Below are 57671 nucleotides of genomic sequence, written 5' to 3' on the forward strand. Positions count from 1 at the left end.
TATATGTACAAATGATACTCTTGGCAAACTCAAGGCTGCCCCTTACAGGAACTGCGTGATGCCCAGAAAGCTGCCCGCTCTCACTGCCGATAACCACTCATTCTGGCAGGGAGGCAGGAATGGAGAATTGCTCATTCACCGATGTGAAGCGTGCAAGCGGTATTTCCATCCACCCTCCCCGATCTGCCCCACGTGCACCAGCTTTGAGGTGGCACCGCAGCGCGTATCGGGCAAGGGCGTGATAGCCAGCTTCACCATTAACCATCAGCCCTGGACACCCGAACTCGCGGCCCCTTTTGTCATCGCCATCGTCGAGCTGCAGGAGCAGAAAGACCTCCGCTTCGTCACAAATATCGAAGACACGCCGCCCGAGCAGGTGCATATAGGAATGAAAGTGCGGGTGCGGTTCCAGCAGGAAGATGACGTCTGGTTACCCCTATTCGTGAAGGATTGAGCATGCACGACCGACAGTACGAGAAAGATGTCGCCATCACCGGCATCGGCCAATCAGAAGTGGGCCGCCCGTCTACCTTATCAGGGATGCGCCTTACTCTGGATGCCTGCCTGGAAGCAATCAATGATGCGGGCCTGCGCAAGGAGGACATAGACGGCATAGCCTGCTGGCCGGGCGACAACAATAACGGGGACAGCTTTTCGCCAGTGGGTCCGCTTGCGCTGAAAAACGCTCTCGGGCTGGAGGTCAACTGGTTTGGAGGAGGTTATGAAGGACCGGGCCCCCTGACAGGCCTGATCAATGGTGCCATGGCAATCGCCAGCGGCATGTGCCGACACGTGCTGGTGTTTCGCACCATCACTGAATCCTCAACCCGGCAGCACAACAAGCAGGCCTCTGCACTGAGCAACAAGACCCTGGGCCGAGACAGCAGCTTTGCCTGGCAGTGGTATACGCCCTTCAATGTCCTGTCCGCGGCTAACCTCATGGCCATGTATGCGCAGCGCCACTTTCACGACTATGGCACTACCTCCGAGCAACTGGCACAGATAGCCCTCACTTGTCGCCGCAACGCGCAGCGCAATCCCAAGGCAATCTATCGATCTCCGATGAGCATGGATGACTACATGCAGTCCCGGATGATCTCCACCCCGCTGCGCATGTTCGATTGCGACGTTCACTGCGATGCGTCGACGGCCATCATCCTGTCCCGACGGGATGTCGCCAAAGACTGCCGCAACCCCCCGATCCGTATCGAAGCTATCGGGGCAGCTCTCAATCAGCCCTGGTCATGGGATCAGATTTCCCTTACCGAAGGCGCAGCATTCGATGTGGGCCGAATGATGTGGTCTCGCACCGACCTCAAGCCGAAGGATGTCGGCTCCGCTCAGTTATACGATGGTTTTTCCATCTTGACCATGATCTGGCTGGAAGCGTTGGGGTTGTGCCCAAAGGGTGAAAGCGGGCGTTTTGTAGAGGGTGGCCAGCGTATTGCGCTGGACGGGGAACTCCCGATCAATACCAACGGCGGGCAGCTCTCCGGTGGCCGCACGCACGGTCTGGGTTATGTACACGAAGCCTGCCTACAGTTGTGGAACAAGGCAGAAGGTCGGCAGATAGCCGATCATCAGGTAGCGGTAACTGCTGCCGGTGGCGGCCCGCTGGGGGGAAGTCTTCTGCTGGTGCGCGATTGAAGATTAGAACAGCACATCCTGCAATTCATTGCACAGACCGCAAAGCGCCTTGCCGAGCTCGCTGATGCCATCCTCGTCTCGCTGGCCACGGAACATGACCGCCGACACAGTGTAATCGATCGTCCTGGCCGGCGAGTATACCGGCGCGGCTACCGCCAGAATGCCAATTGAAAAATGACCATCGTCAATTGCCCATCCGCGCTCGGCGGCGTCTGCCACCTGTTGTCGATAGGTGGCATAGGACAATTGCCCTCCCCAGCGAATTTTTTCAAACATTTCGCGTGGCTGCTCAGCATCCAGATCCAGCTCAGACGCATACAAACGACCACTCGCACCCATCAGGATGGGCACCCGCTGCCCTTCACTCATATTGATACTGACATCCGTAGGGCAGGTTGCGGAACTGACGATAACACTCCTGTCACTTCCCATCCGACGCCACAGCGTGACAGTCACTTTTGAGTCGGCTGCGAAGCTTTCCAGCAACGGCTTGGCCCGCTGCACCTTTTGCCCCTGGGTCACGAATTGCTCGACCAGACGGGCCAAGCCAAACCCCGCAGAATAGCGTTTAGAGATTGGGCTGAACTCGACCATGTCTTCGGCCACCAGCGTTCTGAGGATATTGAAGCAAGTGCTCGGGTTGATATCGAGCTTCCTGGCGATATCCACGGAGCGCGCCGGAGCGCCGGCCTGGCTCAGGAAGCGGAGTATGCGAACGGCATTGACCACCGGTTTAACAGTTACCAGGGACGATTTCGCCATATTTCTGTCACTGCCGCGTGTCACTTCAGCATCCATTTTCAAAGTTTCGCTTCTATGATTGGGGAGGTATATTGATGATGCACTGTATGACAGTATATATAATATTCTCTATCAAGAATAGAATTTTGATAACGATTTACATCAGCGCCAAATTGCTTCTACATCGGCCTGATAAATATAGCGCTTGGTTGCCGTGCCCGCGTCAACGAGGTAATGCTTGAGCGCCGCCTCCAGCGCTTGATCCGAGTGGGTAACCCTGGCTCGCTGGCGAAGATAATCCAACCAGGACTCCACGATAAAGCGCTCAACGAAACGTTCCGGGTCGGCCAGATCGCGATACAGCCGCCAATTTCGCGCCCCGTTTCGGCGTCTTGCCTTACCTACAGCGTAGGCAGCCCGGATGAACTCCGTCTGGTTTTCTGAGCCAGCCCGATAGCAGATTTCAACCGATACCGGCCCATCAGAATGCGATACTTCCCCAGCAATCAGCAGCTTGTCAGTCTGTGAAACACTCCTGTAATCGGCTTCGCTACCGAGGACGAAAATACCATTACGCGTAAGCAGCAATCCCAGAACGATGGCCGCAGCCGATATCAACAAGCTGCCGGTGGTTCCCAGATGTTCAGCCAGGAACCCCCAAACTGCGCCGCCCAGCGCCATGGCGCCCATGTACATAAGTAAATACACCGAGGCGACTCGCGCCCGAACCCAGTCAGCCGCGCAGGTCTGGATGATAGTCGCAACGGTCGCATTCACCGCCATCCAGGCAATCCCTGCGATCACCAACAGCAGCCAGACCAGCCATGCCGATTCCAGTAACGCCGCAGCAGCGGTCACCAGCGCGAAGACGAGCGCGCCCACAACCACCAGATTTCTGAGCGGGAAGTGCCTATAGAAACGAGTCAGATTGACCGCGGCAATCACCGCGCCCGCGCCCAGCGCGCCCATCAGCATGCCATAACCATCCGCCTCCATACCCAGCCGGTCTCTGGCAATCAGCGGCAGCAAAGCCCATAACGCGCTGGCGCAACTGGTAAACACGAAGACCTGTTTCAGCGAACTGGTGAGCCGCACGGAGTGGCGGATATAGCGCAGCCCGCTGCGCATACCGCCTACGAAGGTTTCAGGCGGCAGCACCTCAGGCAGCCGATGGGCCCGCCACAGCAACAGAAAGAGCATTACCGACAGAAAACACAGGACGACCAACGAGAACATGGACGCCGGGCCGGCCAATGCGATAAGCAAACCGGCCAGCGCTGGGCCTACCGCACGCGCCACGTTGGTCGAAATAGCATTCAACGCTACGGCAGCCGGGACGATATCACGCGGGATCAAGGTTAACGTCACGGCCATCCAGGCGGACATGCTCAAAGCGCTCCCCGTCCCCAGAACGAAGGTCAGTATCAGCAATGACCAGACATTGAGCGCGCCGATCAGGCTCATGACCAACAGCACGGCCGCTGCCGTCAGCATCAGTGCTTGTGTGAACAGTAGCCAGTACTTCCGGCTCACCAGATCCGCAATGACGCCACCCGGCAGACCGAAGAGAAATACCGGGAGCGTCATGGCTGTCTGGATCAGCGATACCATCCACGCTGATTCGGTCAGACCCGCCATGATCCACGCTGCGCCGACGGTATGCATCCAGATGGCGAGATTGACGACGGCGCCAGCACCCCAGAACCAACGGAACTGCGGATGCGTCAGCGGAAACCAGGTGGCCTGTTGATTCATATTTCGCTTTTTTCTCTCGTAGCAAACACCGGCGACGTCACCACGTTATGGCGTCGGAAACCCCAGTCGCCCTGCGCGTCTGGAGCTGGTCAGTTTTCGCCGGTGGCCGACCCGGTTGCGCATCAGGCCGATGCCGTCAATGGATGCTTCGACCAGATCGTCCGGCTGCAGGAACCGACCCGTCTCCAACCCCACCCCATGTGTGGAACCGGTCAGCACCACATCCCCTGGACGAAGCGCTATGCGTGCGTCCAGGTAATTGAGCAACTCATCCAGAGGAAAAATCATCTCCCGCGTATTATCTTGCTGCCGCAGCTCGCCATTCACCCGCAGCTGCATGTCCAGCTCAGGCTGACCACCACCACCGAACTCATCAAGCGTACACACCCAAGGCCCGATCGGGCTTGTAGCGTCCATGCCTTTCTGTGTGAAAAGATCCAGCCGTCCCAGTGCCCTGCCGGCGTCCCGCGCACTGACATCATTTCCGATCGTGTAGCCCATCAGACATGTCGTGGCATGTTCTGCATCGTCCAGGGGCGCACCGACAACAGCAACCAGCTCGATTTCATAATCCAGCTCGCTTGTCATCGCTGGATAGGAAATCACTCCGTCAGGATCAACGATTGCGGAATCGGGTTTCATATAGGCGAGAGGATGAGGAGGGGCGGAACTACCCAGGCGAGTCAGGTGCGATAAATAATTAAGCCCGACGCCGAAGATACGGGCACCGGGCTCGATGGGGGCTATGAGGCGAAATCTATCTGGCTCAAGCGCTGTCGGCGACAGGTCGAGGGCCCCGATATCTCCCCTGTTGACGCTGCCGGCCCAACGGGAGAACGGGGCATTTATGCGCTGACCAAAACCTGTATCAGAATGCAACAGAACCCAGTACCGCTCGCCCTTCGCATCTTCTACTCTAGCCAGTCGCACCTCTAACCCTTCTTGGCCTTGAATTCCGGATCGCCAACCTCTTCTGGCGTTTTAACGCTAGGCCCCAGAATCGGGCCAACCAGCTCGTGGCCCCACACGCTCATTTTCTCTGGATTCAGCTCGAACCCATCGTCATGCCAGGGTTCACTTTCGGCTATACATTCGAAAGCGAAGCCTGAAGGATTGAAGTGGTAGAAGGAAATATGTGGATCCTGGGAATGCTGACCCAGCGTCATCATCATCTGCAGCTCGCGCTTCTTCACGATATCGTAGGTCTCGCCCACGTCGCGCAAGCTGCCAACAAACAGACCGACGTGTTGAATCCCCATACGGCCAGGAGCGTGCCCATAGGCGATATCATGGCTGGTGAAGGTATTCAGCCTGGAGCGGAAGAACCCAGTCTTACCCTTGCCAGCACCCGAGCCATACCAATGGAAGCCCATGATATTTATAAGGAAGTCTTCCAACTCTGGTGGAAACTCAGGTGTCATCAGCACGACATGGCCCAACCCTCTTCTGCCAGCAAGATAGCCGCCATGGCGACGTCCTGGCACAAAGGAATCAGGTAGCCACTTCTGCCCGTAGAACAGTTCATGCCGGAAGCCCACCGGGTCAAAGAAGCGGATCAGCTCCTTGACGCCGCGCTTCTCGCACAGCTCGGCGTCGCCCACGGTAAAGTCCACGCCGGCATCGGTAAACTTCCGGCAGGCTGCTTTGAACTCCATGCGCCCTTTGGCTTCCCAACCGAGATAGGCCAGTCGATCAACTTTGCCAGGATGAAAGGCGAGACGGTGGCGGCGATCGTCCATACGGAAATACAACGAATCCGGATCGCCTTCCGGATTCTGACCTATCGCAAAGCCCATTACCGCCGGACCATAGTCGCGCCAGGCATCAAGGTCAGTGGCTTCAAAGCCCATGTAACCCAGTCCAATAATATCCATCTGTTCCTCCTCGTTCTGCCAGGGACGGGTGGCTGGCTATATAGCCAGAAGTCCACCATCAATGACGATATCCGACCCCGTAATGAATGACGCCTCGTCCGACGCCACGAATACGGCCATCGAAACGACTTCTTCCGGCTCCCCCGGGCGATCCATCAGCACTCCGTCAAGCAGCGCCGCTCGCGCTACCGGGTTCTCCATGAACGCTGCCGTGCCTGGCGTAGCAATGAAACCGGGGCTCAGGCTCACTGCGCGGATACCTACCGGTGCGCCCTCCACTGCCAGCTGGCGGGTGAAAGAAACCACTGCGCCCTTGGCGGCGGAATGAGCAGAAATACCGGCCACCTTGGATCCACCCCACGCAGCAGTGGAGGACACGTTGATGATCACGCCCTTTTGTTCAGCCAGATGGTTCCACGCGTATTTGGTAGTGTAAAACAGCAGATCCACTTCATTGCGAATGGTAAAGTTCCAATCTTCAATGGACATGTCCTGGACAGGAGCAAAGCGGGCAGCGGAAGCGTTGTTGTACAGAATGTCGATCTTCCCACACTCGGCCACTGCGGCCTCCACCCAGGCCTTGGCCTGTTCGTGGTCGCCAAGGTCCACCGGAGCGCTACCGTACAGGGTGAAACCTTCCTCTGAAAGCAGATCGGCGGTGATCTGATGCTCGGCGGCATTGGTATCACAACCCACCACCAGGGCTCCCTCACGCGCAAAACGCAGCGCCGCAACTCTGCCCTGCCCTCCACCAGTACCCGTGATCAGAGCAACCTTACCCTTTAAACGTCCCATGAAATCTACCTCGCAACGACCATGACGGATGACCGGGCTTGCCGGTTATTCTTCAATCTTTACCAACCAGAGTGCTTCGGCTGGGCAAGCTGCAGCGCCTTCACGGGCGGCTTCCTCCAGTTCCGGCGCAATCCGGTCGTCGTCGAAATAAACCAGACCATTGTCGTCAAGCTTGTAGACTTCGGGGCAGATTGAGGCACACAGACCATAACCGCAGCAGCGACCACGATCAGCAACAGCACGGAAAACAAACTTATCTGAACTCATACCTTTATCCTCTTTATTCGTCAGGCTCAGCCAGGGACATAATGAACATAAAATTCATTTTTGTAAATTTTTAGTTAGCTAATAGTCGCCCATTTCACTAACAAAGAGGCATTCCAGCGGACCGCTACGGTTATGCCAACCAATAACCCCTTTAAAATCAGCCATTAAGCCAAATCCACTCAACATCCCTGACGACATACGCAATAAGCACAAAAACAAATAAAATGTTCATATTCCTAGGCGTCAGGGGGAGTTCTGTACTCGCTTCGCCGCATCGATAGGTGCTTGCCCGTCCGCAGGGCGAATAAACCCCTTGTCAACCGCCTCTTCGGTGGCTGCAGTCCACGCGTTCACAAATACCTGCTGAGTTGGGTACCGGGCGTCCAGCTCAGTCGCATTGTAGGGTGTGGTGGTGCCGAACAGTCCGCAGAAACCGTTACCGCCGGAGTTGCCGGTTCCACTGAGTACGGCAAGCGGTACGTCGACGAAGGGTGTACGTATGCCGCCCAGAGCATTGCCCGAAGCATCACGCTTGAGCCTCGGGCTGTAGAGAGTGAAATCGATCGCCTGCAATTGGCTCGCGGTGGCCGGAGGGTTGCCTGTTCTGCCCCACTTATCCAACGCATGGATACGAATGGATAGGGACTCCACCTACCAAACTACTGGAGGTTTCTGGGCAAAAGCAAGTTGTTCTGGATGTGTCTGCCTGGCTATTCGCGGCTGCCGAAAGGCATCGCTCACTTACCACGTCCTTCTTCAGCAATCCGTCCCAGAACATCATCCTTGCTCACCTGGAAAACATCCTCATTATCCAGGTCACAGAGCATTACCAGAAGCAGGGATCTACAGCAAAGGCCTGCACGGCGAAGTCGCAGTGCGCTGCTTCGTGGGTGCCTTGCTGGGGCTGTGGCTATGGTGGGTACGACATGGCTATCCCTGCTCTGCATTTGACGCGCTCATGAATAACGGCGTATGGCCCGCATCAACAGGCCGCATCGTCAGGCCCGAGAAGCCATAGCGACTCGGGATACAGAGCAAATCATTTAGTGAGTTCAATTGCGGCCTGATCAATTTTCAACATCGCCATGCCCAGATAACGTCCGACTCCATTGGGCATCCATCGACCACCCTGATTGAATAACTGCTCCCGGGAAAAAGCATACTGTCGTGCAGGGTCCGCAAGTTGTTTTTCCAACGCCGGATTCAGGGCGGACAAGCCAGTGAAGCTATCTAGAACCCGCTGGTCTTGATCAAGCACTTGCTGGGCAGACATGACCCACTGCTCCGCTCCAAGGCGGCTGAACGAAGCTATCTGATATCCCAGCAGCAGTTGACCTATATCACGGCTCAGAGCATGCAAACTGCTTTGCAGCTCTTCAGCATTATCGATACGCCTATAGTGCGCATCCAGTAGTTCCTGTAGGCGCGCATGGGAGTCCACCACAGGCAATAACCAGCGTGTATAGCCCGGAGACGTTCTTCGCAGTTCAACCTCCGACTGTGGTAGCTCGGCCGTGTCGGCCACGCTCGATTGCAGGCGGCTCAGTTCTGCGCTTACATCCTCAAGCCGCTGACTGGCGGCCAGGCTCTGTAAGCGGGTCATGCCCTGCAGATATGCCTGCTTATTGCGTAGCTCATAAGGGCTACCGTTTTCGTTGAAATACACCAGAATGTTGGCGCATACCGAAAAGCCCAACGAGCGCATCTCCTGTATCGCCTGCGCCGAACTCGCCTGTGTTGCATGGGCTGGCAACATCGCAACCAATAACGCAAAACCCCACGCGACCCACTTGAATCCCTTCATAAAAACCTCCAGCAAACTTGTCTGCGGCCCCTTCAGGTCCGGAAATGACTGACTGACAGCTCAAGCTCTCCTGCCAGCTCCCTTAGTGATGCCACGGCCGAGGTCACCTGATGGGAGATCAGATCCCCCTCTTCCGCCATTTTTGCGATTCGCTCTATACCCAGTGAAATATCCTTGCCGCCCTCATTCTGTATCTGCACCGCCAAAGCGATTTCACTCACCCCCGTACTGGACGCGCCGACCAGACCAGCCGCCTCCAGCAGCACATTCTCCAGTTCCTGGAGCAGCACCTGGCTGCTATCCAGTGCTGCCGCACCTTCATCCAGCACTCGCGTGACACTCCCTGACTGGCTTTCGAGTTCATCGGTAAGCTCATTGATGGAGTTGGCCGCCACTGCCGAACGTTGGGCCAGAATACGCACCTCATCAGCCACAACGCTGAAACCGCGACCACTCTCCCCCGCCCGCGCGGCCTCGATCGCGGCATTCAGTGCCAGCAGATTGGTTTGTGCGGAAAGCTCCTTGACCCGGTTGATGCTGTCAGTAATGGCAGTGGTGCTGGAGACGAAGTCGCCGACCGATAGGGTGATCGCGGCGAAAGCATCCCGCACCCGGCAGATTTCATCCAGCAGCCTGGCCAAAGCTGAACGGCCATTCTCTGCCCCTCGCATACTGGCGTCGGCTGACGACCGCAAATTTTCTGCATGCGAGGCAATAGAAGCGATACCCACGCTCATCTGCTCAACGGTGGATGAGGCCTGAATGGCCGCACCGGCCTGCTCATTGGCACCCCGTGCCACCTCATTGGAGGTGGTCACCAGCTCCTCCGCGGAGGCTCCGACCGACTCGGCAATACGCGTCACTTGCTGCACTGCCCTCTGCAAACTGATGATCAGCGCATTGAAGGCCATGGCTGTCTGGGCTATCTCGTCCCTGCCTGTCACCTCGACACGATGAGTCAGATCGCCGTCCCGCAGCTTGATAGCAGCCTGCTCGATCGCCTTGATAGAGCGCAGAATCTGATGACGCACCAGTAGCCCGACAACGAGCGCCAGTGCGATGGCGACCAGAACCGCAACCGCCAATGCCGTAGTAACTGATTTAGCAGTCGCGTCTGCCGACGTGAACGACATGCTGGCCAACTCCTTCTGCTGATCCAGATACAGGTTAAGGAGGCCGACCAAGCGCGTATAATCCGCCCTTACATAGCCTAGCTGCGATGGGGCCAGATACGGATTGTTCAGTGACGCGTCCGCGAGCTGCTCTACTCCCCCGCCAAACGCCACTGCCTGTTCCTGCAGGTTCTGGTAGAGCACCATCTCCTCTGCAGTGAGGCTCGCTGACTCAGACAGACCCTGCTCGATCCCTGCCAACATATCCTTCACACTGGCCCGCATGTCTTCCACGTAAAACTGCATTTCTTCTTCGGAGACATTACCCTCGCTCTGAATGACCTGAACCACAGCCGCGTAAGAGCCGACCATCGCTGCCTGAGAAGCGGCTGCAATGTCCAGTGCGCGCTGGTATTGACTGAAGCGGACATGCTCCACCTGGTGCAGCACAGCCTGCTGCCGCTTGAGCCCGTCATAAGCAACAGCGGAGATAACGATAAGCAGGAAAACAATCAGTGCGGGGGCAAATAAAAGCTTCGCGCCAATGGAAAAGCGGCTGAGCCATGGCATCATTATGGTACCTCGTTCCTTTTATTATTGTTGTGCTGCGGGAAAGGTGCCCGCGGTGTGGACAATCCGATCCTTATGCAATATTCTGACATCAGTATACAGTTCTGCAGTCAGAAATTGGTAGCATTTCTCCGATAAGCTGATGCCATAAAAAAAATGAAGGACAGCGTATGAATCATTCAAGCAATAGCGCCGCCATCGATTTTTCGGAATTTAGAACCAGTTGGCGGGTACTCATCCTGGCCTTGCTAGGCATTGGCATCAGCATCAATTCCTCATTGCTTTATGGCTTCGGAACCCTTGTCGTTCCGTTGGAAGAAGCCTTTGGCTGGAGCAGAAGTGCGCTGCAGGTAGCTATTACCTTTCTATTCGTGGGCGCAGTTATCTCGTTGCAACTGGTAGGCTGGTTCAATTTGCGTTTTGGGATCAAGAAAGTAACCGCAATTTCCACGTGCTTGACGGTGCTGGGTTATTTGGCGGCCACCCAGCTCGGTGAGTCGATCTGGAGCCTTTATCTGGCATTCACGATCATTCCGATATTGAGTATTGGCAACCTCGCTGTCACCTGGACTCAGTTACTCAACATGTGGTTTGAGAAGAATCGCGGTCTGGCGTTGGCTATTGGCCTCTCAGGAACCGGCCTCGCCGCAGCTACTGTCCCACCGTTGCTTTCCTGGGGCATTGGCATCTGGGGCTGGCAAGCAGCCTTTATCATGCTGGCCATGATCAACCTGCTTCTGCTGTTACCCCTCACCATCTGGTGGTTTTCGGTTCCAAAACCAAAGAGCCATAAAAGCGAAGCTGACAAGCAGGCGGCCCTGCGCAGTATTACCGGAATGACGTTCAAGGAAGGCTTCACCTCGAAGAACTTCTGGATCTGCAATATTGCCCTGGCGCTGGTGATGTCGGTGGTTATTGGGATGGTTACCAATACCATACCCATCTTGCGTGACCTCGGGCTCTCTGCAGAAGAAGCCGGCCTGGTATTCAGTGGTTTCGGTATTTCACTGGTTTTTGGACGAATCCTAGTCGGCTATCTGCTGGATCGCGTGTGGGCCCCAGGCATATCGGCCATCAGTCTGGCCATGCCTGCCATTGGCTGCCTGATCCTGCTCAGCGGAACAACCGATTTCACCTTGCTCTTGCTGGCAGCAATTGCAATTGGCTTTGGTGCAGGTGCCGAGTTCGATATTGCCGCATTTTTGGTCGCCCGCTATTTCGGGCTGAAAGAGTACGGCCGGCTGTATGGCTTTCATATCGGCTTATTGACCGCTACGGCGGCTGCGGCCCCTTTATTGTTTGCCGCCTTCTTGAGCCAGACGGGGTCGTATACAACCATGCTCGTTTACTGTCTTGTCTGCTCGATTGTGGGCCCACTGATGCTTCTGACCTTGGGTCGAGCCCCCCAATTTGAAACCCAACCCCCACTCAAGCCTGCTGTGGCCTGAAACCGTTGACTGGAGAAAAACAATGCCAACGATAACGCTGATCGAACATAACGGTACCCAACATTCCATTGTCGGTGAAGTGGGCCAATCCGTGATGCAAGCCGCCATGAATGCCATGATTCCCGGCATCCAGGGAGACTGCGGCGGTGCCTGCAGTTGCGCAACCTGCCATGCATTCGTTGACGAGGCCTGGGTGAACTCTGTACCACAAGCGGAAGAATGCGAGTCCGATATGCTTGAGTTCGCCAGTACACGCCAGGATAACAGCCGCCTTACCTGCCAGCTTGTCATTCAGGATGATATGGACGGCATAGTGCTGCGCCTGCCTGAATCTCAATACTGACGTACTCAGGAGTTGATATGTCGCTTTCGTCAGTTGTAATTGTCGGTGCCGGCCAGGCAGGTTTCCAGGTTGCCGCATCCCTGCGCCAAGGAGGCTTTTCCGGGCACATCTCGCTGATCAATAATGAACCTGGCTTGCCCTACCAACGCCCGCCGCTATCAAAAGCTTATCTACTGGGCAAAATAGCCACATCCAACCTGGCCTTTCGCCCGGAAGCTTTTTTCGATCAGCAACAGATAGAGTTGCTGCAGGACGATGCCATCACTATTGACCGGCAGAACCGGCATGTCGTTTTGGCCAGTGGCAAGAGCCTGCAATACGATCATCTGGTACTGGCTACAGGCGCGCACAACCGCCCTCTTTCGGTACCCGGCGATGACCTTCAAGGTGTATTTGGCATCAAGACCCTGGCCGACGCCGACGCGCTGGCCCCCAGGGTAAAAGACGCTCGTAACGTCGTGGTGATTGGCTCAGGCTTCATCGGTCTGGAATTTGCCGCCGTTGCCGCGGCATTGGGAGCGTCGGTTCATGTGGTGGATCTCGGGGATCGGCCCATGGCCAGGGCGGTTTCCAGCGACATGGCCGCCGTTTTCCGCCAGACACATGAATCCTGGGGCGTCCAGTTTCATTTTCATCAGGGCGTCACCCGACTCATCGGCGAAAATGGCCAGATTACCGCGATTGAAACCACTGACGGCAAGGTATTGCCCGCCGAACTCCTAGTCTACGGCATCGGTGTCATACCCAATATAACCATCGCCAATGAGGCGGGACTGGCAATCGAGAACGGTATCAAGGTCGACGCTAACCTGCTGACCTCCGATCCGCACATATCGGCCATAGGCGACGTTGCCTGTTTCCCATGCATCCAGAATGAAGGTGAGCATACCCGTATCGAATCAGTGCCTAACGCTATGGAACAGGCGCGAACCCTAGCCAGCAGGCTCTTGGGCAACGCCAAGCCATTTGATGCAGTACCCTGGTTCTGGACTGATCAAGGTAACCTGAAATTGCAGATCGCTGGCCTTTCCACCGGCTATGACAGCACGGTCAGACTGGGTTCGGAAGCAACACAGCAGTTCTCGGTACTGTGTTTCCGTAAGGGCCAGTTGGTTGCTGTCGAATCCTGCAATCGTCCCGGGGATCACCTGGCAGGAAAAAAAATTCTCTCTCGTCCACCGGAGCTTACCTCTGCCGAGGCCAGCGCACCCGGCTTCGATCTCAAAATCTGGGAACTGGCTCATCGTCCTTAGTCAGTGATTGTTTAACCCCGGACACCCACCAGGATGAAAGGGGTTTTTCAATTCAGGAGCCAGCAGTTTGGATACCCGTACCACAGCCCCTACGCAGCCCACGCTGTCGATCATTTTCATCGTCTGCTTCAACTTCATGTCATATGTGGCCAGCGGACTGCCTTTGGCGGTACTGCCCGGCTTTATCCTCAACGAACTCGAATTCGGCACTGTCTGGGCTGGTATCGTGATCGGTGCACAGTATGTGGGAACACTGCTGTCTCGACCATTGGCCGGCTTGCTTGCCGATCGCTTCGGGGCCAAATCCGCTGTCATCATTGGACTCGTCGCCCTCGTTCTTTGCGGGATACTGACCACACTGGCCATCGTGATGTATTCCTCGCCCTGGCTCAGCATTTGGCTCCTACTCGGCACCCGCGTGATCCAAGGCTTCGCTTCAGCGATGGTTTCCACTCCGTGCTGTACCTGGGCTATCGGCTTGCACGGCAAACCGCATACCGCACGGGTAATGTCTTGGAACGGCATTGCCGCCTATGGCGGTATCGCCGTCGGCGCGCCACTGGGGGTGTTGATCAGAGACCAGTTCAACCTGGCCAGCATCGGGATGTGCATCGTATTGCTCGGACTGTTTGCGCTACTGGTGGCGGTCGTCAGACGCCCCGCGCCGCTGGGGCGCGGCGAGCGACTACCCTTTCTCCACGTGTTGTGCTCGGTATTGCCCAACGGTCTGGTACTGGTCTGCAGTTCGGCCGGTTTCGGCAGTCTGACCGCCTTCATCGCGCTCTATTTTGATAGTCTCGGCTGGTCGAACGCCGCTTGGTGCCTGACGGGCTTTGGTATCGCCTTTATCTTTGCCAGGCTCGCCACGCCCAATGTGATACCACGTTTCGGTGGCTATCCTGTCGTGAAGCTATGTCTTTCAATACAAGGCTTGGGGCTGCTGCTGGTTTGGCTGGCACCCTTGCCCGAGGTCGCGATTCTCGGTGCATCCCTCACTGGGCTGGGAGTGTCCTGGGTATACCCGGGACTGGCGGTGGAAACGCTGGCACGCACCCCGGACGCCAATCGCAATTCCGCACTGAGCGCGCTTTCGCTGTTCTTCGATATAGCGGTGGGTTTGGCAGGTCCGTTGATGGGGCTGCTCGCTGCCAGTTCAGGTTTCGCCGAGGTTTTTCTCGGTTCGGCGCTGCTGGCAGGCGCCGGTTTCATACTGGTTATGGCCCTGCGCCGGGCGGCCCGCCAGCCAGTACTGACATCCTGAGCCCAAGACAGCCTGCATCCTCAGGTTCAGCAAAGAGCAAGTAGTCCACACACGTCATCTGAGTGATCGCTACGGACGCAAGTTACCGCTATATTTGGTCTTCCCTGAAAGCCTACATATCTTATCTCCCCTGCTCTCGGCTCCTGCTACGCATGGGATATGCGGCAAATAAGCCAGCACCACATATTTTCATATTCCAGCCAAAATCACTTTACAAAATAAACACAGTATATATTATGACAATATTGTCACTGTGATAAAAAATACAAGGTGAGAAATGCAAATAGCCCACGAGACATCCGAAGACCTCCACCCCACTCCCGTAACGGCCGTACGCAAGCTGTTGCCACTAATCGAAAGGCATGCCGCGCAATGTGAGCAGGAAGGCCGTGTCCTGGATGAGGTAATTGAGGCACTGGAGCAGGCCGGGCTGTTCCAGATGATGTTTCCCAAACGGGCTGGAGGATCGGGGCACAAGATCATCACTCACATCGAAACTGTGGCCGAAATAGCAAAGGCTTGCCCTGGCACCGCCTGGGCCTTCAGCCTGCTTTCCGGAGTAACCGCGTCAGTCGCATCCATGCCCCCGGCAATTTCAGAGTTGGTCTTCAAGACAGGGGCAGAGCGAGTTTGCAGCGTCGCTGCGCAAACCGGCACTGCGCAGGCAACAGAAGATGGGTATGCCATCAGTGGCCGATGGGGATACGCATCGGGCTGTCTGCACGCCGACTGGGCACTCAACGGGGTAAAAATCATCGACGAGCAGGACCAGGTAATTGATGCCGGGTTCGCCCTCATGCCACTGCAGCATCCACAGGTGCGAATCGAGAACACATGGCATGTAGCCGGAGTTTGTGGCTCCGGCAGTAACACCGTCGTTGCGGAAAATATCGTAGTCGCCCCCATTCAGATATTGCGCTATTCCGAACTGCGACGCAGCAACGCGGCTGATCCCAAGGTACTGGCTGCCATGGAGCCCAGAGATCGCTGGCCAGTCGAACCTCTTTTTCCTCTAGGCGTCCTCGCTCCTATGCTGGGCGCCGCCAGCGCCATGCTGGAAAAGGTTCGGAAGAGCTTGCCCGAACGCCAGATCATCGGCTGGCGCTACGACAGCCAGAGCGAGTCGCAGGTGTTCGTACAGCAACTGGGTGAGGCTGCAATGGAAATCGATTCCGCTTGGCTGCATATCCGCCGTGCTGCGGAGCAAATTGACAATACTGCACAGATAGCCCCATTGAACGGCTTTGAAAAAGCCTGTATTCAGGCGGACTGCGGCTATGCCATGGGTCTCCTGCGCAAAGCAGGCGAGCGTCTGATGGACATCGCCGGCCCCGCCGCGTTTGCTCAGAACAATTCCCTGCAACGCCTGTGGCGAGATCTGAATGTGGGCAGTCGTCATACCGCACTGAACACAAGACTTTCACTCGAACTCTATGGACGCGCTCTGACCGAACGGGAATCGAATCTTCTACTTTTACCCGAAATAAAGAGACAATAAAGGTTCCCCTCCGCACACGGCCGGTTCGAACTTTGACGGATAGGAATTGAGATGAACAACGAAACTGCACGCCCGACCAAGATGGACGAAGAGCTCGATTTTCGGGTGAGAGTCGCTCGCGAGAAGCGTGAACGCATGCGACAGCGCCTGCTCTTCGCAGCACTGGATGTATTTCTGGTGAGCGAACGCACTAAACCGCCAGTTATTGATGATGTCATTCTCAAGGCCGGGGTTTCTAGAGGAACCTTCTACAAATACTTCGACTCTCTGGATGAGGTGCTGGCAGAGCTCGGCCAGCAAATGGCAGATGAGATGATCGAAACCTATGAGCGGATTTTTGCGCAGCTTTCCGACCCTGCCGCCAAGGTAGTTGCCGGACCGCTTCTGTCGCTTACCCATGCCGGCATGCAACCACAGAAGGTGGCATTCACCTCAAAGGTCGATTTTGTCGGCTACCTGTCTCTCAGCAAGCGCCTCGGCAGCATTGTCACAGCCTGCCTGAATGAAGCTAAACAGAGCGGTGCCGTACACTTCGCGTCACTTGATGCCGCTACCGATTACATCATCGGGGCCACGGTCGAAGGCTCACGAAGAATGATGCATAACCAACTGTTCGATAAGGAATACCTGCATGAATTGGTATTGCTTATCATGCGTGGATTTGGCATGAGCAACGAACAGGCCACGCAGGCAATCAATATCGCATGGGAACAACTCAACAGCCATTCTGACAACTTGCCCTGGTGGCACTGACGGGGCAGCCATTTCAAGCGGGAGGAAAGAAGGAGATGCCATTAAATAAAAACCTGAAGTTCTAAACACACAAAATTACAGGCAATGGCTCGACTATAGCTGGAACTCTCTCATTGCCGGTAACAACCACCTCTCCGAACTCAAGACGTTCGCGACTGATGTCGTGATCTAGGAGTCGTGTTCCCAAAATAAAAACAAGAAAGCCGACCTCTCTTGCCTGTAAGACGGGTCAGCCAGGAGATGAAAATGAAAGCCTTGTACTCTATTGCATGTGGAACCCTCCTTGGTCTCGCGGGCGCGGCTCAAGCCACCGTCGATGCCGCTCAAATCCCAAACCATGACAGTGGGTTAACCCTCTTTGGCAGTAATCAGGCGGGCAATCACGACGGAACAATACCACCCTATAGTGGTGGCCTGACTCAGGCACCAGCCGACTTCAAACCCGATAGCGGATTCTGGACCAACCCATTCAAGGATGAAGAACCACTGCTACGCATCGATGCGCAAAATGCTGATCAGTATGCAGACAGGTTGAGTGATGGCCAGCGTCATCTGCTGAAACAGTTCCCTACCTATCATCTCAACATCTACCCGACCCATCGGACCGCGGCCTACCCTACGCATGTACTTGAAGCCACCGCCCGCAACGCGGAGCAGTGCAATACCACCAAAGATAATCTGGCAGTCGAAACAGCATGCCGAGGCGGTCTGCCCTTTCCCGCGCCGGCCAACGGCAACGAGGTCATGTGGAACCAGTTGCTTGGCTATATAGGGGATACGGCGATCCAGGCTCAGCACAACCGTTCATGGCGAATAGCGCGCAACGGCGCCAGAACCATGACGGCCGACCAGTCGACCTTCAGTGAGCGCCCTTATTACCAGACAGGACTGGGTGACCGCGATCCTCAGATGTTCTGGCGGACCTACTCGATTACCCAGAGCCCTGCCCGCAAGGCCGGGGAGATCACCGGTGTGTTCGACTACCTGGACACTGTCAGCAAACCGCGACGGGCCTGGAGCTATACCACCGGCCAACGCAGGGTAAAGCTTGCTCCGGAATTTGCCTATGACACACCAGTGGCCAGCCTGGGTGGTGGGCTCCTGTTCGATGAACTGTTTCTGTTCTCCGGCAAGATGGATCGCTTTGACTTCCAGTACAAGGGCGTCAAGGAAATGTATATCCCCTATAACAACTATGACCTGTATACCCCCGCCGGTCAGTGCGACACCGAAGGGCAGTTCGTTGGTTCGCACATCAATCCCGCTTGTGAGCGCTTCGAACTGCATCGTGTCAGAGTCGTAGAAGCTACCCTCAAGCCCGGCATGCGGCATGCCTATTCAAAGAGGACCTATTACCTCGACGAGGATCTCAGCGGAGCGGGCATGTTCGACGCTTTTGACCAGAACAGCGACCTGCACCGTGCCCTCTTCAATACCATGATCCAACTCTATGATCAGAAAATTCCATGGGCAGTCCGTAGTCATACCTACGATTTCAATAGAGGCATGCTTACCGTACTGGGTGATGCCTACACAGGCGGCTTCAAGGTCATGCCGGAACCACTCCCTGAGCGCCACCTGAACCCTGAGGCCATCACTGCACGGGAAACCGTGCGCTAACCTGACTCCCCCCTCGCTTCAGGTCAAGTGAGGGGGGGATGAGTCTTGCCACAACCGGAGGAATAAGAAATGGAGCTGATAAAGATCATCGGCCATGCAGGGATTTCCCTGGTCGCGGAAGCCGGCGGCAATTCCGACAACCAAGCGGTACTGTTGCTGCACAACCATCAGCAAACCCGCCATGAATGGGCAGCGTTGGCCCGCCGCCTGATGCATACCGGATTCTACGTTGTATCACTCGACCTGCGCGGTCATGGCGATAGTGGCTGGAATGAAGACTACTCTTTGTCCGCACTGGCGGATGACGTTCATGCCGTATTGCAGACGTTGCCAGGCAAGCCAGTCATTATAGGCTCCGGACTGGGTGGCAAGGCTGCCTTGCTGGCCGCCGGCAGAGAAAATCAGCGATCTGGCATGGATATCATCAGCGCCATGATCATGATCGATGTTCACAGCCGAAGTGACATACGCCTCGACAAGCAAACGCTCTATCGGGGAGGCCGTGATCTCAAAAACCTTATTGACGAGCTGAGCAACCATATAGGCGGTGCCAGCAACACATCCATGCTGCATAAATATCTGCGTTTACGAACACCTGGTGTATGGCACTGGCACAGCGACCCTGGTATCGAGTCGACAGCAGCCGTCAGTACCTGGTCAGATATCGAACTGGAGCAGGTCACGGCTACTCTGGACATTCCAATGCTGCTGGTTCAAGGCGATGAAAGAAAATGCTGGCTTGAGCAACTGGCCAAGACCATACCCGGAGCAACACTGCTCACACAGCCTGGGACAAGGCAATGGCTGAGCACTTCGGCGGAACTGGATGGGTTTGATCTCGCGATCCTGCGGTTTATTGAGAGTAGATGCGCTCCTACCTTACCTGCCAGAGCTGATACTCGTCTATTACGCCGCACGCTTGGAGCGTTCGCCACCGGTGTCACGGTCATTACCACCACCGATGAGCATGGCAAGCCTGTCGGTCTTACTGCCAACTCGTTCACCTCGGTCTCCCTAGATCCACCGCTGGTATTGTTCTGCATTGACAAGCGTTCTGCCAGCCTAAAGATCTTCGAGAAGAGCCAAGCCTTTGGAATCAACGTACTGAATGCGGATCAGCAGGACATTTCACAGCGATTTGCCAGCAGGAACGAAGACCGCTTCGCTGATACACCATGGGAAATGTGGGAGCTCAAAGTGCCCATTATCCAAAACACAGCAGCCAGTTTCGAGTGTGCAAAACACCATGTTGTCGATGCAGGTGATCACCTAATCTTCCTCGGCCGTGTCCATCATTCTTGGCTCGACTCCCAGCGCTCCCCGCTTCTGTACTTCCAGGGTGGCTACCACCATGTACAACGCCATTGACATATACCGGTCAGGCAAAGGCCTTGTCGTGCCTGCCGATTTCTCCGCGCAACCACACGAAAACCAGTCACAAAGGACATCATCATGAACGACAGCAAAAAGCTTGAGCACTTTCTCCACGTACAGGTGGAGCACTGGAACAAAGGCGACAAAGAGGGCTTTCTCGGCTGCTATCGCGACATAGCTGAAAACGGGCTTGATATCGAATATGTGGGGTACCCAAAAGCTGATCCATGGGTAACGCTGAATGCCATGTGGGACCAGGAACGTGAAAAAATTCGTATCGATATCCTGGCCGCTATTGTTTCAGGCAACGAGGCAGCCTGTCACCATCGGAATAATCGTACTACCGGAGAACCGGCCACTCATACCATAGAGCTATACAAATTTGAGAATGGTCATCTGAGTGCCCGTTATTTTATTGGCCGATAGCGGCGACAGGCCCCAATCTTTCCCCCTGCACTGCGACACCAACCATAGTGCGGGGGCTAGCCGGGCCTCATAACCGGCTTCAATTTGTAGAACCCACCTAACAAAATATTCTTTATGCGAAATCACATTCTGGATTAAAACCGATCACCCTGCTAATCTGCATGTCCCCAACAGAGTGACTAGGTAACAATGCTACTCACAAACTTCCCCCTCAGTAGAATCCATGAATAGTTCTGGATCCACGCCATTTTTTCCTCGCTGGCTGTTTTTGCTGGCGATGCTTACGGCCCTCTCCCCTCTGTCCGTTGACTTGTATCTACCGGCTTTTCCAGCAATTGCTCAGAGCCTGGGTGTTCAGTCTGCTGACGTGCAGATAACCCTTGCCGTCTTTCTATTCGGGATGTCCGTAGGACAACTTGTTTACGGCCCCTTGAGTGATCGCTACGGACGCAAGCCACCGCTCTATTTTGGTCTCGCGCTCTTCTTGCTTGCCTCCTTCGGGTGCATGCTTGCCACAGACCTGGCGACTTTGACCGTAGCCCGGTTTTTCCAGGCCCTGGGCGGCAGCGCGGGCGTGGTTGTCAGTCGCGCAGTCATCCGCGACCGCACTACTACAGCACAGGCTGCCTGGGCCTTCTCGATGCTGATGCTGGCACTGGGACTGGCCCCTATTCTCGCCCCCGTCGCTGGCAGCCTGTTGTTGAAGGTTATGGGCTGGCGGGAGATATTTGCCATTCTGGGGATTGCCGGCACGATTCTGCTGCTGGCAGTGCACTTCAGTATGCGCGAAACGCTGTCCAGACACACCGCAGAGCGCCTTGGTGTGGCGGGCACATTCAAACGCTACGCCGATCTATTCCGCGACCGGCAGTTCATCATGTATGTGCTTATCATTGCCCTGCCCTTCGGCGCGATGTTCGCCTACGTCGCGGGTGCTCCGTACGTGATCATTGAACTCTACGAGGTGCCCGCCGTGCATTTCGGCTGGCTCTTCGGGCTGAATGCGTTCGGCATGATTGCGGGCTCCCAGTTCAATGCCCGGGTGGTAGCACGCTTCGGCCCGGCTGCATTATTGAATGCCATTCTCTGGCCGCCATTCCTGGCAGCGCTGGTCGCTCTCACAGCCACCTTGGCAGGATACGCTTCCTTACCGCTGCTGATGGCCTGCTTCTTCGTATACATGTTCTCCATGGGTATGTTGTCGCCTAATGCAGTAGCACTGGCCATGGCCAGTCAGGGTCATCGCGCAGGATCGGCGTCTGCAGTTATAGGTGCCGTACAGTTTCTCTTTGGTACCTTGGGTGCCGTTGCGGTGAGCGTCTGGGTCATGCCCAGCGCAATACCCTTGACGGGAGTCATGGTGATAATGATGGGCACCAGCCTGCTCATCCATCATTTCGGCCATCGCCACAACATTCTCATTCTGCACGGCTCAGACATCGAGCCGTCGGCCCTGAAATAGGAGGCAAAACTGACTGGCACTTGCAGTGGCCCGGCGAAGTGAACAAATCAGTCGGGTATCACAACAGTCCATTCAAGCGTTCTTCACTGGACAACAACAAGACATCTTGAGGTGCTTATGAATGAATCAACGTTGCATGGGCTGCGTGTCGTCAGCCTGGGTTCAGGCATCGCAAGCGCTGCGGCGGGTTTGCAGCTTTGCGAGGCGGGCGCGGAGGTGATCCTGGTCGAGCCGCCTGGCAATCCGGCTCGACAGGAGCAGGCGCTGTTTGCTGTGCTTAATCGGGGTAAACGCAGCGTCATCTTGGATATCAACGAGCCAAAGGGACAGCAGCGACTCGAACAGCTGCTGACATCCGCCGACGTATTCATCCACGAGTTCAGCCCGAAAGTAGCAGGCACGCTGGGGCTTGACGATGCCCAGTTGGCGCAGCGCTTCCCGGGTCTAATCGTTGCAGCCATTACCGGCTGGCCAAACAAACATCCGTTGGCTGAAGCAAAGGCACGTGAAACGCTGGTGCTGGCGCGGCTTGGCCTGCTCGATGAACAGCCAGGCCACCGTGAAGGGCCAGTATTCGTGCGCATGCCGTTTGCCAAGTCTGGACGTGCTGGTCAATGCTGCCGGAATAGCGCCCAACGCCACTGCTGAAGAAATCACCTTGGACGAGTGGGAACAGGTATTCGCGGTAAACACCCGCGGCACCTTTCTGACCAACCGCGCGGCATTCAAGCGTATGCGACAAGATGGCGGGCGGATCATCAACTTCGCCTCGGCAGCCGGCGTGGGCGGTCAGCCTGGCAAGGCGCACTATGCCGCCAGCAAGGGCGCAGTCCTAGCATGGACGCGCACCGTCGCACGCGAGTGGGGCCCGCACGGCATTACCGTTAACGCCATCGCTCCGGCGATGTGGACGCCGATGTACGACGCCACCCGCGCCAGCATGAGCGAGATCCAGCTCAAACAGCACGATGCAATTATGGCTAGCCTGATTCCCATTGGCGGCCAACTTGGTGACGCCTCCTGTGACCTGGCACCGATGCTGGTCTTTCTCGCAGGCGAAGGGTCACGTTTCATAACCGGCCAGACCCTGGTGGTTGACGGCGGCATGTTGATGCTGAGTTGACACCACGATCGAATACAGATGTCTGGTCAAGCTTGACTTCGGCGGTCTGGTTACGCCGCTTCATTGCCCCTCGCAGGAGGGGCAGATTTTACCTGGAGTAAAACGATTCATTCAATCGTCTTGTTGCAGCGCCTTCCCCTCGCCACAATGCGCATGCCGCGCCACAGCCCGCGCCACACCTGACCTGCAGCAGTAACCATACCCTGTCTGCATGCCCTCTCCTCCAACTTACTCTAATTCTTTATGCAGAACCAAATTCTGCAACGTAGATTATCACTCATTGTTCTGCTAGCTTCAGGGCATGCAATAAACAAGCGAACAGAGCACTTGTCAGTGTGGGTTTAATAACAAAAACAAAAGGTTAAATTCTAATGAGCCATACAAAACGGCTTTACACGGGTAGCGCGAATCGCCGCGTCGTCATGTACCGCACGCTGGACAGCTCAACGCTGGAATGCATTCGTTTCTGCGACCAATTCTTCCGTACCCTGCTGCGACCAATAACCAGCAACAAACAAACCTGACCATCACCAACCATGAGAGAGACTATGCGACATTTTATAGAGGTTCCTGAACGCGGCGACTTTGCTTTTCAGCAACTGGTAGGTCCACACAAGGTAACCGGACCGGCAATGGCTGGCGAAAGAGGATTCTTCGGACTGCAGTTGAGCAAGAGCGCTCCTTTTGGCTCAGTGCGCGACGAAGAAGGCAACATCTATTCCTTTGTGCGCTCCATCCTGGCGCCCAGTGGCACACCCAATCCGACAAAGTTCATTTATCAGTCCAACCATATAGATGGCAAGCACATACGTATGGATCAGGAGCGGATGGCCGCCCAGGCATTGACTCCACGACCTGTCCAGACACTCGAAGGCGATACCGTACGCTGGTCCAGCCAGCCGGACGAACCAGGCAATGCCTGGGAACTCACCGCATCCAGCGAGCGGTTAACCTGGAAGGAAGAGGGATTGTTCGAACTCGAAGGCAAGCTGATCGGCTCTGGCATGCAATGGTATATCCCGGGCGTAGAATGGGGCACTTTCTACGTTTCCCAATTATGGGATCTCAAAGGTACATGCGAAGGGCGGCCGGTTAAAGGCGCGATGGCCCTGGATCAGATGTACATGGCCGAAGGCGGCGCCATTCATTTCAAGAAAGACCTCGTTGTAAACAATAACATGCACGTTATCTGGTGGACATTCGTAACTATGTACAAGGACGGTACGTGGGATGCCGGATCCTTCATGGTCGGACACGATAACCTGGGTTATGCCATTCTGATGAACGAAAAAGGTGAGATACGCACCACCACGGACATTGAAGGAACGACGGTTCACAAGGACGGCAGCTACTTCCTGGAATCCGCCCATATCATTCTCGAAGGCGAGGAAAAATGGGAGTTCCTACCGGATCCCAAGGGTGAAATGATCGACTTCGTCGGCGGCTTCCCGATCACAGCCCAGCAGGAAGGACGGTGGCGCCGGGTGGGCGACACCCGCGAGCCTGATCGCTGGTTGGCCTGGGGCGAGTCGGATCGTCGCAACGGCTCCGCACGCAACGTGAGAGGTGCGGATCTATAACTCGGCAAATGGCGCACCGGCATCTATTCCTGACGGACATGACCCGGTGGCGCCGACGGCGTATCTCACTATCGAGCGGACTCAGACACTCCGCTCGAACACCCAAGTCTGGGATCTAACGTGGCAAAGCCGGAAACCCTGACCCATTATCGTGTTGACCACGCTGACGGTAGCTACATCGCCAATTTCAGGGGTATGGAGCTCGACCATGATCAAGCGCAGGTCATCGGGCAGCTTGTGCGGCAACAGCCCCACCTCTGCACCCTCGATATCTAGCACGAGAACGCTGGGGCGAATGCTCTCTAACAGGTCGGAAATTCTCGCAACCTCAGTCTCGACTGGCTCTCCAGACCCATGATCCAGCACCGAACTCCACCAGTATTCATCTTGCACGCGAAGCGTCAGCATCTCGCCTGAGAAGTCGTCGGCTACCACGGCCGCTGCAATCAGCTGACATTCGTGTCCATTCAGCCGAACGTTCTGTCGGATGATGTCGTGCATCACCTCGTTGGGCTCGACTATGGTGACCGGATTACCCGAATGAATGGCCGCCAGCGAACCAGTTATGCCCGCCCCGCCGCCGCACTCCAGCACCCTGTCCCCAGGCATGACCAATTTCTCGATCAGTTCAAGATCGGCCTCCTCATAATCGCCCATCGCAAAATAGTAAGCCATGCGTGCGCTGCCCCCCTTTGCCACCTGCATCTTCAACGGGCGCAACGGGTGCTCCAATACTTCAGGCTCGCCCAAACTATCGAGCCATGTACCTATACGTTCGATCTGCTCCAGATCGTCCGGCTGATCCTTCGGCCAGACGTTCAGACCTCGCTGTGAGACGATCTGCCGACGCTCTTGTATGCGCCAGTCTTCCACGAGTTGTTTGATCATAGGGAATATCCTGGATGAAATTGCTCGCCCGAGTTTTTGGGGGGAGTACGCAAACGGCAGATAACCATAAAGTAGAGCTGAGCGCGCATTTGTGCGCAGCCTGGTACGCCAACATATGCCAGATACCAGGAAACCGCAGTGTTAGCTGCGGTTTCCTAGAGTTCAGACTGGACCACCCATCATTGCTTGATGAAGTAGCGTACCAGCGTCTTGCCCTGATCGAACTTGTACAGCTCAATGGTTTCGATCACGCCACTGCCGTCACGCATAACGTTCCTGTGGTGACAGGCTGCTTCGTTGGCGGCGATGATAGAGAGCTCCACCTCCACGATGAACTTGCTGTTCTGCTGCTCCCACATGTTTTCCAGTACCGAAAAACCTTCAACCACAGGCCGGCCCAGATATTCAATCTCCAGCCCATTGGGGGCAACGCTTCTGTAGTGCGCAAAAAAGCCATCCCGGTCGCCGGCGTTCCAACACTCCAGCTGGCCATGCAGAAACGACTCGATTCCCTTGCTATCGATATTGCTCATCTTTTCACCTTGCTGATTCGTTAATCATGTACCGCGCTTCAGTCCCAGATCACGTGAACGGATTTCGCGCCCCGCAATTGCGCCCCGGCAATCTTCGGTGCGGGCATATCGGGATCCAAACGGAGGTTGGGGAACAGATCAAGAATGCCGTTGATCGCACAGGTGAGCTCCACCTTGGCAACGAACTGGCCAATGCACATATGCGGACCGAACCCGAATCCCAGCGAGGGACGGGATTTACGATCAATATCGAAAACATCCGGATCGTCGAACGCCTCCTCATCCCGGTTGGCGGAAATCACCATGCATTGAACCATCGAGCCTTTCGGCACCATAACACCCCCAATCTCGACATCCTTGGAGGCCTGGCGGACCTTGAAGGTCGAAACTGGCTCGTAACGCACAGTCTCGTCGATCAACTTACCAATCAGCTTACGGTCATTGCGGACTCGCTCCTGCAACTCAGGCCGCTCCAGCAGTAACGTCATCACCGAACTGAATGTCCGCGTCGTGGTTTCTCCTGCAGCGGGCAGGAGTGAACGGACGAAAGTTGTGACCTCATGATCATCCAGCGCCCGCCCCTCATATTCCGCATTGATGAGCCTGCTGATCAGATCAGTGCCTTGAGAGCCCTCGGCACGCTTGGCAACAACCACTTCCTTGATTGCATCGTAAAGGCTCTTCACTGCCTGGCCCGCCAGAGCACCAAAAATCCTGGCCTTTTCCGGGTCGATCTGGTTGGCTGCCACAAGAGCCAAAGCCCAGCTGGCATACTTCTTGAATTTCTCTGGATCGTCGGCCGGAAAGCCCATGAGTTCATACATGACACGAATGGGGAAATAGAGACCAAAATCCATCAGATTGGCTTTCTTGTCTGGCGCCATCGGAAGCAGAAACTCTTCGCGGATGACCCGTTCAATCTCGGGCCGCCATTTATCCACCGTTTGCGGCATGAATACCGGCTGGAGCAGTGCCCGGGTACGACGGTGCTGTTCACCATCCATTGCAAGAACAATCAATCCGTCAAAAAAGGCGCCCATTCCTTCGGCAATAAAGCCGCTCGTAAAAGTCTCCGCGTCGCGCAGTACCGCAATCACGTCCTTGTATTTGAATAGCGTCACCGCGCACTTCGGTGCCTTAGCACTCGCGTTGGTCGGTACTTTCAAGTAGGTATCGACAAAGTCGCCCTGCATGACCGGTTCGTTAAGGAGCTTTTCCCGGCAAAGTGCATGAATATCGATGTCTGTACCGAGGTAGGTGTCCGAGACCGCATGGTAGGCGGCTTCAATATCAAGTTCCTGAAATGTAAGTGACATAGCATATTCTCCTGATTAAGAATTTAATTCTTGTTGTTTATTGCTAAGGTTTCTTGGCTAAATAACTGGTCACCCGTTTAGCTGCCAGCCGGCCGGCCATACCATTCACACCGCCCCCAGGGTGACTACCAGCGCTGCCGAGGTATAAGCCCGCCACCGGCAGAGTGTCGCCGCCCAACCCGTGAGCCGGACGCATAGTGCTTGAACGCATCGTGGTGGTATCGATATGCACTACGCAGCCGTTTACCGTGTTCAGCCGGGCGGTAAAGTCGGGGGCAGCTTCAATCCGCCGCCCGATGACATGACCTTTTATGCCTTCCACATAATCGGAAAGTTGATCGATGACCTGATCCGCCACATCCTCTCTGATGGCGTCCCAGCCACCGGTCGGATTAACCGGCATGACCGGTGGATAGATGTAAACAACGTCCTGGCCTTCAGGCGCCTGTGAAGGGTCTGCCGCACTTGGCGCCGCCATGGTTACATATGGCAGCTGCGGTACTTCTCCTCGGGAGCTCGCGGCGAAATTTTCCAGCACCGCTTCTTCGGTACCGATCAGCAGGCAAGTATTGCGTAGATCCAAGCCATCACCTCGTGCCGCTTCGAAGCGCGGCACGGAAATCCGCCCATCCAGAGCGAGATCAATCTTGAGCGGGCCCGAGCCTTTGGCATTTGCCGGTGCCATGGCGATCCGGGTCAACAGGTGCCCGGGCATTTCGCCAGCCGTCACCATCTCCAGCGCGACCCTGGGATGGCAGCCAGCAATAACCGAGCGGGCCGTGAACTCGCGTCCATCGGCCAACTTGACACCCTTCACCGTATTTTGACTGGAAACGATCTCTGTCACGGTCGCAGAGGTAATGACCTCCCCACCCAACTCCACGAGCCTGGAGGACATTGCATTGCTCAACTGCTGCATACCGCCTCGCACGCGGCCGACACCGAAGCGGTGAAGAAAGCCGAGCAAGGCATAGTAGATGCCGCCACCATCAGCTGTGATATCGCCGGCCAGGCCAGTCAAGGCACACATCGCAGAAATGGTTACCGGATGCTCAAAGCGTTCACGGGCAGCCTGATGAGCGGAGCCTGTCATCAGCGCCATCAACTCCGGCTTGAGTTTGCGATTCTTGAGGGCGCTACCCACAACTTTCAATTTTGTCGTCAAGTTCAGCTTGGCCGGATCCACGCGCATCATCGGAAGCGCAATTTCCAGAAACATGTCAACAACAGACATGAACTCCAGAAATGCGTCGGCATCTTCTGTGCTATAGCGGCGGATCTCAGCGGCCGTCTTCAGGCGATCTCGCCAAAAGACCAGTGAGCTTCCGTCCGGGTGGAGATATACATATCCCGGTGCCAGCTCGATCATCTCGAATCCGTGGCGCTCCAAGTCCAACTCCTGGGGTACGTGGGCGTGGACACGCATCGACATCATATCCAAAGCGCAAGGATGCACCAGATGTTCGGGTGCCTCAGGGATCAGGAACCCCGACGATGCCATTCCGCCCACTTTGTCGAGCGCCTCCAGCAACAGGACCTTTTTTCCTTCCAGGCCGAGGTAACAGCCCGCCGACAGCCCGTTAGTGCCGCCGCCCACTATGATCACGTCAAAATCAGTCTTGTTATTCATGGCAGTATCCTATTCAAGCTGAAGAGCACCCTATAACAAAGGCCTACTCCGTGCTGCGCTACCGTTTTACCCCAGGTAAAACGATTGGAGCAGTTCGCGGCTGTCACTGAGGGAGCTGATACCATAGCACTTAAAATTCTTGGTGCAGAACTTTAATCTGCATATGGAATTAAAAAGCAATCTCTGCTAGGGTTCTCCTGGGCACTGCTATTTAAGCTTGGACGACAGATCTGACGTCGTTCCGGGGCTGTGAAAAAGCAATCCGCCGCTGAAAAAATAAAAATAAAGGACGACAAAATGAGAACAGATCTGGATCAGTCAGACCCACTATCCTGCTCAGTGCATTTATCAGCGTTTTTTGCGTTGGTGAATCAAGGCAGACCGCATTATTCCTTCACGGCCCTAAATCAGACACTTCCCATCCACAGCGACCTCGGAGCCCTGGCACCTGCAGCTGGCGGTTGGAACAGCAAGACTCCCTCTAACAACTTCAATAATGGAGCACTGTCATGAAACTGAGGATCGCAATTGGTCTATTACTGAGCGGGATATCTGCTGCCGCCCTTGCCGCCGTTAGTCCGGACGAGGCACAACAGCTAGGACAGAACCTCACATTTATCGGCGCAATCCAGGCAGCTAACGCCGACGGAAGCATTCCCGCTTATGAAGGCGGACTGCGCACAGCTCCGGAAGGCTTCCAACCTGACAGCGGCACCTGGGCGGATCCGTTCAAAGATGAAAAGCCCCTGTATCGCATCACCTCGGCCAACATGGCTGAGTATGCCGACCTGCTGAGTGCCGGACAGAAGGAAGTGCTGCAACGCAATCCGGAATACTACATGGACATTTACCCTTCGCACCGGACGGCAGCCTATCCACAGGAAGTGATGAGCGCGACTATCCGTAATGCGGGCACGTGCGAAACACATAAAGAAGGTCTCGCTCTGAAAGCCGATTGCCGCGGAGGGCTCCCATTCCCTATCGCAAAAAACGGCAATGAGATGATGTGGAATCTGTTGGTGCGATACAACGACGGTAAATACGGCACCACCACCTCTTCTTCCAATACCTGGTTGGTGGATCGCAACGGAAGCATTACTCGCACAGCGAACCAATCGACCTTCGTGGAGCGCCCTTATTATCAGCTTGACGTGCCCGGCCGCGATCCCGAGATGTTCTACCGTGTTTATTCTCTGACCAAAGCGCCAGCGCGCAAGGCTGGCGAACTGACCGGCATGATGGACTTCCTTGACCCTACAGCGCAGCCGCGCCGAGCGTGGAGCTACACACCAGGTCAGCGCCGCGTGAAGCTGGCCCCGGAGTTCAACTACGACACGCCGGTAGGCAGCATGGGTGGCCTCGAATTGTTCGACGAGCTCTTCATGTTCTCCGGCTCGCAGGATCGATTTGATTACAAACTGGTTGGTAGAAAGGAGATGCTGATTCCTTACAATGCCTACAAGTTCTACTTCGGCTGCGATGATCAGTTCCGAGCCGCACACGCAAATCCTGAATGCGAACGCTGGGAGAAACACCGTGTGTGGGAAGTAGAAGCAACGCTCAAGCCCGGCATGCGCCACGTTTACAGTAAGCGCATCTACTATCTTGATGAAGATACCTATGGTGCCGGTCTTTACGACGCATGGGATCAGAATGGTCAGCTGTACCGCGCTATGATGCTTGGTGGTGTGCAGTTCTACGACCATGACATTCCTTATATCGTTAAGCACACCATGTTCGATTTCAACAAGGGCATGTACGGCATCGTCAACGATGGCATGGATGGCGGCTACCGCGTGATGACGGAACCCCGGAGAGAGCGTGACATGAATCCGGAAGCAATCGTATCCCGCGAATCACAACGCTGACTGCACGTCCCAGAACCCTTCAGTTGCCTGCGCAGCTGAAGGGTTTCTTTCTATCATAGGAATCGACCCATGCGGCAAATCAAACTGACGTGGGACGTCAGCCATCTCACGCCCTATTCCATACCAGTTAATGTATCGGGCTCGTTGTTTGCCCCCGACCAGCCAACACCCTCCGATCAACCGCTCGATCTGCTGGTATGCCTGCATGGTGGCAGTTGCTCCAGTGAGTATTACCATCCAGAGCATATTGATCCCTCGTACAGTTTTGCCAGATACATGACCGAACGGGGCTATCTGGTGTTAGCCCTGGACACGCTCGGAATGGGCCGCAGCAGCAAACCCGAGCCCGAGAATCAACTGACACTGGAGATGATTGCCGCTGCCAGCGACTTTGTAACACGGCAAGCTGCTTCCTCTCTACAAGACGGCGAATGGCTTCAACTGCCGCCGAACAGCACACTGCGAGCGTCTGGCCTGGGCCATTCCATGGGCGGAATGCTGTCGGTCTATCAACAGGGCCGTTTTCAAAGCTTTGAGCGGCTGATTGTTGCTGGATGGAGCAACCTGCCACTGGATCTGAGCGACGCCGATATCGCCAGCATGCGCGCAGGTCTCTCCGACGGTGGCTATATCCCAACAGACCGTCAGCCGCTGCAAACATTGTTCCATCTCCCCGACGTGCCAGCCGAGGTAATAGCCGCTGATAACAAACACGCGGGCTTGACACCCGTCACCCTGGCGCTGGCCGCCCTATCCCCCGGCACGGTAACAAGGGAAGCCGCAGTCATCCGCTGCCCGGTTCTGCTGCTCTTTGGTGAAGTGGACGTCAGCGCCGATCCACAACGTGAAACCACCTTCTATCCGACCGCAAGCAGCATCGATCTGAAGCGTATCGAGCAATCAGCTCATATGCATAACCTGGCCCAATCCAGGCAAATCGCATGGCACGCCATCCATGAATGGCTGCTGGCACACTAGGAGACAATTCGGCTCTGCCCGCAGCCCCGCTGAGCAGCGCCGTACCAAGCCCTGCCACCTCTCAGCGCGGCTGCTTCCGCTCTTCTCCCCGGAGGCTCTCACGTCCGCACAGCATGTAATCCAGCGATATATCCGGGTCTTTCAACGATAGACATTGGCGTTGTTCCCGCTCATGCAGTGGCGTCTACTGAAGACGTCGAACAACAAAAATAAAACTCACGGAGATGTTTCATGTTCAAGCCAGAGTTGACACCTATCAGCACAGCCGTAGGGCTTTCAGCTTTGCTTTTCTGTGCAAGCCAGGCCCAGGCCGCAGAATTCGAAACTGGCAATCCCGATCTGATCGGTCGCTGGGACAACACCATCCGTTACAACCTCGGTATACGCGCAGAAAGCCGCGACACCGCGCTTGGTAACAACGCAACCTACGACGAATCAAACTACAAATTCGATCGGGGTGACGTGGTCACCAATCGCCTGGACGTCATGAGCGAACTCGAGCTCGCCTACAAACAAAACCACGGCCTGCGAATAAGCGGTGCCGCCTGGTATGACGCTGCCTATTCCAACACCGACGTCAAGACCAACCCCGGCAATGTCTATTACCCCGGCGCAACCGCTGGCCCAAGCACTCCCAGTTACCGCGACGGACGCTACTCATCTCACACCGCACGATATCATCAGGGCCTGAGCGGCGAGCTGCTGGATGCATTCGTGTTTACCCGTTTTCATGTCGGAGATGTGCCCGTCAGCTTGCGAGCTGGCCGCCACGCTTTGTACTGGGGCAATGGTCTGTTGATTGCCGGCCACGCCGTATCCTATGCACAGGCTCCGCTTGACGGCCGTAAAGCGCTCGCCAATCCAGGCACGGAAACGCGAGAGATCTTCCTGCCGTTGGCGCAAATTTCCGGTCAAGCACAGGTTACCGACCGGTTTTCCATTGCCGCTCAATACTTTCTTGAATGGGATCCCACCCGTGCCCCTGAAGGCGGAACCTACCTTGCATCGGCGGACGTTGCGCTAGAAGGCCCGCAGCAGCTTCCCGTGGCTCCTGGCTTCGCCTTGCCCATCATCGACCCAGTGAAGCCCGGCAATCGTGGGAATTGGGGAGTGATGGCACGCTACGCTCTGGACTTCATGCACTCGGACATCAGCGTTTTCTACCGCGAGTTCGATGACTATTCGCCATGGGGACTGCAGGCCGGGCCCGGCTTTGCCCGCTATGTATATCCAGAAGACGTGAAGCTTTATGGCTTGAGCTGGTCCGCTGGCCCGTTACTGGGCGGCGCGTCAGTGGGCATTGACCTTTCCTACCGGGAGAACGCCTCGCTTGTCTCCAGCAGCTTCAATCTGGCCGATGGCCAAGGCGCTCGGGGCAATACCTGGCACATGGTCGCCAATGGTCTTTGGCTATTACCCACGACGCCGTTGTTCGACACCGGCTCGCTCATCGCAGAGATAGCTTATAGCCGCCTGGACAAAGTGAAAAGCAACGCAGACCTTTTCCGGGGAGAGGGTTACGCCGGTTGCGACGGGCAGGACAAGGACTGGGGCTGCGCCACACGTGACTACACAGGTGTCGCTGTCAACTTCACTCCGCAATGGCTGAGCGTATTTCCAGGCTGGAATATTTCCGCCCCCATAAGCCTCAACTACGGAATCTCCGGCAACGCCGCCACAGGAGGTGGGAGTGAAGGTGATTATAACTTCAAGGTCGGTATAAAGGGCATCCTGGACGAGCGCTATGAAATCAGTCTGGCGTACATCGGGTACGGTTCGAAAATGATCACCCGCGACATACCGGGCGTTGGCAAGACAGTGGTGGGCGGCAACGGCAGTGTCGGTCTGTCTGATCGGGACTGGGTATCGCTGACCCTGAGTACGGCCTTCTGAGACGACTTGCTGCCATTTACCACGACATAAAACAATAAAACCGGAGATTCTCATGAATATGAATCGGATTGCGATCAGCTCTCTGCTGTTAGCCGTTGCCAGTCCTGCGATAGGCAACCCAGCCTGGACTGCAGATGATATTGGGCATGCACTCACCCGCTTCGGATCAGAAAAAGCCGGAAATGAAGCCGGTACCATTCCCGAATACACTGGCGGGCTGCAAGTAGCCGCGAACCTGCAACCGGGCGATGGACTCTGGCCTAACCCCTTCGCCGAAGAAGCGCCGCTTTTTCGCATTACTGCAGAGAATGCAGATGAGTTTGCCGATCAGTTGTCGTCTGGACAGATGCGGCTACTAAAAGAGCATGCCGACACCTACTACATGGATATATATCCCACGCATCGTACGGCGGCCTTTCCTGAAGAGTTCCTCGCTGCAACCGAGCAGAATGCCAGAAATCCAGAATGCGGATCGATACATGATGGACTCTCCGTAAGCGAGGCCTGTCGGGGCGGACTGCCCTTCCCCATCCCCGAAACCGGGCAAGAGGTGATGTGGAACTATCTTCTAAACTACCAGGGGGTCAACGGCTGGGACTGGAATCACAGCGCCTACGTAGTGAATCAGGGACACATCACCCTGACCAATACCAACCGTTCTACCGGTGAAAAGCCTTTCTACCAAACCGAAGTAACAGGCCGCGATCCCAAGGTTGCATCACGCATCTGGTCACGCATCGTTGCGCCAGCCCGCTCCGCGGGTACAGCTTCTGGTTACTGGGATCACCTGGATCCCGTCGCGGACGATCGCTACGCCTGGAGTTACTCCACAGGCCAGCGACGCATTCGTCGAGCGCCCGAATTTTCATACGACACACCCAACTCGGCGTTTGGCAGCGTGTCCTTCTATGACGAGATTTTCCTGTTCTCCGGAAAAATGGATCGCTTCGACTGGACGCTCGAAGGCAAGAAGGAAATGTTTATTCCCTACAGCAACTATGAGCTGAAATGGGGCTGTGACATGGAAACCAAACTGATGGACAAGCATATAAATCCAGCCTGCGAGCGCTGGGAGCTGCACCGGGTATGGGTCGTGTCTGCCGAGCGCAAGGAAGGCATACGTCATGCGCAGAAGTCTCGACGCTATTACATAGATGAAGACACTTTCGGTGCTGCACTCTATGACGCATGGGACAACAGTGGAGAAATGTTCCGCTCAGGGGCTCAGTACAACATCCAGGCGTATGGAATCCCCAACAATCCACTGCAAGATTCATACTCACTTTACGACTTCACTCGCAGCCAATACGGCATGTTTGGTAACGGCCCCACACGCTACCGCGCCGCGCCGGTAACGGAGCGTGAAGCCAATCCGCAGACCATCGCCGCCGGCCAGCGCCGCTAAGCCAAAAATCACCACGTCCGGAGGTGCGCCTCCGGGATCTCACAGTAGACTCCAGGGGGCTTCACACATGAAGCGACTCGATGAGAAAGTGACCGTTATTACCGGTGCCGGAAGCGGCATAGGACGCGCCAGTGCGTTGGCATTTGCCGCTCAAGGCGGCAAGGTGGTCGTTACCGACCTCTATAACCAGGCGGCGGAGGCTGTTGTCCAGACCATCACCGAGACTGGCGGTGAGGCCATAGCGCTAAAAGTTGATGTCGGCCTGGAGGACGATATCAAACACATGATAGACAGCACTATTGAAACCTATGGTCGTATCGATGTGTTGTTCAACAACGCCGTCAACAAGAACCCCGACACGGCCAGGGATATCGACTTCATCAATTTCAATGAAGAACTGTTCCACACCAATATGCGCGTCAATGTGCTGGGCGGCGTACTGGCTTGCAAACATGCGCTACCGCATATGCTGGATCAAGCGGGAGGCTCAATCATATTTACCTCCTCTACCAGTTCCATTGCGGGCGAAGTGGCGCAGTTCAGTTATGGCGCTTCCAAGGCAGCATTGAACTGGTACGTGCAAACCATCGCCACCACCTTCGGCAAGCGTGGCATCCGCTGCAACGCCATTCTCCCCGGCGTGATCCGCACTGCGGCCCTGGCAGGCTGGGCCAATGAGCAAATGACCAAAGCCTTCCTCGACTTGCAGAACGTGCCGCAGCTAGGTGAACCCGAAGATATCGCTAACATGGCGCTGTTTCTCGCCTCGGACGAGTCACGCTACGTCAATGGCGCACTGATGCGCGTGGATGGTGGCATGAGTTGTGGTACGCCGATGGTTCCAGTGGTCAGGGCGTATCTCTGATCAGGCGCGGCATTCAACTGACAAACAGACATTCAAGGTGAGATGCGAAACATGGGTATGCAACAGGAAAAGATTATCAGGACTTTCTGCGCCGCCTGGGGCGACGGTACAGCAACTTCACGGCCGCAGCTGGAGACCATTCTGGACATGATGGCCGAGGACGCTGTTTGGCAACTCTGGGTGCCAGGCGGCCCGGTTATCCAGGGCAAGCAGGCGTTACGCGACGAAATCACTCGGCAAATGAGTTATGTGACCCATAACCACTGCGTAATCCGCAACATCGTCTCCTCCGACAACGTAGTGATGACCGAGCGTGATGACTACGCAGTGTCGGGAGGCAAGCCCATGCCGCACTCCATGGTGGCCGTTTACGAGCTGGATGATCAGGGGCTGATCACCGCCTGGCGGGAGTATCTGGATACAGCGGATCTGGCAAGAAAGAAAGGTGTTCCGCTAGAACAGGTCGGCGGGCCAAGTCTGGATGCCAACGCCTGAACACCACCCTCTTACCTATGAAGGGCAACCGGACGAGCCGGACTTGCCGATGAATGCTTTGGAGCAGCGAATGAACATGGCCGTACAAGACACCACGAATACCGATCAACAGCAAGAACGGAAACTCTGCCAGTTCGTAGAAGAACTCCTTGAGGGCAGAGTTACCAACATCGAACGCCTGCCTCGCTGGCGGCCCGCTTGGAATGTGGATCTCAAGCGCGGTGATGAGATTATCAAGCTGCACATACGCGGTGAGCGCGGCGGCGATGTCAGCCCGTTCCCGGATCTTCGTCGCGAAGCGGATATCCTTACCCTGATCAGGCAACAAGGTATCCCCGCTCCCCGCATCTATGGCTTCTGTGAAGACCCGCAGGCCATCGTGATGCAGAACGTGCCAGGTACCCGTGATCTATCCCAGGCCAAAGACAATGCAGAGCGGCTCAGTTTGGCCAAGCAGTACATTGACGCCATGGCAGCAATGCACAAGTTACCGCTAGACGCTTTTGTCGCACGGGGAATCGATCTGCCGCATGGCGCCGAAGCGATTTCTCTGGCGGGTCTGGAGGCCTACTATCCACTGTATGAACGGAACAAGACGCGCCCGCAGCCACTGCTGGAATTCGCCCTCAACTGGCTGCGCCGCAACGTGCCACAACACCGGATCAAGCCCAGCCTGGTTCAGTATGATTCAGGCCAGTATCTGTTCGAGAACGGCAAGGTAAGCACCCTGTACGACTTCGAGTTCGCGATGATCGGCGACCCGCTCGCCGACCTCGCCTCCGCGCGCATGCGCGATAATTACGAACCTCTGGGGGGGCCCTTCAGCGAACTCTATCGCTACTACCAGGAAGTCAGCGGCGAGAAGCCCGAACCCGACGTGGTGCGTTTCCATACTGCCTTGTTCTCTACCGTCAGCGCCATGCAGTTCTCCGCGACTGTCGCCACACCGCAGCCGGGCGACCCGCATGATACCTATATTGAGTTCGATATTGCCCTGCGCCGGGTAGTAGTCCACGCGATGGCCGAGGCGATGGGCGCGGAGATTGCGCCCCCCGCAATCAACATAGTGGAACATGGCCCGAACGCAGAGCTACTCAGCATGCTCACCGACGCAGTCAATCAGGTTCAGATCGAGGACGAATTTCAGCAGACCAAGCTCAACGCTGTTCGCAAGATCGTCGAATATCTGGGGAGAGCTGACGCCATGATCAATCAACTCCAGGCTGTGGACATGCAGGAAGCCGGCGTTCTGCTGGGGTGCAGCTTTGCACACCACGATGAGATGGAGGCAGCCCTGGAACGTTTTGTCGCCACCGCAAGCACAGAGCACGACCTGGCATTGTTGGCTCTCTTCGCTTCACAGATAGAACGACGAGTGCAGGTGTTTGGACAAACTGCCATCGGCAGATCGGCAAGCCATATTGACCTGCCAGCACTGTAGCCCTACTAGTCTGGAGCAGAACATGTCTGACGATAACAACAATAAGCAAGCTGATTTCCTAGGTCGCTACGGCCCGTGGGCTCTGGTAGCAGGTGCCTCCCATGGCATCGGTTCGGAATTTACCCGGCAGGTCGCAGCGCAAGGCCTGAACTGCATCCTCGTAGCCAGGACTGAAGACACCCTGCAATCTTTGAAATCGAGCCTGGAGGGCGAGTACGGGGTTAAAGTCCTGATCGTAACTCAGGATCTGTCAGCGCCGGATGCTGCGGCTCGACTGCTGCGGGCTACCGGCGAGCGTCAGGTAGGTCTGTTGATCTATAACGCCGGCGGCGACCCTTTTATCAGTCAATTCCTCAATACCGATGCCGAAAGCTGGATGTCGCTGCTGCGGCTGAATACCCAGACAGTACTGGAAACGAGCCATACTTATGGCAAACGCATGGTGGAGCGTGGCCAGGGCGGAGTGATTCTGGTTGGCTCACACGCGGCACTGGGCGGTGTCCGCAAACTGGGCATGTACTCGGCCACCAAGGCATTTTCCCTTAACCTCGGAGAATCACTCTGGGCAGAATGGAAGGATCGCGGAGTTGATGTGCTGAACCTGCTCATCAGTACGGTGGATACGCCAATGATGCGCGAAACCATGCAGCGTTTGAATATTCCTGACGCGGCAACAATGAACTTGCCCCAGGCCGATGACATCGTGCGTCTGGCGTTGGCCGCTCTGCCCAATGGCCCAACCCTTGTTCACCCACAGGATCTGGAGTCGCCGGATGGCGAATTGTCACTCGGTGACCGTCGCCGTGAACATGTCATCAACAAAAGCGCCGAGGCGGCCATGTTCATTGGCCGCGATTGACCGCACATAGCGCGATTGAAATCACTCTGAATGAGCAATGAACAACATGAAAAATTTTGACAACAGGGAATTCAAACTCGGGTGGAAGATCCTGATTCTGGCCACAGTAGGCGTAGCCACCAGTTCAAGCTCGCTTCTGTTGTACAGCTTCAGCGCGATGATGATTCCTCTGGAACTGGCTATGGGGTGGGGCCGCAGTGAACTGCAGGCGGCAATCACTGCGCTGTCGCTCGGTACTATCGTCGCCGCCCAGCTCGCTGGGTGGGTGAACCTGAAGTTCGGCTTGCGCATCGTTACCATCGTGTCGCTTATCGCGCTATCGGTCAGCTTGTTTCTCCTCACTCAGATTCAAACCACTATCTGGAGCCTCTATCTTGGCTACTTCCTCGTTCCGCTTGCCGGGCTGGGAACCTTGCAGATCACCTGGTCGCACCTGGTCAATCTCTGGTTTGTGGAAAACCGTGGGCTGGCGCTGGCGATCATACTGAGCGGGTCCGGACTGGCCGCTGCTTTGCTGCCACTGCTGATCACTTGGTCTGTGTCGACCTGGGGGTGGCAAGCCGGCTTCATTTCCCTGTCGGTACTGCCTGTGGCTATAGCGCTGCCGTTGACCTTGCGCTGGCTGATGCCGGTCAGCAGTAGAAATGGTGCGAAGGCCGCAGAACAGCCCAAAGCGCAACAGGAGTCCGGTGGCATACTGCTCAGCGAAGCTCTGCGCTCGTGGCGCTTCTGGGTATGCAATCTCTCCATGACACTGGTGGTAGCCTGTGTGGTAGGCCTGGTTACCAACATCATTCCCTTGCTACAGGACAGGGGGCTGAGCGCAGTGGAAGCCGGGCAGATTTTCAGCGCCTTCGGCATTTCGCTGATACTGGGCAGGCTGGTAGTAGGCTATCTGATCGACCGTCTGTGGGCACCCGGGGTCGCAGCAGTGGCACTGATGATGCCGGCACTGGCCTGCCTGATCTTTGCGATGGCCACCAACAACACGGCGCTGTATATCCTGGCAACCCTGCTGGTAGGTATTGGTGCCGGGGCTGAGTTCGACATTGCCGCCTTCCTGATTGCACGCTACTTCGGCATGCGTGACTATGGTCGACTGTTCGGTATTCACCTTGGGCTGATCACCGCCGGGGCGGCGGCGGCACCTCTACTGTTCGGTGCTCTGTACAGCCTCACCGGAGATTATTCCGGGCTTCTCACTTTCAGCACCGCTTGCTTCATCATCGGCCCGCTAATGCTGCTCAGTCTGGGTAGCTATCCAGTGTTTCGCCACCCGACCGCCCTGACGCCAGCTCTCTGATGCAACGGCCTAGTTCAGGGGTTAACGCGACGCATCTCCTGACGAAATGCCTCGGGCGTCATACCCACTTCTTTGCGGAACGCCGCCGCAAAGGAGGCGGGGTTCTGGAATCCGGTCTGGTAGGATACCTGCTTTATCAGCACCTTGTGATCAAGCAACAGCGATTTTGCCTTGCGAATGCGGCTCTGGGCCACATACTGGCGCAGAGTCAAACCGACAGTATTCTTGAATAGCATGGAGAACTTTCGGGGTGGCATCTCCCACATCTGGGCAAGTTTCGCGACCGAATTGCCCATTTCTGGGTCCCCATCGAGCATCTCTCGCAATTGCCTGATCTGTTGCAAGCTCAGTTTCCCACGACAATCACCTGGCGTTCTCGAACCCAGAAACTGCCTGTGCAGATCCATCGCAATGCCAGTCAGCATACACTCTGTATGCAGTTGACTGGCAAAGCCCGGCGCAGCCACCTCCTGCGCCAGCCGCTCCATGGAAACCTGTAGATAATTACTCTTCAAATTCAACATGCCGTCATTGAGGCAGTCTTCCCAGCACCACTCAATGCCCGCCAACGGACCCAGTACGCCGGGATCGAACAGACAGATCATCGATTTGAATTGAGACACTCCGTGGTAAAACTGGAACTCAGTCCCCGGGGGAAGAAACAGCACTTGACCTAGCGACTGGAAGTCACAGTCCCGGCCGGAAAAACGACCCTTGTTATCTGAATATCTCGATTGGCTAGCGGCCGCTTTGGGCAACACCAGACGCAGCAGACAGCTGTTCTTAGCTTCAATAACTGCAGTTCCTGCACTTAGCCACTGGGCACCCTGTATCTGAATATCGAAACCATCGTCGACCAGGCGGGACTCTGTCCAAAACTCACCAACATTGGACGGGTCATACTCAAGATACTTTACTGAATACATGGTTACGACCTTCAGCGATTATTATTGTGGACACTGAACATTGCCTAACATTGGGTTTCATGACTTATCACTGTTCAGCATAGTCTTCGCCCGCTGTGTGCCAATTACTAAATCCCTTTAGCTGGTATTCAAAAAAGCGATACCTGTGACCAGTTCTTTATTGTTGTCCCTACGCCGCTTATGCACTTTTAATGAGTTCCACGCATTCACTCGCACTCACTCAGGAGCCTCCATGACACTTCGAATGGATCACTTCACCATTGTTACCGACCAACTGGAGGCCACCCGCCAGTTTTACGTGGACCTTCTCGGACTCGAAGTCGGCCCGCGGCCACCATTCCCGGTGGATGGCCTGTGGCTGTATGCCGACTCCCATCCCATGCTGCATGTCATTTCAGTGGAACAGATGCCCGAGCCACGCCGCGGGGTGCTCGATCACATGGCTTTTTTTTCCTCTGGTCTGGGTTCGATGCTCGACAAGCTCGATGACCACAACGTCCGTTACCGCATCATCCGCGCCCCCGGAGAGAACCGAACCTGGCAGGTATTTTTCAAGGATCCGAATGACGTCGAGGTCGAGCTCGACTTCGCCGCCGAGGAAACGCCACCTGCCGACTGGAAGCAACGCAGCAAACGCTGAGTAGGTCAGATCAAGCCGGCGTAGGCGCCGCCATCCAGTTGCAGGTTCTGCCCGGTGACATAGCCAGCCTGGGCTGAACAGAGGAACGCGCAGGCCATGGCGAGCTCTTCAGGTGTACCGAATCGTCTGGCCGGGACAGGTCTGAGCATCTCGGCTCTCGCCTCATCCAGACTGATGCTCCTGTGCTTTGCCAACTGACCGGTCATGTAGGTCAGCCGGTCGGTCGCAATGCGTTCAGGCAAAAGATTATTGACCGTGACATTGTCGCGAATGACTTCCACGGACAGCGCCTTTGAGAAGGCGGTGAGACCAGCCCTGGCTGCTGTCGAGAGGCCCATCGGCAAACGCGGAGACTTGACCATGGCGGAGGTGATATTGACGATACGACCAAAACGCCGCTCGCGCATTCCATCAACCACGGCCTGGATCAACAAGATGGCGCTGAGCATATTGGCTTCCAGTGCCTGTTGCCAGCATTCGAGATCCCAGTCCTGAAATTTCCCCGGTGCTGGACCACCGTTATTGGTGACCAGGATATCCGGAGCAGGACAGGCCGCAAGGAGCTTCTCCCGGCCAACGCTGGTGTTGAGATCCGCTACCACCTGCACTACCTCACGCCCCGTGCAGTCGCGAATCGCCATCGCAGCCTCATTCAAGCTACCGGGATCGCGCCCGTTGATGAAGACCTCGCACCCTTCAGCAGCCAAGGCGATGGCACAGGCTCTACCCAAGCCCCGCGAAGAAGCACAGACGAGCGCTTTACGATTGGCAATATTCAGATCCATATTTACTCTCCCCCCTGTCGAGTCCCGCAAGGCTCAGCCTCATTACAGCGAGGCTGTAATCCTCTATCCTGTAGACACTTACACTGAAACTTTCCCATGAAACCGGAGACGGAATACGATGAGCAAGCCGTCAACCCGAGCGGAACCTGGCAAGCGCAACACCATGAATCGACTGCTGGCCGCCGGCAGACAGATTTTTGCCCTGAAAGGTCTTGCAGGCGCCCGGGTAGAAGATATCGCCCGCGAAGCCAAGGTGACCAAACAGTTGGTCTATCATTATTACGGTTCCAAGGAAGTCTTGTTTTCAACCGTCCTGGATGACGCATCGCAGCAGATCATGCAGGAACTGATCACGCTTGATATCGATGATCTGCCACCGGAAGAAGCGCTGCGAAGTTTGCTCCATTGCTGTTTTGACCAGTATATGAAAGATCCACACCTGGGCGCGCTGGCCCTGGAGGGTATTCGTTTTCATAACGCGTCGGAGACCAGAAGCAACAGTTTTACCAGTGAATCCCCAGCGCTTGTCGTCAAGTTCTCAGCAGTTCTGAAGCGTGGAATGGAGACTGGTGTGTTCAGGCAGGGTATTGATGCCCGACTGCTTCTGGCGAGTTCCGCGCTGCTGATGTCAGGGGGGTTCACCAACCATTACACCATGTCAGTTCTCGTCGGGTTTGACACCACTTCGGAGGACGGCATGCGAATCTGGCGCGAACACTCGGTCAATCTCATTCTTGCCAGCATCATGCAGCAGCCTGTACGCCTGTAGCCCACTTCAGGCGTACAGGCGTATCAACCAACGCAGCGCCCGCTTATTACATCCCGGTACGACCTTCCGACTGCTCGAAGAAAGCACGCATCGCCACGAGCGACGGGGTGTGACTGCCAAAGCCGCCATCTGCTACCAGGGTGGTTCCGGTCACGAAGGATGACTCATCGCAGGCAAGAAACGCTACCACATCAGCGATCTGCCGCGGGGTTCCCAGTTCAGGGGTCAGGTGATTGTCGCGCAGAATACTGAGCAACTCCGGGGGCATGGAGCTGTGGGCATTTTCTGCAGGTGCCAAGCCAATCTGAACCGCATTTCCACGCACACCCAGCTTGCCATACTGCGCCGCTACCAGCTTGGGCAGCATGTTCAGCGCTGCCTTGGTTGTCGCGTAGCCCGTCAGGGACAGATCTCCCTGGGCACCCAGTCCAGAGGTGGCGAAAATTACCGAGCCTTTGCCCTGTTTCAGCATCACCGGGATGACATGCTTGGAACACAGAACGGCACCGCGCAAATTGACTGCGACGGCGCAATCAAAAGCATCCATGTCCAAGTTACAGATATCGCGATCCTTCTGACGCTGGCCCACGTCCAGAACCGCAGCGTTATTATACAGCACGTCGATGCGGCCAAATCGGCTCATCACCTGCTCTACCATTGCCTTGACGTCGTCTTCACTGGATACGTCGGTGCGCAAGGCAATAGCCTGACCACCGACTGATTCGATCTCTGCCGCGACACTCTCCGCCGCTTCCTGATTGATATCGACGATCGCAACTGCTGCGCCATGGGAGGCTAGCACCCGTGCGCACTCAGCGCCCAGACCGCCTCCCGCACCGGTGATGATTGCTACACGATCCTTGAGCTTGTCTGTTGTCATTTTATTGTTCCCTTATCTTTATACGAGATGATCCGCTTCACTCACCGGTGAACTGTGGCGCTCGACGCTCGGCAAAGGCCAGCGCTGCTTCCTTGGCGTCCTTGGTGGTGGCCAGCAACGAAAAAAGATCCAGTTCGAGATCCAGGCCCTTCTTCAATTCGACTTCCAAGGCAGCGCGCGCTGCTCTTTTTGCATACACCGAGGCCATAGGTGATTTGCCAGCGATCTGCAACGCCAGCGCTGATACTTCATCGAGCAGGGTCTCGGGGCTGTTAGCGACACGGGATACCAGCCCGATCTGCCGTGCCCTTTCAGCATCCAGACGTTCGCCCGTAAGAAGCAGATCAAACGCATGACCCGGCGTTACCACTCGGCACAATCGCTGCGTTCCGCCGCCGCCGGGAATCAATCCCAGACCGGTTTCCGGCAACGCGAGCACCGCATCGGGCGACGCGAAACGGATATCACAGGCTAGCGCGAGTTCGAGGCCGCCACCCATGCAGTATCCGTGAATTGCGACGATAACCGGTTTACTGACCGCATCGACCGCCTCGATCCAGCGGGCATCCTCCATACGCTTGCGCACTTGAATGGAAGTCTCAAGAGCGCGCTTTTCCTTGATGTCTGCCCCGGCGCAAAACCCTCGCTGGCCTTCACCACGGATCACTATGACATGAATCCTGGGGTCATTCTCCAGGCGTTCGAGGGCCGCTGGTACACCTGCACGGATAGCGTCGTTGATGGCGTTGATCTGACCAGGACGGGTGAGCACTACCCATCCCACGGATCCGTTACAGTGCATCTGCACTGCTTCGTTGATTACTTCGGGCAGGCTTTCTTTAGTGCTCATATCAGCATTCCTCGAACTCGAACAACTGCCCTCTGAGTTCAGAGGGATCAATCCTGATCAGCGACTTTCCGCCCACCGCATCGCATGAGTCGATCCAGCTGAATGCCGTGCCCCGAGCCCGGAGGTCTTCGGCCTTGGCAGCCAGATCATTCACTGCAATACGAATGTAATAAGGCCCCGGCCCCCAACTGTTGAGGTAGAGTCCTGCGTCGCTGTTCCAGCGAGTCGCTTCAATGATGTCCAGCGTGGCGCTGTTCGCCAGGGTAAAGCCCATGCGCGCACGGCGGTATCCTTCGCCTTCGATAAGCTCGACGGGGCCCGAGGGTTCCCAGTCGAGATTCGCAGAGCAACGGCGAAGCGTCTCGTTAAGGTCGCGCACCAGATAGCCACGGGCAGACACACGCACCATATCACCGGGCTTCAAATCACGGGGCTGCGGAGCGGGCACCGAGAAGGTTTCAGCTGGCATCTGCAGCGGCTCCATAGGCATGATTTCTATGCACAAGCCACCATCGACGATGGGGTCATAGAAAGGTTTCTCAGGAGAGGCACCGAGCCACAGACGGTCAAACGGCATGTCGGGAGTGCGCTGCGCCATACGGAATGGAAGCCGTCTACGCATCAGCTTGCTGACCAGCGCGTCGAACTTGTCGCCATGCAGCGAAAGCACGATGGAATGAGTAAGCATTGGGCGGTGGCGTCCCTGATACTCCTTCAGACTTTCCAGAAAATCGTGAAACATCGGATCACCGGGGTTCGGACGATCAAGATGCCATTGTGGCTCGACGCGGGTCGGCGACACCGCCAGTGATTTGTGAACCCGCAGAAAATGAGCAATGTACGGATGGTCATCAAAAGCCTGGCGCCAGCGCTCATGTTTGTATATTCCCAGCTTGTCGACCAGCAACTCAGTCATACCGTCTGGGTCTGGCACCATCATGTCGGCGCTCATCAGCAATTCGAACATCTTTATCTCCATCTCTTACGGGAGCGAATAAAATCCAGGGTTAGGTTGAAAGCGCCATTCCCTAGCGCTGCATTTCAGTTAGTGTTCACCAGCTCCTGCTTGTAGCGTCCCGGTCCGGATGCTGACGGCTCGACGGGCGCTTCCGCCGGCGACGCAACTTCGCCACCTTTGTGGTTCTCCGTACCCACGTTTCTGAGCAGAAAGTGAGACAGGGCAGGAATCAGGATCAGGGCACCGAGCATGTTCCACAGGAACATGAACGTCAGCAGAATGCCCATGTCAGCCTGGAACTTGATGGGTGACCATGCCCAGGTGATTACACCTGCCGCCATAGTCAAACCGATCAGTGCCACCACTTTCCCGGTGAAATCCAGCGAGCGGCGGTAGGCTACAGCCAACGACTCGCCGCGAGCCTGGACGGCCAGCTGCACACTGAGCAGATAGAGCGCGTAATCGACGCCTACACCCACGCCTACCGCCATGACCGGAAGGGTGGCAACTTTGAGACCGATACCCAGCCAGACCATCAGTGCTTTACAGATGATGGTGGTCATGATCAGCGGGATAAGCGCAACCAGGGTCGCGCGGATGCTGCGGAAGGTGATGAGACACAGCAACGCAGTGGCACCGTATACGGCGAAATACATGACCAGGATGCCACGGCGAACTTCGATGTTGGTTGCCGCCTCGATACCTGCATTACCCGCTGCCAGCAGAAACTCTACCGGCCGCTCGGCGTCCGGCCCGGTATTGAATTTCGCAGCAAAGTCCTCGACTTCATTCAACACCCCGGTCAGCGTATCGGCCTTGTGGTCGGTCAGATAGGCAATCAGGGGGGTAACTGAACAGTCCTGATTGGTAGTACCTGGCGAGGAAATCATAGCGGCATCGACCGAGGCATTGGTAATCGCCTGATCTCGGCTGATGGTCAGCCATTTGGCGCTACCTTCAGCCATACCTGAGGTCATGAAACGGACAGTGTCGGCCAGTGAGGTGGTTGTCTGTACCCCCTCGGTCTGCCGCAGGCGCCAGGCAAGCTTATCCATGGTCTGGAGTGGCCCAAAGAAACGACATCCATCGGGATCGGTCTTCATGATGACCACGAATTGGTCGCTGGACAGACCATAGTTGGCCGTGATGAAAGCATTATCCAGGTTGTAGCGCGAGTCCGGACGCAGCTCCGGCGCACCCGGATCCAGGTCACCTATCTTCAGATCCAGCATAACAGCAGAGCTGACTACCGTTACCAGCAACGAGACGCACACCGCAGCGATTGCCCACTTGCGTTCAGTAAACTTGTTCAGGCCTTGCCACACCCTGCCCTGCCAGCTGCGGTTCTGCTGTATGTTCTTGTCTTTTTCGATAGCAATCCGCGCCGCTTTCTTGCTGACGCCTATGTATGACAAGGCAACCGGAATCAGAATGAGTTTGGTGAAGATCAGAACCGTGACACCGATACTGGTTGTCAGCGCCAAGTCCCGGATAACAGGAATATCGATGATGGCCAGAACGGCGAACCCCACTACGTTTACCAGCAGTGCTGTCAACCCGGTCAGAAACAGCCGTCGGAAGGTATAACGCGCAGCGACATACTTATGGGTTCCGCGGCCGATATCCTGCAGGATCCCGTTCATTTTCTGGGTGCCGTGGGAAAGGCCTATCGAGAAGATCAGGAAGGGTACCAGAATGGAATAGGGATCCAGCTCATAGCCGAGCAACTGCATCAGCCCGAGAAGCCAGACAACCCCCGTCACCGCTATACTCACCAGTAACAGGGTACTGCGAACGCAGTGGGTATACAGATACACAAAGAGCGCGGCCACCAGCACGGATATGCCGAAGAACATCATTACCGCCTGAAGTCCTTCGATCAGATCACCGACCAGTTTACTGAAGCCGACGATATGAATCCCCACGCTGTCGCTTTCAAATGACCTGATCTTCTCCTCTAACTGTTTCGAGAACTCACTGTAATCCAAGGGCTCGCCGGTCTGGGGATGGGTTTCCAACAGAGGCGCCAGGATCATGCTGGATCTTGAGTCATTGGCGACCAGGCTACCCAACAACCCTGCACGCGTAATATTACGTCTCAGCGCGCTGATACTCGCTAGGCTACCGTCGTAATCAGAAGGCATGACCGCACCGCCGCTGATACCTTCTTCAGTGACTTCGCGCCACCGTACGATAGGCATCCACAGTGATCGCATCCAGGATCGGTCAATGCCGGGAATCAGATAAAGCGTGTCATTTACGTCCTGCAACACCTGCAGATATTCCGGGTCATAAATATCTCCACTCTTGCTGCTAACCACCACGCGAATATTATTACCCAGGCCCGGGAGCTCGTTCTTGTGTTCGAGGTAATTCTGGATATAGGGATTATTAACCGGAATCATGCGTTCGAAACTGGCATTGACATCCAGCTTCGTGGCAAAGCTGCCCAGCACAATGGTTATCAGAACACAACTCAGAAGAACCAGCATCCGATTATGAAAAATAATGCGCTCAAACAGGCCACCCGAGCTTTTGTCGAAGTCTTGTAGGTCACGTACTACCGGCATCCCGTTATTGTTATTACTCAATTCGACCATTTCTTTCTCCAAAGGCCTTAGTGCACATACAAGACATGTAGCGTCAGTGCGTCCTGGATGAAAACTTCATTGATACCAATAAGCGTTCCTGAGCCAGCCACCCTGTTCTCTTGATAAGGAGGGTAGTAGCGGCGTGGTACTACCATCAATTACCTGATACCGGCATTAACTAATTGAGTTTGCTGATATCAATCTTTCGGACGCCGGAGAATTGAGTAACCATCAACTCTCTTGAACCGTCCACCATGGCCGCAGAGGACACCTCTCCGCTGAAGGGCACTTCCAGTCTGGCCGTTTCGAGATTACGGGAATCGAGTCGTATCAACTCTCCGCGCTGACTAACCAATATAAAGTGGTTGGGGCCGTCTTCCAGGCAATCCACCAGACTGGCCTGCTGTTGAGTGTCCACTCGATCCCAGCTCAGGCCCTCATTTCTGCTGACATACAAATTGCCCCGCAGACCGTACGCCATGACCAGACCGTCACGTACGTGCACTCCAAAAAAAGTACCGGTATAGAGCGTTTCTACCCGGACGAAACGACCCAGCCCCCGATCCAAGCGCATGACCAGACCCTGCTCACCGCTTATGTAAGCTTGCTCACCGTGCATATCGATACTGTACAAATGCATGCGCCGCTCGTTTTCGGTGCGCTCGATCCATGGCTGCCACGTCATACCGTCATCAATGGTGTGTAGCAGCATGCCAAAAGCACCCAGCAGAAAGCCTTCTCCGTTGTCGTTGATGAACACATCCAGAAAAGGCGTGGCCATGACATCGGGATCGGACGAGGTGCTCAGAGCCAGATCTACTTCTCCCAGTAGGCTTTCAGCTTCATACTCATCGATGCCAGCAGCGGTGGAATAGTGCTCTCTCAACAGCGTCACCAAGCTACGACCGTCCAACCGAACTTCCCACGATTTGCCGCCATCAGTTGTGGCGAGCAGAACGGAATCATGCCCGACAGCCCAGCCATGCAGCTCATCACGAAAATGTACCTGCACGAGATCACTGGCCACGGGACTGGTGGAGAGGCTCCAGCTGTTACCGCCATCGCTGGAAATCATGATCAATCCGCGCAGCCCCACACTGACAAGATTGCCGCCGGCCTGCGCTATTGCCACAGCGGGCTGGGGACGGCTCAGATCCTGAATGATGGAAGGCTGCTCAAGCGGATCATGGAGACCGCGTGAAGACTCGCTTTTCGTTTCGGAGGCCAGGACTGAAAAGGAACCCAACCCAAGACACAGGAAGCAGGCAGTTGCGAGAGAGATCGATCTCGTGGCTGGGGGATATTTCAACCAGCAGGATATAGTCATTATTCTTATCCTCAATAATCCAGACGCGTCTTGGGCTTGAACAGCGTCGCCGAGTGGCGACAGCTGTTCCCGGTAGCGCTCCCCCTGGGACCGCACCGTGACTGCTTGAGTTACCGTACGCTTTCTCGAGAAACGATGGCTTCAGGATTCAGCTCTCGCTCGGACCGAGGTGATTCGAGCACCTTGTAGCCACCGGACAGAGCGTCATTGATCAAGCCATACATGCCTCGATTGAAGTCATAAATGACATGTTTGACGATGTAGGGAATATCGTGATCATAGAACTGAACACCACCCAGCATCATGGATCGATAAAGCTGACCACTCTGATCCCAAGCGTCATACAGACCGGCGCCATAGGTGTCTTCATCGAGGTAGTAGGTTCGTTTGCTGTAGACATGACGACGACCTTCTTTCAGCGTCGCTTCCACTTCCCAGACGCGGTGCAGCTCCCAGCGTTCACACTCTGGATTCAGATGTGATGCCATCAGCTGAGTATCGGCATTGCAGTCAAAATACAGCTCGTAGTTGTTATACGGGATATACATCTCTTTCTTGCCGACCAATTTGAAGTCGAAGCGATCCTGCATACCCGAGAACATGAACAGCTCATCGAACAACTCGATCCCGCCCATGCTGGCAACCGGTGTGTCATAGGCAAATTCTGGAGCAAGTTTGACGCGACGCTGCCCTGGGGTATAACTCCACGCGCGTCGTGCTCGACTGGTAGGGTCGAGAAAATCCGTATAGCCGGTCATTTCACCAGCTCGACGGGCCGGTTCCTTGGTGACCGAGTACACCCGCGTGTACATCTGCTCGTCACGACCGGGCACATCCATCTGGTAGAACGGCCGCTCGACAAAGGTTGCCTGTTCCGACGCCTTAGTTACCGAGCCATTTGACGCGACGATCCAGCTGTTCGACGACGAGGTGGTAGTGCCAAACTTTCCGTCGTTGTAGCGCACCTGCTGGTTCCACATCACCTCATTCCCCGTCTTCGGGATCGGGAAAGGGACTCCACCCCGGCAGGCGGGATCAAGAGCGAGCCCGTCCTTGAGGGTGGAGCATTCGGTTGCGTTGCGAACGGATGCGTCTAGAACTTCCTGCGGCAGAGCTGCGGTGCGGTGTGTCGGAAAGATATCCATATAATACTCAGGATTTCTCTTCAGCAGCTCAATCTGGCCCTCACTCAGCTTGTCCGCATGTTGAGCATAATTGCTGGCATCAATGCGAAAAAGAGGCTGTTCATCCTTGAACGGGTTTACCCAGTAACCACTGCCCGGCTCGAAGCCAGCAGGTGCCTCGCGCAGCCCACCCTCGAAGGCAGGAATGGTTCCCGCCTCATTTCCGGCCTGAATAGCGCCGGTCAAGGTCAGCGACTTGCCGAGCTCGGCTGCTTCCTCAGGTGAAACGGCAGCTATTGCAAAGGCTGACATTCCACTGAGAACCAAGCCGAAAGCGAGTTGGAATTTCATAGACGTTCTCCGTTCTTATGTTTATTAAAACGAGGTCCGGTAAGTAAAAGAGACCCAACCCCGGTCCGTACCACCTGCGCTGGTCATTCTGTCACCGTTGGCATTCAGCGTATGTTTTTCCTTCGCAGACGTGTCCGCATAACGCAGGGTAAACTCATGACTTTGCTGGTAGGTCATTTTTGCACCCACGGACCAAGCCAAGGCACCTTCAGATCCACCGCCCGCGCTTGCCGCGTTACCATACAGGCCATAGTTCAAGGTAACAGGAAGATCCAGATCCCAGGAAGGCAGAACAGCCAGATACTGCGGGGTGTAGTTTACTGCCATGGCAGCATAGTTGCGGGTTGAGCAGCCATCCTCCTTGCCCCCGGAACCGGCAACGCCCGGCGTACGCAAGTCGGTACAGGCATCGTAGCCTCTACCTTTGTATAACTCCTCGTTGTGCGTCACTTTATCAAGATGGCTGAAAGCCAATTCGGCTACCAGCGTGGAATTGTCAGCCAGCCAGTAACGGGGCACACCATAAACAGCATTCAACACCATGTGAATGGTGTCACCGCGCGGCCCTTCATTATCAAGCGCGCTGATGCCCGTAGCGTTCAGCGCGCCGTCCTTCCGGTAGGAAATTTCCGCGCCGATGGAAGCAGAGCTGATGTTGCCCGCATAACTCAAGCCAAATAGCTTGACGTTGCGCGGGTAGACCAAACGATATTCCAATGCGTCCATATCGATCTGCGGCGACAACCAGGCCTGATAATCATCGAACTCCCGATAGTAGGCACCGAGCGTCACGCCAGCACTCTGGATGTCGTAACGACCCATGATGCCCCAGTTCGCGCTATCTCGCCCAAACTTGGAATCAGCACGGGCAAGATCGAAACCGGGTGCCGCAGGCAGACGATCAGGCCCTTCGAAGAAGGGATCGGCCGCACCGAAATAGGTTCCGCCGAACGGAAAGCGGGTGTAATCCCACTCGTAGAAGTATTGTCCGGAAATGGACAGCGAATCGGTCACCTGCGCCTTGGCCGAAACCTGGCCAATAGGCAGAAAGACCTCCTTGGTCTCGATGCCCGGACTGGTTACCGCTTTAACTGCATCCGTGGGGGCTTGCGAATAAGCGATGGCGTGGGCACCGAATAGCAGACCCTCTCCCCAGTAATTTGTGTGTTTACCAACCTTAACGTTGACCGGCGCATTACCGATGTGGAAGTTGGCCCATACAAAAGCGTCGAGAATTTCACCGGAGGGACCATAAACGTAGCGCTCGACTTCAGAGCTGTAGCGATCATTACGATAGCTGGTCGAATAGCCCGGAACATTACTTTCGACCGAGCGATCACTGTATGCATCGTCATACCAGCCAGCAGCACTGACCCGCGCACCAAAATGCCATTTATAAGCAAGATCGATTTCAGTCAACACATCAAGACGGTTTGTAACTATGTCGCCCCGGTCAAATTTTCCGTTGGATTCGTCAAAATTCGGGTTGTTCATGATACTGCTGTCCTGGCTCTCCGCACGGATGCCCAGGTTGTAACGAACGGTGTTATCCCAGCGTAAACGGATGTCAGGATTACCCAGATCTATCTGCATGGCAGACACATTGCCTGTTGCTGCTACGACCGCAAGAGCCAGCGCGCTGCGAGCCAGGGTGCTTCGCCCAAGTTTGTTTTTAACGTTCATCGATCTTCCTTTGTTTTTATTTTCAATGGCTTATGAAACCTTCCGCGTTTTGCTGCAGCGCCGCGTCCCGATCTCTCCATCATTCATCCATCGGCTGGATCCGTCGCGCTCTGTTCAGCGCTTTTTATCCTAACCTAAGAATCCCCATGATTCCACATCAAGATTGCAATTCTCTATACAGACTGACAGGCGACCAGTTTCTTTGCTTCAAGAACCTCACCCCTACTCGCTGAATCACTCCAAGCGGGTGTACAAACCTCGGCTGGTGGTTTGCCAACCGCCTTTAAGTAAACATAACATAGAGTTCTGTTCAATTTATGTCTTTCTTTTTTGGTTTATCACAATCTAACGAGAGTCATCTCAGCCGATAGAAGCCTCAGAAGCGGGGCTTATAAGCGATTCAGCTGCCATTTCCGGTTTACATGCATCATCAAGGAGAATGTATGAATATTGATCTTAGCGACAAACGCGTGATTGTCACTGGCGCATCGCGCGGGATCGGCAAGGCAATTGCCACCGCCTTTGCAGCGGAGGGTGCCCGCGTCGCGATCTGCGCCAGAAATCTGCAGGCAGTCACTGCTACAGGGCAGGAACTGGAAGCTAGCGCGAGCGCCGTCATTGCCCGCTCGGTGGATGTGACAGATACCACTTCAGTGAACGCTTTCGTTGCTGAGGTCACGGAAGCCTGGGGCGGGGTAGATGTATTGGTCAACAATGCTGGCCAGGGCAAGGGTGGCAACCTGGACACGCTGACGGCCGAGGCCATTATTGAGCATGCCAACGTACTGCAGATGGGTCACTTTCGTTTTGTTCAGGCTGTTGTACCCTTCATGCGCAAGCAGCGCTGGGGCAGGATCATCGAGATCAATGCGCTGGCGGGCGTGATCCCCACGCCAGAAGGCATTCCATCAGTGATCAATCGAGCCTCCTGTGTAGCCCTGTCAAAGTCGCTCGGCATGTCGCTGCCCAAAGACAACATATTGGTCAACTCGTTGAATATGGGCTGGATTGATACCGGTCAGTGGGATCGACACTTCAGGGAGATGGGGCTGGGGGTAACCCGAGAGGAATTCGACGAGATGGTCATGAAGGTAGTCCCGCTCGGGCGCTACGGCCGACCTGAAGACGTGGCCGGCATGGCGCTGTTTCTCGCCAGTGATTACGCGAGTTTTATCAGCGGTGCCTCTATCGATATTGCCGGCGGTATGGGTGGGCAGATTGCCTACTTCCCTACATTAAAGCGCGATTTCGCCGAATCCATTCGGCAGCGAAGGGAAAACTCCTCGCTCACGGAGTGAGCACCTGATCGAATAAGGTGTCGCCTGGCGGGACACTGCCTGCTCAGGATCCGCAAGCATGAATGAGGAATTGCTGAAAGGCGCTGGCAGCTTCGTTCAGGCTTGCGCCTTCACGCCACAGCAGGCCCAGCTCCATGGGTGGCACGGCGTCGGTAAGCGGGCGGATTTCAATCTTCTTGCCCTCCAATGACCAGGCACGATACAGCATGTCCGATAGAATCGTAACCCCGAAACCGTGGGCCACCAGCCCACGGAGCGATTCCATGGAAGAGGTGCGAAAGGCCACTTGCGGCTTCAGGTTCTGGCTATGCCAATAGCGCAGAGCCGATATTTCGCCTTCATCGACCGTGGGCATGATATAGGCGTGCTCAGCGACATCTTTCAAAGTGATGGAATTCGATTGCATCAGCGGATGGGTGGAAGCCAACCACAATTGCCGACGCGATCTGATCAGAACGCTGCGCTCCAGGCCGCTGAGATCGCTGGCGTTGGATATTACCGTCAGCCCCATGTCCAGCTCACCCGAAGTGACGGCGGCCTCGATGCTACTCCGCTCCATATCAATCAGATCAATCTCGACATCCGGATAATTACGCTTGAACCGCGCCAGCAGGTTCGGCAGGAAGTAACCCAACACAGTGTAAGAGGCCCCTACCCTCACCACCCCGCTGGTTGCATGACTGAGAAAGAACGGCTCGCTAAGTGCATCCTGCAACGTATCGAGAATATGACTTGCATGCTGCAAGAACTTGTTGCCCTCCGCCGTGAGGCTGACGCCGTAGGGCATCCGTTCGAACAGCTTCACGCCCAGGCGCTCTTCCAACTGCATGACCGCAGCAGTGATCGCCGACTGCGATACATGCACCTTGCTAGCCGCTTGGGAGAATTGGCCGGTCTCTGCAGCCGCAACGAAGTATCGCAACTGGCGCATCGAAACATCATTCTTTGTCATCTGTTTTTTCAATACCTTCGTCTAGTTTTTATAATTTTACGATACCAGACGGTCTTCATATACTCCAGTCAAGCCGTACTACCGTGCATTGCAGTAGCCATAAACAGAACAAGACAGGTAATCATCAGCCATGGGAACTTCCCTCTCGCTTGACGACAAGTATACGCAGATAAGCGGCAATCAACTGATGACTGGAATCCAGGCGCTGGTCCGGTTGCCGCTTATGCAACGCCAGCGGGACCTGGCTGCGGGGCTGAATACCGCGGGCTTTGTCTCCGGCTATCGTGGCTCGCCTTTGGGCGGTTTCGATCAGCATCTGTGGCGCGCTCGGGAATACCTGAAAGCGAGCCACACCCATTTCCAGCCAGGCGTTAACGAAGAGCTGGCCGCCACCTCAATCTGGGGCACCCAGCAGGTCAACATCTTTGAAGGCGCCACCTATGATGGCGTTTTCGGCATGTGGTACGGCAAGGGCCCGGGCGTGGATCGCTCTGGAGACGTCTTCCGGCATGCCAATGCGGCTGGCACCTCGAAGTTCGGTGGTGTACTGGCCGTTGCCGGTGACGACCACGGTGCCCGTTCCTCTTCATTGCCGCACCAGACAGAACATATATTCAAAGCTGTGATGATGCCGGTGCTGGCACCTTCCGGCGTGCAGGAATATCTGGATTACGGTATCCACGGCTGGGCGATGTCCCGTTACTCCGGCTGTTGGGTGGCGCTGAAAGCCGTCGCCGATACCGTTGAAAGCGCAGCGATTGTCGATATCGATCCATTCCGCGTCGAGTCGATCATTCCCGACTTCCAGATCCCAGAAGGCGGCCTGAATATCCGCTGGCCCGATCCGCCGCTGGCCCAGGAACAGCGCCTGCTCGAACACAAGCTGTATGCCGCCCTGGCCTACGCCCGTGCCAACCGCATCGACCGCGTGGTCATGGACTCACCCAACGCCCGCATCGGCATCATCACCGCAGGCAAATCCTACCTGGACGTGTGCCAGGCGCTGGAGATCCTCGGCATCGATGCCAAACAGGCCCAGCAGATGGGTCTGCGCGTTTACAAGGTGGGTATGGTCTGGCCCCTTGAAGCCGAAGGCGTGCGCCATTTCGCCGAGGGGCTGGAAGAGATCATCGTGGTGGAAGAAAAACGCCACATGATCGAGTACCAGATGAAGGAAGAGCTGTACAACTGGCGCGAGGACGTACGGCCACGCATCGTCGGTAAGTTCGACGATAAGGGTGAGTGGAGCATGCCCCACACTGATTGGCTGCTACCGGCCATCAGTGAGCTGACGCCAGCGCATATCGCCCGCGCCTTGGCCAAGCGGATTCTACGCTTGCGTCCGAACGACAGATTGCAGAACCGCTTGCAGCAACTCGAAGCACAGCTCGCCACTAAGAACGTATTGGGCGCGCTGATGGACCGGGTACCTCACTACTGCTCGGGCTGTCCACATAATATCTCTACCAAGGTACCGGAAGGCAGCCGGGCGCTGGCAGGTATCGGCTGTCACTACATGGCCGCGTGGATCTATCCGCAAACCCAGACCTTCAGTCAGATGGGCGGGGAAGGCGTAGCCTGGATTGGCCAGGCGCCGTTTACCACCACCAAGCATGTATTCGCCAACCTGGGCGACGGTACCTACTTTCATTCCGGCATCCTGGCAATTCGCGCTGCTGTCGCTGCCAAGGTGCAGATTACCTACAAGATTCTGTATAACGATGCTGTAGCCATGACCGGCGGTCAGCCGGTTGACGGAACCTTGACTGTGCCACAGATCACCCGGCAACTGGCCGCTGAGGGGGTCAAGCGCATTGCCGTGGTGACCGACGAGCCGGAAAAATACGAGTCCGTGAAGAGTTTGGCTGATGATGTGCCAGTCCTGCACCGCGACCAAATGGAAAAGCTGCAGCAGGAGTTGCGTGAGTTCGACGGCGTGTCCGCCATCGTCTACGACCAGACCTGCGCCGCCGAAAAGCGCCGCCGCCGCAAGCGAGGTAAGTTCCCCGATCCGGCGCGCCGGGTGGTGATCAACCAAGCGGTTTGCGAAGGTTGCGGTGACTGCAGCAGCAAATCCAACTGTATGTCCGTGGTAACCGTCGATACCGAATTCGGCCAGAAACGCACTATCGACCAATCATCGTGCAACAAGGACTTTTCCTGTCTGTCCGGCTTTTGCCCAAGCTTTGTAACCGTGGAAGGCGGCGCATTGCGCAAGGCCAAGGCGCTGAGCAACACCGGTGCCGATGAATGGCAGCTGCCAACGCCACCCATGGCCTCACTGGATCAGCCCTACAGCATCCTGGTCACGGGCGTAGGCGGAACCGGCGTGGTGACCATCGGCGCGTTGCTGGGGA

Annotated in this window: 51 protein-coding genes (1 of these 51 cut by a window edge); 28 read left to right on the forward strand and 23 right to left on the reverse strand. The window is 55.8% G+C overall.

What is annotated here, in order from left to right:
- Positions 1 to 58 precede the first annotated feature (58 nt).
- Complete coding sequence (locus BM267_RS09715; RefSeq protein WP_074779610.1) at positions 59 to 454, forward strand: Zn-ribbon domain-containing OB-fold protein; 396 nt, start codon at positions 59 to 61, stop codon at positions 452 to 454.
- A 2-nt stretch (positions 455 to 456) separates the two neighbouring features.
- Positions 457 to 1647, forward strand: coding sequence for a thiolase family protein (locus tag BM267_RS09720; RefSeq protein WP_074779612.1), 1191 nt, complete (start codon positions 457 to 459; stop codon positions 1645 to 1647).
- 3 nt (positions 1648 to 1650) lie between these two features.
- Here BM267_RS09720 and BM267_RS09725 read toward each other — a convergent pair whose 3' ends face one another.
- From BM267_RS09725 to BM267_RS09765, 9 genes are all read right to left on the reverse strand, one after another.
- Complete coding sequence (locus BM267_RS09725; RefSeq protein ID WP_074779614.1) at positions 1651 to 2445, reverse strand: IclR family transcriptional regulator; 795 nt, start codon at positions 2443 to 2445, stop codon at positions 1651 to 1653.
- 105 nt (positions 2446 to 2550) lie between these two features.
- Positions 2551 to 4143: an MFS transporter gene (locus BM267_RS09730; protein ID WP_074779616.1), complete on the reverse strand. Its 1593-nt coding sequence runs from the start codon at positions 4141 to 4143 to the stop codon at positions 2551 to 2553.
- 45 nt (positions 4144 to 4188) lie between these two features.
- Positions 4189 to 5073, reverse strand: coding sequence for a fumarylacetoacetate hydrolase family protein (locus BM267_RS09735; protein WP_074779618.1), 885 nt, complete (start codon positions 5071 to 5073; stop codon positions 4189 to 4191).
- A gap of 2 nt (positions 5074 to 5075) precedes the next feature.
- The gene (locus BM267_RS09740; protein WP_074779621.1) at positions 5076 to 6017 is read right to left on the reverse strand and encodes a VOC family protein; all 942 of its coding nucleotides are present in this window, start codon (positions 6015 to 6017) and stop codon (positions 5076 to 5078) included.
- A gap of 36 nt (positions 6018 to 6053) precedes the next feature.
- The gene (locus BM267_RS09745; protein ID WP_074779623.1) at positions 6054 to 6812 is read right to left on the reverse strand and encodes an SDR family NAD(P)-dependent oxidoreductase; all 759 of its coding nucleotides are present in this window, start codon (positions 6810 to 6812) and stop codon (positions 6054 to 6056) included.
- A 45-nt stretch (positions 6813 to 6857) separates the two neighbouring features.
- Positions 6858 to 7079 (reverse strand): ferredoxin, encoded by a 222-nt coding sequence (locus BM267_RS09750; protein WP_074779625.1) that lies wholly within the window; start codon positions 7077 to 7079, stop codon positions 6858 to 6860.
- A 243-nt stretch (positions 7080 to 7322) separates the two neighbouring features.
- Positions 7323 to 7730: an alpha/beta hydrolase domain-containing protein gene (locus BM267_RS09755; RefSeq protein ID WP_143063054.1), complete on the reverse strand. Its 408-nt coding sequence runs from the start codon at positions 7728 to 7730 to the stop codon at positions 7323 to 7325.
- Positions 7731 to 8118: 388 nt separating this feature from the next.
- A complete protein-coding gene (locus tag BM267_RS09760) occupies positions 8119 to 8883 on the reverse strand; it encodes a hypothetical protein (RefSeq protein ID WP_074779629.1) in 765 nt (254 codons plus the stop codon).
- A 32-nt stretch (positions 8884 to 8915) separates the two neighbouring features.
- The gene (locus tag BM267_RS09765) at positions 8916 to 10568 is read right to left on the reverse strand and encodes a methyl-accepting chemotaxis protein (RefSeq protein WP_328586273.1); all 1653 of its coding nucleotides are present in this window, start codon (positions 10566 to 10568) and stop codon (positions 8916 to 8918) included.
- A gap of 167 nt (positions 10569 to 10735) precedes the next feature.
- Between BM267_RS09765 and BM267_RS09770 the strand changes: the two genes are divergently transcribed.
- The 13 genes from BM267_RS09770 to BM267_RS09830 all read left to right on the forward strand — a co-directional run bounded on the left by BM267_RS09770 (position 10736) and on the right by BM267_RS09830 (position 24706).
- On the forward strand, positions 10736 to 12013 hold the full coding sequence (locus BM267_RS09770) for an MFS transporter (RefSeq protein WP_074779631.1): 1278 nt from the start codon (positions 10736 to 10738) through the stop codon (positions 12011 to 12013).
- A gap of 22 nt (positions 12014 to 12035) precedes the next feature.
- Positions 12036 to 12356 (forward strand): 2Fe-2S iron-sulfur cluster-binding protein, encoded by a 321-nt coding sequence (locus tag BM267_RS09775; RefSeq protein ID WP_074779633.1) that lies wholly within the window; start codon positions 12036 to 12038, stop codon positions 12354 to 12356.
- Between the two features lie 17 nt (positions 12357 to 12373).
- A complete protein-coding gene (locus BM267_RS09780; RefSeq protein WP_074779635.1) occupies positions 12374 to 13609 on the forward strand; it encodes an NAD(P)/FAD-dependent oxidoreductase in 1236 nt (411 codons plus the stop codon).
- 67 nt (positions 13610 to 13676) lie between these two features.
- A complete protein-coding gene (locus tag BM267_RS09785) occupies positions 13677 to 14870 on the forward strand; it encodes an MFS transporter (protein WP_074779637.1) in 1194 nt (397 codons plus the stop codon).
- A 277-nt stretch (positions 14871 to 15147) separates the two neighbouring features.
- Positions 15148 to 16368: an acyl-CoA dehydrogenase family protein gene (locus tag BM267_RS09790; protein WP_074779639.1), complete on the forward strand. Its 1221-nt coding sequence runs from the start codon at positions 15148 to 15150 to the stop codon at positions 16366 to 16368.
- 51 nt (positions 16369 to 16419) lie between these two features.
- On the forward strand, positions 16420 to 17121 hold the full coding sequence (locus tag BM267_RS09795) for a TetR/AcrR family transcriptional regulator (RefSeq protein WP_074779641.1): 702 nt from the start codon (positions 16420 to 16422) through the stop codon (positions 17119 to 17121).
- Positions 17122 to 17361: 240 nt separating this feature from the next.
- Entirely contained in the window at positions 17362 to 18741 is a 1380-nt protein-coding gene (locus tag BM267_RS09800) for a DUF1329 domain-containing protein (RefSeq protein ID WP_074779643.1), read from the forward strand.
- A 69-nt stretch (positions 18742 to 18810) separates the two neighbouring features.
- Positions 18811 to 20109: an alpha/beta fold hydrolase gene (locus BM267_RS09805; RefSeq protein WP_074779645.1), complete on the forward strand. Its 1299-nt coding sequence runs from the start codon at positions 18811 to 18813 to the stop codon at positions 20107 to 20109.
- Positions 20110 to 20193: 84 nt separating this feature from the next.
- Positions 20194 to 20541, forward strand: a complete 348-nt coding sequence (locus BM267_RS09810; protein WP_074779648.1) for a nuclear transport factor 2-like protein — start codon at positions 20194 to 20196, stop codon at positions 20539 to 20541.
- A 223-nt stretch (positions 20542 to 20764) separates the two neighbouring features.
- On the forward strand, positions 20765 to 22003 hold the full coding sequence (locus BM267_RS09815; RefSeq protein WP_074779650.1) for a multidrug effflux MFS transporter: 1239 nt from the start codon (positions 20765 to 20767) through the stop codon (positions 22001 to 22003).
- Positions 22004 to 22120: 117 nt separating this feature from the next.
- The gene (locus tag BM267_RS09820) at positions 22121 to 22651 is read left to right on the forward strand and encodes a CoA transferase (protein ID WP_074779652.1); all 531 of its coding nucleotides are present in this window, start codon (positions 22121 to 22123) and stop codon (positions 22649 to 22651) included.
- The gene (locus BM267_RS09825) at positions 22593 to 23126 is read left to right on the forward strand and encodes an SDR family NAD(P)-dependent oxidoreductase (protein ID WP_235818265.1); all 534 of its coding nucleotides are present in this window, start codon (positions 22593 to 22595) and stop codon (positions 23124 to 23126) included. Before BM267_RS09820 ends, BM267_RS09825 begins: the two co-directional genes overlap by 59 nt.
- A gap of 548 nt (positions 23127 to 23674) precedes the next feature.
- The gene (locus tag BM267_RS09830; protein WP_074779656.1) at positions 23675 to 24706 is read left to right on the forward strand and encodes a hypothetical protein; all 1032 of its coding nucleotides are present in this window, start codon (positions 23675 to 23677) and stop codon (positions 24704 to 24706) included.
- A gap of 81 nt (positions 24707 to 24787) precedes the next feature.
- Here the strand turns inward: BM267_RS09830 and BM267_RS09835 are convergent, their stop codons facing one another.
- The 4 genes from BM267_RS09835 to BM267_RS09850 form a co-directional block, all read right to left on the reverse strand.
- Positions 24788 to 25594: an FkbM family methyltransferase gene (locus tag BM267_RS09835; protein ID WP_074779658.1), complete on the reverse strand. Its 807-nt coding sequence runs from the start codon at positions 25592 to 25594 to the stop codon at positions 24788 to 24790.
- Between the two features lie 179 nt (positions 25595 to 25773).
- Positions 25774 to 26127, reverse strand: a complete 354-nt coding sequence (locus tag BM267_RS09840) for a hypothetical protein (protein ID WP_074779660.1) — start codon at positions 26125 to 26127, stop codon at positions 25774 to 25776.
- 38 nt (positions 26128 to 26165) lie between these two features.
- Positions 26166 to 27443: a cytochrome P450 gene (locus tag BM267_RS09845; RefSeq protein WP_074779662.1), complete on the reverse strand. Its 1278-nt coding sequence runs from the start codon at positions 27441 to 27443 to the stop codon at positions 26166 to 26168.
- Between the two features lie 43 nt (positions 27444 to 27486).
- Complete coding sequence (locus BM267_RS09850; RefSeq protein WP_074779664.1) at positions 27487 to 29073, reverse strand: phytoene desaturase family protein; 1587 nt, start codon at positions 29071 to 29073, stop codon at positions 27487 to 27489.
- A gap of 509 nt (positions 29074 to 29582) precedes the next feature.
- Here BM267_RS09850 and BM267_RS09855 point away from each other — a divergent pair.
- The 9 genes from BM267_RS09855 (at position 29583) to BM267_RS09895 (ending at position 40180) form a co-directional block, all read left to right on the forward strand.
- Entirely contained in the window at positions 29583 to 30941 is a 1359-nt protein-coding gene (locus tag BM267_RS09855; RefSeq protein ID WP_074779666.1) for a DUF1329 domain-containing protein, read from the forward strand.
- 69 nt (positions 30942 to 31010) lie between these two features.
- Positions 31011 to 31919, forward strand: coding sequence for an alpha/beta hydrolase (locus tag BM267_RS09860; RefSeq protein ID WP_074779668.1), 909 nt, complete (start codon positions 31011 to 31013; stop codon positions 31917 to 31919).
- A gap of 231 nt (positions 31920 to 32150) precedes the next feature.
- The gene (locus BM267_RS09865; RefSeq protein WP_074779670.1) at positions 32151 to 33812 is read left to right on the forward strand and encodes a DUF1302 domain-containing protein; all 1662 of its coding nucleotides are present in this window, start codon (positions 32151 to 32153) and stop codon (positions 33810 to 33812) included.
- Between the two features lie 52 nt (positions 33813 to 33864).
- Positions 33865 to 35217 carry a DUF1329 domain-containing protein gene (locus BM267_RS09870; RefSeq protein ID WP_074779672.1) on the forward strand — a complete coding sequence of 451 codons (1353 nt, stop codon included), beginning with the start codon at positions 33865 to 33867 and terminating at the stop codon, positions 35215 to 35217.
- 67 nt (positions 35218 to 35284) lie between these two features.
- Positions 35285 to 36082, forward strand: a complete 798-nt coding sequence (locus BM267_RS09875) for an SDR family NAD(P)-dependent oxidoreductase (protein ID WP_074779674.1) — start codon at positions 35285 to 35287, stop codon at positions 36080 to 36082.
- Positions 36083 to 36133: 51 nt separating this feature from the next.
- Entirely contained in the window at positions 36134 to 36577 is a 444-nt protein-coding gene (locus BM267_RS09880) for a nuclear transport factor 2 family protein (protein ID WP_074779676.1), read from the forward strand.
- Between the two features lie 70 nt (positions 36578 to 36647).
- Positions 36648 to 38018 carry a phosphotransferase family protein gene (locus tag BM267_RS09885; protein ID WP_083392484.1) on the forward strand — a complete coding sequence of 457 codons (1371 nt, stop codon included), beginning with the start codon at positions 36648 to 36650 and terminating at the stop codon, positions 38016 to 38018.
- A 22-nt stretch (positions 38019 to 38040) separates the two neighbouring features.
- On the forward strand, positions 38041 to 38877 hold the full coding sequence (locus tag BM267_RS09890) for an SDR family NAD(P)-dependent oxidoreductase (RefSeq protein WP_074779678.1): 837 nt from the start codon (positions 38041 to 38043) through the stop codon (positions 38875 to 38877).
- 46 nt (positions 38878 to 38923) lie between these two features.
- Positions 38924 to 40180 (forward strand): MFS transporter, encoded by a 1257-nt coding sequence (locus BM267_RS09895; RefSeq protein ID WP_074779771.1) that lies wholly within the window; start codon positions 38924 to 38926, stop codon positions 40178 to 40180.
- Positions 40181 to 40194: 14 nt separating this feature from the next.
- Here BM267_RS09895 and BM267_RS09900 read toward each other — a convergent pair whose 3' ends face one another.
- Positions 40195 to 41106: a helix-turn-helix domain-containing protein gene (locus tag BM267_RS09900; RefSeq protein ID WP_074779680.1), complete on the reverse strand. Its 912-nt coding sequence runs from the start codon at positions 41104 to 41106 to the stop codon at positions 40195 to 40197.
- A 232-nt stretch (positions 41107 to 41338) separates the two neighbouring features.
- On the opposite strand from BM267_RS09900, the gene BM267_RS09905 reads away from it, so the two are divergent.
- Positions 41339 to 41746: a VOC family protein gene (locus tag BM267_RS09905; RefSeq protein WP_074779682.1), complete on the forward strand. Its 408-nt coding sequence runs from the start codon at positions 41339 to 41341 to the stop codon at positions 41744 to 41746.
- A gap of 5 nt (positions 41747 to 41751) precedes the next feature.
- Here BM267_RS09905 and BM267_RS09910 read toward each other — a convergent pair whose 3' ends face one another.
- The gene (locus BM267_RS09910) at positions 41752 to 42531 is read right to left on the reverse strand and encodes an SDR family oxidoreductase (protein WP_074779684.1); all 780 of its coding nucleotides are present in this window, start codon (positions 42529 to 42531) and stop codon (positions 41752 to 41754) included.
- Between the two features lie 118 nt (positions 42532 to 42649).
- Between BM267_RS09910 and BM267_RS09915 the strand changes: the two genes are divergently transcribed.
- Positions 42650 to 43300: a TetR/AcrR family transcriptional regulator gene (locus BM267_RS09915; RefSeq protein ID WP_074779686.1), complete on the forward strand. Its 651-nt coding sequence runs from the start codon at positions 42650 to 42652 to the stop codon at positions 43298 to 43300.
- 46 nt (positions 43301 to 43346) lie between these two features.
- Here the strand turns inward: BM267_RS09915 and BM267_RS09920 are convergent, their stop codons facing one another.
- The 7 genes from BM267_RS09920 to BM267_RS09950 form a co-directional block, all read right to left on the reverse strand.
- Positions 43347 to 44180: an SDR family NAD(P)-dependent oxidoreductase gene (locus tag BM267_RS09920; RefSeq protein ID WP_074779688.1), complete on the reverse strand. Its 834-nt coding sequence runs from the start codon at positions 44178 to 44180 to the stop codon at positions 43347 to 43349.
- 37 nt (positions 44181 to 44217) lie between these two features.
- The gene (locus BM267_RS09925) at positions 44218 to 45030 is read right to left on the reverse strand and encodes an enoyl-CoA hydratase/isomerase family protein (RefSeq protein ID WP_074779690.1); all 813 of its coding nucleotides are present in this window, start codon (positions 45028 to 45030) and stop codon (positions 44218 to 44220) included.
- A 1-nt stretch (position 45031) separates the two neighbouring features.
- On the reverse strand, positions 45032 to 45997 hold the full coding sequence (locus tag BM267_RS09930; protein WP_074779692.1) for a VOC family protein: 966 nt from the start codon (positions 45995 to 45997) through the stop codon (positions 45032 to 45034).
- Between the two features lie 74 nt (positions 45998 to 46071).
- Positions 46072 to 48588 (reverse strand): efflux RND transporter permease subunit, encoded by a 2517-nt coding sequence (locus BM267_RS09935; protein ID WP_074779694.1) that lies wholly within the window; start codon positions 48586 to 48588, stop codon positions 46072 to 46074.
- 169 nt (positions 48589 to 48757) lie between these two features.
- Positions 48758 to 49906, reverse strand: a complete 1149-nt coding sequence (locus tag BM267_RS09940) for a WD40/YVTN/BNR-like repeat-containing protein (protein WP_074779696.1) — start codon at positions 49904 to 49906, stop codon at positions 48758 to 48760.
- Between the two features lie 110 nt (positions 49907 to 50016).
- Positions 50017 to 51381 (reverse strand): DUF1329 domain-containing protein, encoded by a 1365-nt coding sequence (locus tag BM267_RS09945; RefSeq protein WP_074779698.1) that lies wholly within the window; start codon positions 51379 to 51381, stop codon positions 50017 to 50019.
- A gap of 24 nt (positions 51382 to 51405) precedes the next feature.
- A complete protein-coding gene (locus BM267_RS09950; protein ID WP_074779700.1) occupies positions 51406 to 53064 on the reverse strand; it encodes a DUF1302 domain-containing protein in 1659 nt (552 codons plus the stop codon).
- A 443-nt stretch (positions 53065 to 53507) separates the two neighbouring features.
- Between BM267_RS09950 and BM267_RS09955 the strand changes: the two genes are divergently transcribed.
- A complete protein-coding gene (locus BM267_RS09955) occupies positions 53508 to 54362 on the forward strand; it encodes an SDR family oxidoreductase (RefSeq protein ID WP_074779702.1) in 855 nt (284 codons plus the stop codon).
- 43 nt (positions 54363 to 54405) lie between these two features.
- Here BM267_RS09955 and BM267_RS09960 read toward each other — a convergent pair whose 3' ends face one another.
- The gene (locus tag BM267_RS09960) at positions 54406 to 55314 is read right to left on the reverse strand and encodes a LysR family transcriptional regulator (RefSeq protein WP_074779704.1); all 909 of its coding nucleotides are present in this window, start codon (positions 55312 to 55314) and stop codon (positions 54406 to 54408) included.
- A 130-nt stretch (positions 55315 to 55444) separates the two neighbouring features.
- Between BM267_RS09960 and BM267_RS09965 the strand changes: the two genes are divergently transcribed.
- Positions 55445 to 57671, forward strand: the 5' portion of a protein-coding gene (locus tag BM267_RS09965; RefSeq protein ID WP_074779706.1) for an indolepyruvate ferredoxin oxidoreductase family protein. It continues 1337 nt past the right edge of the window; only the first 2227 of its 3564 coding nucleotides appear in the window; the start codon lies at positions 55445 to 55447; its stop codon lies off the right edge, out of view.

The sequence above is a fragment of the Halopseudomonas bauzanensis genome, assembly GCF_900114735.1.
GTDB lineage: Bacteria > Pseudomonadota > Gammaproteobacteria > Pseudomonadales > Pseudomonadaceae > Halopseudomonas > Halopseudomonas bauzanensis.

Coding starts and splice junctions, on each gene's coding strand:
- BM267_RS09715 (WP_074779610.1), top strand. CDS start 59: ATGCCCAGAAAGCTGCCCGCTCTCACTGCCGATAACCACTCATTCTGG.
- BM267_RS09720 (WP_074779612.1), top strand. CDS start 457: ATGCACGACCGACAGTACGAGAAAGATGTCGCCATCACCGGCATCGGC.
- BM267_RS09725 (WP_074779614.1), bottom strand. CDS start 2,445: ATGGATGCTGAAGTGACACGCGGCAGTGACAGAAATATGGCGAAATCG.
- BM267_RS09730 (WP_074779616.1), bottom strand. CDS start 4,143: ATGAATCAACAGGCCACCTGGTTTCCGCTGACGCATCCGCAGTTCCGT.
- BM267_RS09740 (WP_074779621.1), bottom strand. CDS start 6,017: ATGGATATTATTGGACTGGGTTACATGGGCTTTGAAGCCACTGACCTT.
- BM267_RS09745 (WP_074779623.1), bottom strand. CDS start 6,812: ATGGGACGTTTAAAGGGTAAGGTTGCTCTGATCACGGGTACTGGTGGA.
- BM267_RS09750 (WP_074779625.1), bottom strand. CDS start 7,079: ATGAGTTCAGATAAGTTTGTTTTCCGTGCTGTTGCTGATCGTGGTCGC.
- BM267_RS09760 (WP_074779629.1), bottom strand. CDS start 8,883: ATGAAGGGATTCAAGTGGGTCGCGTGGGGTTTTGCGTTATTGGTTGCG.
- BM267_RS09765 (WP_328586273.1), bottom strand. CDS start 10,568: ATGATGCCATGGCTCAGCCGCTTTTCCATTGGCGCGAAGCTTTTATTT.
- BM267_RS09770 (WP_074779631.1), top strand. CDS start 10,736: ATGAATCATTCAAGCAATAGCGCCGCCATCGATTTTTCGGAATTTAGA.
- BM267_RS09775 (WP_074779633.1), top strand. CDS start 12,036: ATGCCAACGATAACGCTGATCGAACATAACGGTACCCAACATTCCATT.
- BM267_RS09780 (WP_074779635.1), top strand. CDS start 12,374: ATGTCGCTTTCGTCAGTTGTAATTGTCGGTGCCGGCCAGGCAGGTTTC.
- BM267_RS09790 (WP_074779639.1), top strand. CDS start 15,148: ATGCAAATAGCCCACGAGACATCCGAAGACCTCCACCCCACTCCCGTA.
- BM267_RS09795 (WP_074779641.1), top strand. CDS start 16,420: ATGAACAACGAAACTGCACGCCCGACCAAGATGGACGAAGAGCTCGAT.
- BM267_RS09800 (WP_074779643.1), top strand. CDS start 17,362: ATGAAAATGAAAGCCTTGTACTCTATTGCATGTGGAACCCTCCTTGGT.
- BM267_RS09805 (WP_074779645.1), top strand. CDS start 18,811: ATGGAGCTGATAAAGATCATCGGCCATGCAGGGATTTCCCTGGTCGCG.
- BM267_RS09810 (WP_074779648.1), top strand. CDS start 20,194: ATGAACGACAGCAAAAAGCTTGAGCACTTTCTCCACGTACAGGTGGAG.
- BM267_RS09815 (WP_074779650.1), top strand. CDS start 20,765: ATGAATAGTTCTGGATCCACGCCATTTTTTCCTCGCTGGCTGTTTTTG.
- BM267_RS09820 (WP_074779652.1), top strand. CDS start 22,121: ATGAATGAATCAACGTTGCATGGGCTGCGTGTCGTCAGCCTGGGTTCA.
- BM267_RS09830 (WP_074779656.1), top strand. CDS start 23,675: ATGCGACATTTTATAGAGGTTCCTGAACGCGGCGACTTTGCTTTTCAG.
- BM267_RS09835 (WP_074779658.1), bottom strand. CDS start 25,594: ATGATCAAACAACTCGTGGAAGACTGGCGCATACAAGAGCGTCGGCAG.
- BM267_RS09840 (WP_074779660.1), bottom strand. CDS start 26,127: ATGAGCAATATCGATAGCAAGGGAATCGAGTCGTTTCTGCATGGCCAG.
- BM267_RS09845 (WP_074779662.1), bottom strand. CDS start 27,443: ATGTCACTTACATTTCAGGAACTTGATATTGAAGCCGCCTACCATGCG.
- BM267_RS09850 (WP_074779664.1), bottom strand. CDS start 29,073: ATGAATAACAAGACTGATTTTGACGTGATCATAGTGGGCGGCGGCACT.
- BM267_RS09855 (WP_074779666.1), top strand. CDS start 29,583: ATGAAACTGAGGATCGCAATTGGTCTATTACTGAGCGGGATATCTGCT.
- BM267_RS09860 (WP_074779668.1), top strand. CDS start 31,011: ATGCGGCAAATCAAACTGACGTGGGACGTCAGCCATCTCACGCCCTAT.
- BM267_RS09865 (WP_074779670.1), top strand. CDS start 32,151: ATGTTCAAGCCAGAGTTGACACCTATCAGCACAGCCGTAGGGCTTTCA.
- BM267_RS09870 (WP_074779672.1), top strand. CDS start 33,865: ATGAATATGAATCGGATTGCGATCAGCTCTCTGCTGTTAGCCGTTGCC.
- BM267_RS09875 (WP_074779674.1), top strand. CDS start 35,285: ATGAAGCGACTCGATGAGAAAGTGACCGTTATTACCGGTGCCGGAAGC.
- BM267_RS09880 (WP_074779676.1), top strand. CDS start 36,134: ATGGGTATGCAACAGGAAAAGATTATCAGGACTTTCTGCGCCGCCTGG.
- BM267_RS09885 (WP_083392484.1), top strand. CDS start 36,648: ATGAACATGGCCGTACAAGACACCACGAATACCGATCAACAGCAAGAA.
- BM267_RS09890 (WP_074779678.1), top strand. CDS start 38,041: ATGTCTGACGATAACAACAATAAGCAAGCTGATTTCCTAGGTCGCTAC.
- BM267_RS09895 (WP_074779771.1), top strand. CDS start 38,924: ATGAAAAATTTTGACAACAGGGAATTCAAACTCGGGTGGAAGATCCTG.
- BM267_RS09900 (WP_074779680.1), bottom strand. CDS start 41,106: ATGTATTCAGTAAAGTATCTTGAGTATGACCCGTCCAATGTTGGTGAG.
- BM267_RS09905 (WP_074779682.1), top strand. CDS start 41,339: ATGACACTTCGAATGGATCACTTCACCATTGTTACCGACCAACTGGAG.
- BM267_RS09910 (WP_074779684.1), bottom strand. CDS start 42,531: ATGGATCTGAATATTGCCAATCGTAAAGCGCTCGTCTGTGCTTCTTCG.
- BM267_RS09915 (WP_074779686.1), top strand. CDS start 42,650: ATGAGCAAGCCGTCAACCCGAGCGGAACCTGGCAAGCGCAACACCATG.
- BM267_RS09920 (WP_074779688.1), bottom strand. CDS start 44,180: ATGACAACAGACAAGCTCAAGGATCGTGTAGCAATCATCACCGGTGCG.
- BM267_RS09925 (WP_074779690.1), bottom strand. CDS start 45,030: ATGAGCACTAAAGAAAGCCTGCCCGAAGTAATCAACGAAGCAGTGCAG.
- BM267_RS09930 (WP_074779692.1), bottom strand. CDS start 45,997: ATGTTCGAATTGCTGATGAGCGCCGACATGATGGTGCCAGACCCAGAC.
- BM267_RS09935 (WP_074779694.1), bottom strand. CDS start 48,588: ATGGTCGAATTGAGTAATAACAATAACGGGATGCCGGTAGTACGTGAC.
- BM267_RS09940 (WP_074779696.1), bottom strand. CDS start 49,906: ATGACTATATCCTGCTGGTTGAAATATCCCCCAGCCACGAGATCGATC.
- BM267_RS09945 (WP_074779698.1), bottom strand. CDS start 51,381: ATGAAATTCCAACTCGCTTTCGGCTTGGTTCTCAGTGGAATGTCAGCC.
- BM267_RS09950 (WP_074779700.1), bottom strand. CDS start 53,064: ATGAACGTTAAAAACAAACTTGGGCGAAGCACCCTGGCTCGCAGCGCG.
- BM267_RS09955 (WP_074779702.1), top strand. CDS start 53,508: ATGAATATTGATCTTAGCGACAAACGCGTGATTGTCACTGGCGCATCG.
- BM267_RS09960 (WP_074779704.1), bottom strand. CDS start 55,314: ATGACAAAGAATGATGTTTCGATGCGCCAGTTGCGATACTTCGTTGCG.